Raw genomic sequence first — 57,671 nt, forward strand, 5'->3', positions numbered from 1 at the left:
GAATCTGCCTATTAGTGGGGGACAACGTTTCGAAAGGGACGCTAATACCGCATACGCCCTACGGGGGAAAGCAGGGGATCTTCGGACCTTGCGCTAATAGATGAGCCTAAGTCGGATTAGCTAGTTGGTGGGGTAAAGGCCTACCAAGGCGACGATCTGTAGCGGGTCTGAGAGGATGATCCGCCACACTGGGACTGAGACACGGCCCAGACTCCTACGGGAGGCAGCAGTGGGGAATATTGGACAATGGGGGGAACCCTGATCCAGCCATGCCGCGTGTGTGAAGAAGGCCTTATGGTTGTAAAGCACTTTAAGCGAGGAGGAGGCTACTTTGGTTAATACCTAAAGATAGTGGACGTTACTCGCAGAATAAGCACCGGCTAACTCTGTGCCAGCAGCCGCGGTAATACAGAGGGTGCGAGCGTTAATCGGATTTACTGGGCGTAAAGCGTACGTAGGCGGCTTTTTAAGTCGGATGTGAAATCCCTGAGCTTAACTTAGGAATTGCATTCGATACTGGGAAGCTAGAGTATGGGAGAGGATGGTAGAATTCCAGGTGTAGCGGTGAAATGCGTAGAGATCTGGAGGAATACCGATGGCGAAGGCAGCCATCTGGCCTAATACTGACGCTGAGGTACGAAAGCATGGGGAGCAAACAGGATTAGATACCCTGGTAGTCCATGCCGTAAACGATGTCTACTAGCCGTTGGGGCCTTTGAGGCTTTAGTGGCGCAGCTAACGCGATAAGTAGACCGCCTGGGGAGTACGGTCGCAAGACTAAAACTCAAATGAATTGACGGGGGCCCGCACAAGCGGTGGAGCATGTGGTTTAATTCGATGCAACGCGAAGAACCTTACCTGGTCTTGACATAGTAAGAACTTTCCAGAGATGGATTGGTGCCTTCGGGAACTTACATACAGGTGCTGCATGGCTGTCGTCAGCTCGTGTCGTGAGATGTTGGGTTAAGTCCCGCAACGAGCGCAACCCTTTTCCTTATTTGCCAGCACTTCGGGTGGGAACTTTAAGGATACTGCCAGTGACAAACTGGAGGAAGGCGGGGACGACGTCAAGTCATCATGGCCCTTACGACCAGGGCTACACACGTGCTACAATGGTCGGTACAAAGGGTTGCTACCTAGCGATAGGATGCTAATCTCAAAAAGCCGATCGTAGTCCGGATTGGAGTCTGCAACTCGACTCCATGAAGTCGGAATCGCTAGTAATCGCGGATCAGAATGCCGCGGTGAATACGTTCCCGGGCCTTGTACACACCGCCCGTCACACCATGGGAGTTTGTTGCACCAGAAGTAGGTAGTCTAACCGCAAGGAGGACGCTTACCACGGTGTGGCCGACGACTGGGGTGAAGTCGTAACAAGGTAGCCGTAGGGGAACCTGCGGCTGGATCACCTCCTTAACGAAAGATTGACGATCGGTAAGAATCCACAACAAGTTGTTCTTCATTGAAGTATCTGAGGGTCTGTAGCTCAGTTGGTTAGAGCACACGCTTGATAAGCGTGGGGTCACAAGTTCAAGTCTTGTCAGACCCACCATTCTGACGAACACATTATTTAATTGAAAAATTAAATATTGAGTACAGGGAATTAGATATTTTAGATCTTAAGCTGGGGACTTAGCTTAGTTGGTAGAGCGCCTGCTTTGCACGCAGGAGGTCAGGAGTTCGACTCTCCTAGTCTCCACCACATTCTTACAGAATGTTAACTAGCTAATAAACAAGCAAATAAAATGATAGCTTATAGAGCTTAGTGATAAAGAAGCGTATAATACGCTGCATTGTTATTAAGCTCTGTGATTTATCACAGTTGACTGCGATCTGACGAAGACGTAGTGAATCATTAACAGAATATATTTGAGTTGAAATAAATTGTTCATACTCGTTTCAAGTAGGCAACTACAAGAAATGAGTTACTAGCGATAAAACTGAATCAAGCGTTTTGGTATATGAATTTAGATTGAAGCTGTACAGTGCTTAAGTGCACAAGACGCCAACTGTATGATTGACTGAGTAATTAGTTGATCTGTTGCTCATCCTACTTGTAGGGATGAACGACTGTTTGGGGTTGTATAGTCAAGTAATTAAGTGCATGTGGTGGATGCCTTGGCAGTCAGAGGCGATGAAAGACGTAATAGCCTGCGATAAGCTTCGGGGAGGCGGCAAATATCCTGTGATCCGGAGATTTCTGAATGGGGAAACCCACTTACCATAAGGTAGGTATCGTATGATGAATACATAGTCATACGAGGCGAACGAGGGGAAGTGAAACATCTCAGTACCCTTAGGAAAAGAAATCAATTGAGATTCCCTCAGTAGCGGCGAGCGAACGGGGATCAGCCCATTAAGTTATATGTGTTTTAGCGGAACGCTCTGGGAAGTGCGACCGTAGAGGGTGATAGTCCCGTACACGAAAGGGCACATATAATGATGACGAGTAGGGCGAGGCACGTGAAACCTTGTCTGAATATGGGGGGACCATCCTCCAAGGCTAAATACTCCTGACTGACCGATAGTGAACCAGTACCGTGAGGGAAAGGCGAAAAGAACCCCTGTGAGGGGAGTGAAATAGATCCTGAAACCGCATGCATACAAGCAGTGGGAGCCGACTTGTTCGGTGACTGCGTACCTTTTGTATAATGGGTCAGCGACTTATATTCAGTAGCAAGGTTAACCGTATAGGGGAGCCGTAGAGAAATCGAGTCTTAATAGGGCGTATAGTTGCTGGGTATAGACCCGAAACCGGGTGATCTATCCATGAGCAGGTTGAAGGTTGGGTAACACTAACTGGAGGACCGAACCCACTGTCGTTGAAAAGCCAGGGGATGACTTGTGGATAGGGGTGAAAGGCTAATCAAACTCGGTGATAGCTGGTTCTCCCCGAAAGCTATTTAGGTAGCGCCTCGGACGAATACCATTGGGGGTAGAGCACTGTTTCGGCTAGGGGGTCATCCCGACTTACCAAACCGATGCAAACTCCGAATACCAATGAGTACTATCCGGGAGACAGACTGCGGGTGCTAACGTCCGTAGTCAAGAGGAAAACAATCCAGACCGCCAGCTAAGGTCCCAAAATCTATATTAAGTGGGAAACGATGTGGGAAGGCATAGACAGCTAGGAGGTTGGCTTAGAAGCAGCCACCCTTTAAAGAAAGCGTAATAGCTCACTAGTCGAGTCGGCCTGCGCGGAAGATGTAACGGGGCTAAAATATAGTACCGAAGCTGCGGATGTATACTATGTATACGTGGTAGGGGAGCGTTCTGTAAGCCGATGAAGGTGGATTGAGAAGTCTGCTGGAGGTATCAGAAGTGCGAATGCTGACGTGAGTAACGACAAAACGGGTGAAAAACCCGTTCGCTGAAAGACCAAGGGTTCCAGTCCAACGTTAATCGGGGCTGGGTGAGTCGACCCCTAAGGCGAGGCCGAGAGGCGTAGTCGATGGGAAATTGGTTAATATTCCAATACTTCTGTGTAATGCGATGAGAGGACGGAGAAGGTTAAGTCAGCCTGGCGTTGGTTGTCCAGGTGAAAGGTTGTAGGCATGTATCTTAGGCAAATCCGGGGTACTCTATGCTGAGAACTGATAGCAAGCTGTACTTGTACAGTAAAGTGGCTGATACCATACTTCCAAGAAAAGTCTCTAAGCTTCAGTTACACAGGAATCGTACCCGAAACCGACACAGGTGGTCAGGTCGAGTAGACCAAAGCGCTTGAGAGAACTCTGCTGAAGGAACTAGGCAAAATGGTACCGTAACTTCGGGAGAAGGTACGCTGCTTTTGGTGATGGAACTTGCTTCCTGAGCTGAGAGCAGCCACAGAAACTAGGCCCCTGCAACTGTTTATTAAAAACATAGCACTCTGCAAACACGAAAGTGGACGTATAGGGTGTGATGCCTGCCCGGTGCTGGAAGGTTAATTGATGGGGTTAGCGTAAGCGAAGCTCTTGATCGAAGCCCCAGTAAACGGCGGCCGTAACTATAACGGTCCTAAGGTAGCGAAATTCCTTGTCGGGTAAGTTCCGACCTGCACGAATGGCATAATGATGGGGGCGCTGTCTCCAGCAGAGGCTCAGTGAAATCGAAATCGCCGTGAAGATGCGGTGTACCCGCGGCTAGACGGAAAGACCCCGTGAACCTTTACTGCAGCTTGACATTGAACTTTGATCTTACTTGTGTAGGATAGGTGGGAGGCTTTGAAACCGAGACGCTAGTTTCGGTGGAGCCAATCTTGAAATACCACCCTGGTAATATTGAGGTTCTAACTCTGCTCCATTATCTGGAGCGAGGACCATGTCTGGTGGGTAGTTTGACTGGGGCGGTCTCCTCCTAAAGAGTAACGGAGGAGTACGAAGGTGCGCTCAGCGTGGTCGGAAATCACGCGTAGAGTATAAAGGCAAAAGCGCGCTTAACTGCGAGACCCACAAGTCGAGCAGGTACGAAAGTAGGTCTTAGTGATCCGGTGGTTCTGTATGGAAGGGCCATCGCTCAACGGATAAAAGGTACTCTGGGGATAACAGGCTGATACCGCCCAAGAGTTCATATCGACGGCGGTGTTTGGCACCTCGATGTCGGCTCATCTCATCCTGGGGCTGAAGCAGGTCCCAAGGGTATGGCTGTTCGCCATTTAAAGAGGTACGCGAGCTGGGTTTAGAACGTCGTGAGACAGTTCGGTCCCTATCTACCGTGGGCGCTGGAAATTTGAGAGGATCTGCTCCTAGTACGAGAGGACCAGAGTGGACGAACCTCTGGTGTACCGGTTGTGACGCCAGTCGCATCGCCGGGTAGCTATGTTCGGAAGGGATAACCGCTGAAAGCATCTAAGCGGGAAGCCTACCTCAAGATAAGATTTCCCTAGGACTTTATGTCCTCTAAAGAGCCGTTGAAGACTACGACGTTGATAGGTTGGATGTGGAAGTGCAGCGATGCATGAAGCTGACCAATACTAATTGCTCGTGAGGCTTGACTATACAACACCCAAACAGTTGTATGTTTCAATGAATTCAAAGCAAAATGCTTGATTTAGTTCAAAAGCTAGTTACAATAGCAACTCAAATTATCCTGTTAATAACTCATTTGGTACGAAGTAAGGCATACACTGTAAATCACAGTTTAAATAAGACCCGAATAAGTCCATAACAGTTTGCTGGCGACAATAGCAAGAGTGAACCACCTGATCCCTTCCCGAACTCAGAAGTGAAACCTCTTAGCGCTGATGGTAGTGTGGGATTACCCATGTGAGAGTAAGTCATCGCCAGCTTTTAAATTTAAACACCCCCAACTGTAAGGTTGGGGGTGTTTTTTTATGGCGGGTGGGAAATAGCCATCAATAACAGAAACAGGTGATAAAATTATGCTAAAAAGTATTTTAATTGAAATATTTTTTAAATCTTCCTAAGTCTTTAAAATAAATTATATATAAAAAAGAAACCCCATCATCCTGATGGGGTTCTTTCATATTAGTGAGTTAGATCTGACTCCTGTCGAATCTCACATTCCTGATGCTCAGACTGTTTATTGTTGTTTTGTGTCTGGGAAACGTCCTGTTCCCTATGTTTATAGAATATGAAATTCATGCTTCTCCGAAAAGATGCAATTTGCACCACTAACTGTAAGCATTTTCTTACATCGTCATATTATAAATTTTCAATAAAAAAGCAGATCCTATGATCTGCTCTTTGTTTTCTTTTGGGTCTGTTCGATCTTAGAAATGTGCATCTAATCCGATATATGGACCTTTGAATTCAAATTTCATATCACGTTTGTCCATGTCGTCTAATTCGATATTCATGACACGGTAACCAACTTTTGCACCCAAATCCAATAATATACTTTGTACAAAGTTATATTGAACTTCTGCTTGTGCATCGGTGATTTTGACATCATTGACATTGGTATAAGTCGCTTCAGCTTTGGCACTGAAACCTGTAAATGGTAATTTTCCACCAACTTCTGCATAAATAATCGGTGAATATTCATCTACATCAACAGATTGACCGAATTGTTTTACATCACCATTTAAGCGTGTTGCACCTACACCGACATCCGCTTTAACGATATTGTCCAGAATTTCGTAATATAAAATTAAATCAGTATGATCTAAATTAATATCTGTTTTATTGATGGTATTGGCTTCAGTTTCGGTATCTAATTTTGTGTATTTCACTTTTACATTTGGAATAATTGGTACAGGATGCTCAAATGCAACAGAGGCTTGTACAGTGCCTTTACGATCTAAGTCTTGATCTGCTAATCGTTTTTCATCAATGTTGGCTTTGCCATCTATATTCCAATAGCTGATGTCACCTTTTAAGCCAATAAAATCGGCTTGTGCGAATGAGCTTAATCCTAAAACTGCAATAAACACAGGTAATTGTTTTAACTTCATAAGATCCTCTGACTGAATAGATGTATTGTGCTGAATTGTTACTTAAATACATTTCATAGTTTTATAAACTGAGGGCATGATATAGAGGTTTCAGCCATTTTGCATTATGAGAATATAGATAATAAAGGAGATGAAGTATGGCAGGGTTAGAATTCCCATTATATGTGGCAGGGAAGCCTGTAAAAACAGGACAATGGCTTGAGGTTAATGATAAGTTTTCGGGTCAACTTTATGCAAAAGTTGCTTTGGCAGATAACAAAGTCTTAGATAAAGCGATCAGTTCAGCAGTTAAAGCACAACAAGAAATGGCGAATTTAAAACCATTTCAAAAGCAAAAAATTCTTTTACATTGCGTCAATCGTTTTAAAGAAATGCGTAGTGAATTAACGGCATTATTAATCGCAGAAGGTGGAAAACCTAAACTTGCTGCCGCAGCAGAAGTAGAACGATTAATTAATACTTTTCAAATCGCAGCTGATGCTGTCACCACAATTGATGATGGTCGCCTGATGCCTTTGGCTGTGACTGCAGCAGGTTCGGCTTATCGGGGGATGGTACAACATGTTCCAATTGGTGCAGTGTCTTTGATTAGCCCATTTAATTTTCCATTGAATTTAACTGCTCATAAAATTGCACCTGCAATTGCTGCAGGTTGTCCATTTGTTTTAAAACCTGCAAGTTTGACACCAATTTCAGCCTTGAAAATTGCTGAAGTATTGGCAGAAACAGAATTGCCTAAAGGGGCTTTCTCTGTATTGCCATGCCCACGTGAACACGCAGATGTTTTAGTGACGGATGACCGTTTTAAACTATTAAGTTTCACAGGTTCTGACCAAGTGGGTTGGGATATGAAAGCTCGTGCAGGCCGTAAAAAAGTCACTTTAGAATTGGGTGGCAATGCTGCTGTTTTGATTGAACCAGATACTGAAATGACTGATGCATTGGTGGATCGTGTGATCAGTGGTGCATATAGTCATGCAGGGCAAGTTTGTATTAGTGTGCAACGGATTTTGGTGCATTCAGATATTTATGCCGAGTTTAAGAAGAAAGTTTTAGCGAAATTGAAGAAAATTCATGCGGCAGATCCAAGCTTGGAAACGACGATTGTTGGCCCAATAATCAAAGCATCTGAAGCTGTTCGTTTGAAAAAATGGGTAGATAAAGCTGAAAAGAAAGGTGCTAAAATCTTAACCGGTGGTACTCTAAATGGTGTTTTATTTGAGCCTACTTTGTTGGAAAATGTCGATGAATCTCTTGAAATTTACCAAAATGAAGCCTTTGGTCCAGTGGCGATTTTAGAAAAATATAAGGATTTTGAAAAAGGGATTGCCACAATCAATAAGAGTCGTTTTGGTTTACAAGCAGGTGTTTATACTCAAAATCTAAACAAGATGCTCTATGCATGGGATCATCTACATGTGGGTGGTGTGATTATTAATGATATCCCAACTTTCCGTGTGGACAACATGCCCTATGGCGGTGTGAAAGATTCAGGCTTAGGTCGTGAGGGCATTCAATCGGCGATTCGTGATATGCAGGAAGAACGCCTTTTGGTGATTAAACAATAATATTTTTAACAGTAATTTATTTATCAAGGAGTCTCAGCTCCTTGTTTTTTTTTAGGTATTTTCTAATGACAATAAAAGCATTTAAACAATTATCTGTACTATTCTTTGTATCGTTACTCAGTGTGCAAATTTGGGCATTTCAATCTGATAAATTGGTAACCGATGCACGTTCACAAATTTGGAAAACACTCTATTACGACCCAGCCTATACACAGCTCAAATATCCCATGGGGGATGTACCTTTGGTCAAAGGTGTGTGTACAGATGTGGTGATTCGAGCATTACGTCACCAAGGGATTGATTTACAACAACGTATCCACGAAGACATGAAAGCTAATTTTTCTAAGTACCCAAAAAAATGGGGATTAAAAGCAACAGATAAAAATATTGATCATCGTCGTGTTCCGAACATTATGACCTATTTTCAACGACAAGGTTATGCGGTTCAGGATCAGCACTATAAAGCAGGCGATATTGTGGCGTGGGATTTAGGCAAAGGGCTGACACATATCGGTATTATTTCTGACAAAACTACGGTACTTTCAAAAGTTCCATTGGTGATTCATAACATTGGTTATGGAACGCGTGAAAATGATATTTTAAATGAATATAAAATTATTGGACATTATCGAATTCCGAGCAATGCGAAATAAAACTTAAGGCTTAAAATAAAAATCTACTAAAGGGGGAAAGGATAAAAAAATAAGCAATTAATTAGAAAATGTTCATTCTAAAGTCGAATTTAGTGTAGAAATTACAGTAAAAGGCAAGGAAAACAGGTATTGTTGCGCCATTAAACAATATTTTTTAAGATTTTCTTTAAGCAAGAAATCACAACAAAATATTGGTTTGTAATAACAACAAAGTGCTCACAAGGTGCTGTTTTATTCAAACAAAAAGAATTTAGGAATTGGACTCCTTTTGCATGTTAAAGATAAACACAATATGCGGCAATGTGGAGTCCACACATCGTAGGTATTTTCTATGTCAGATAATCGTGAAAGTTGGTCTGCACGATCAGGCTTTATTTTGGCGGCGATTGGTTCAGCCGTAGGTTTGGGTAACATTTGGCGTTTCCCTTATGTCGCTTATGAAAATGGTGGAGGTGCATTTTTAGTACCTTACTTAATTGCAATTTTTGCAGCAGGGTTGCCTTTATTATTTTTAGACTACGCAGTGGGGCACAAATATCGTAAAGCGCCACCAATTGCGTATAAAAAATTAATGAATAGTGAAGCATTGGGGTGGTGGCAAGTCATGGTGACTTTGGTCATCGGGATTTACTATGCCAGTGTCTTGTCATGGGCAGGTAGTTATATGTTCTATTCCTTTGGTCAACAATGGGGGAGCGATACAGAGGCCTTTTTCTTTAAAAGTTATTTAGCAAATGGGGAAGGTCTGGCATTTGGTTTTGTACCCACTTTGTTTTTTGGTCTAGTCATTGTATGGGCTGTAGTGATGTTTATTCTCTATGGTGGTGTACGTCGTGGGGTAGAACTTGCCAATAAAATTTTTATGCCTTTATTGGTCATTTTATTTTCTATCCTTGTGATTCAAGCATTACGCTTGCCAGGGGCAACAGAAGGATTAAATGCTTTCTTCACGCCAAATTGGGAAGCCATGACCAATTATAAAGTATGGTTGGCTGCATTTGGTCATATCTTCTTCTCACTCTCTGTGGGTTTCGGGATTATGTTGACGTATGCATCTTATTTAAATAAAAAAGCCAATATGACGGGTTCAGGTGTTGTTGTGGCATTGGCAAACTCATCCTTTGAGATTCTGGCAGGGATTGGGGTATTTGCTGCACTTGGTTTTATGGCACAAAGTTCAGGTGTTCCCGTAAAAGATGTGGTTTCAGGGGGAATTGGCTTAGCCTTTATCGCATTCCCAAAAATCATTTCAAGTATGGGGTCAGGCGGTGACTTATTTGGCTTCTTGTTCTTTGCTTCTCTTGTCGTAGCAGGGATTACCTCTATGGTGAGTATTTTACAAGTGCCTATTGCCGCATTTCAGGATAAATTTGGTTGGTCTAAAAATAAAGCTGTAACTATTATTGGTGGTGTATCTGCTGTCATTTCAACGATTTTATTCTCTACACACAGTGCAATTACTTTTGTTGACATCATCGATTACTTTGCCAATAACATTGGTATTGTCGGTGGTGGTTTATTGTCGATTATTTTAGTGTCTTGGTTCCGTCGTCCATTGATGGCTCAATTAGAAGCTCATGTGAACCAATACTCAAGTATTAAGCTGGGTACTGGTTGGAATTTTCTTCTGACTATTATTACACCGATTTCATTGTTGGTTGCATTATTATTGACGATTAAAGCAATCATCACAGAAGGGTATGGTGGTTATCCTGCATCAACTTTATGGTTGATTGGTGGTGGTGTTGTGGCGTTCTTTGTTCTTGGTGCAATCCTTTTAAGTTTGACGAAAGACACAGCGTCAAAGGAGAATTAAAATGAATACATCTGCGATTGTGATGATGATTCTATCGATTGTTTTATTATGGGGTGGGTTGATTTTGGCAACCATTCATTTGGTTAAAAACCCTGATGAGGCAGAAGATTAATTCTTTATCATCAGAATAAAAAATGCCCAATCACATGATTGGGCATTTTTTTATGGTATCTAAAAACGAAACATTAGATCGATAAATCTTTACGCGATTTTTTCAATTCGACAATAATAGAAGCCGTCACCAAAACCCGTTTCAGGCAATAACTGGCGACCATGAATTTGTTTTAATCCCCAATTTGCTTCAATTTTGACTTCTTTGGCATCTGTATGATCTGCAAAGAATTGAACCATTTGTTGCTCATTTTCAGCTTTCAAAATCGAGCAGGTGATATAAAGCAATGTTCCACCAACTTTAAGCTGTTGCCACATCTGATTTAAAATCTTGTGTTGCAAATCTACAGTCTGTTGAATATCACCTGACTGACGCAACAAACGAATATCAGGATTACGACGCATTACCCCAATGGCTGAACATGGTGCATCAAGCACAATACAATCAACTTGTTCAGGAGCTGTCCAAGTTGTTGCATCCGCAGTGAGAATTTCAAGCTCACTGATATTGTTGAGTTGCAAACGTTCTAAGTTCTCTGAAACACGAAGTAAACGCTTGGTATCATGATCAAGTGCAATCAATTTTTTAGGTTGGAATTTTTCCAAAATATGCGCAGTTTTTCCACCTGGTGCAGCGCAGGCATCGACGACAATTTTGTCATTTAAGTCAGGTAGCAAAGTTGCACAAAGTTGTGCATGTTCATCTTGAACCGAAAAGCCACCTTCTGCAAAACCTGGTAAATGGGTAATATTGGTATTTTGTTCTAGTACGATGCCCACATGAGACAAATCACATTCATGTGCTTGAATGCCTGCTTCATCTAAAATCTCAAGATATTCATCACGGCTGACTTGACGATCATTCACACGTAATGTTAAAGGTGCACTTTGTTTTAAGTTATGACATAACTCATCAACATGCTCAGCCCAATCTTTCTTTAAACGTTTAAATAACCAACTTGGCAAACCATGTGCTTGATCTAAAGCAGCTTGAAATTCTGATGTTTCACGTGAAACACGACGTAAAATTGCATTCACCACACCGCCCATTGCTTCATAACCCAGTTGTTTAGTCGCAGTCACTGTTTCAGAAATTGCAGCATGGGCAGGAATACGAGTACACAGTAACTGATACAAACCCAAATACAAACAGGTTTCAATCGATGGATTATTTAAAGGTTTATTGAGCAAAGGCAAAGTAATGGCTTTGAGCGCATACCATTGACGCAATGTGCCTAAAACTAACTCATGAAATAACGCACGATCACGCTCCGCTACTTGCTCCAAATTTTGGTGCAAAAAACTATTCAGTGATTTACCATCTTGTACAGACAGTAAAGTGCGAACCACTTGTGCACGTAAATTCACTGTTGATTTTGCAGAGGAATGTTTTTGGCTCATGCGAAGAGATGTCCTACAGTTAATTTTTGAGTTTGGTTAATTTGAACAGCATTCAATGCTTTACCACCTGGCCATTGTAAGTTGGTTATACAGACAGCTTGCTGATCGCCACAAGCCACATGCACACCATTTTTATCCAATGCAATAATCTCACCTGCTTGTTTATCTGAAGCATCTAAAGTTGATAAAACAGAATTCCATACCCGCAAATTGTTATTCTCATCAATCGGGGTAAATGCCACAGGCCAAGGATTAAAAGCACGAATATTACGGTCAATCTCTACAGCAGAACGTGACCAATCGATCTGCGCTTCTGCTTTAGATAATTTAGTGGCATATATAGTCAAGGCTTCATCTTGAACTTCACGTTCAGCTAGATACTTTTGTAAGCTTTGTTCGGACGCTAATACCGTGCAAATTGCTTCAGCACCTTGAATGGCCAGTTTGTCATGTAGGCTTGCAGAGGTATCTTCATTTGTAATAGGGCAGATGGTTTTATACATCATATCGCCTGTATCTAACCCTGCTGCCATTTTCATGATAGTCACGCCTGTTTCAGTATCACCTGTTGAAATGGCGCGCTGAATCGGTGCTGCACCGCGCCAACGTGGTAACAAGGAACCATGAATATTAAGACATCCGTATTTGGGTGTGTCTAAAATGACTTGTGGCAAAATTAAACCATACGCAGCCACGACCATGACATCAGCATTCAATTCCGCTAATTGTTTTTGTGCAGCCAAACCTTCTTCAGTAGATGATTTAAAATTTACAGGTTGATAAACCGTTAAGTGATGCTCAAGAGCAAGTTGCTTGACCGCAGAGGCTGTAAGCTTTTGTCCACGTCCTGCTTTACGATCAGGTTGAGTGTAAACTGCAACAATTTCATGATCAGTTTTTAAAAGGGCGCTAAGTGCATGTGCTGCAAATTCGGGGGTACCTGCAAAAATTATTTTCAAGATAGGAGCTCTAAGAAAAATTAAAAAGCAGTATATCAAAGCTACGTCAAATCAGACGATTTTGATCAATTTTCATAATAAAATAAAAAAAATGTAAATATAAAAGGTATGAATATTACAAATAAAAATTGCTTAATTAAAAAAACAATTGAAAACAAAAGCTTAAGTTTTAAATTTCAACATTTGTAAGAAAAATTAATCAATGTTAATGGATTGTTAATATTTTGAATAATAGTAAATTTTTGATTAATATGGTTGAATATTAAGCAGTTAATCTAAAAATTGAATTAAGAGAGTGAATTAAGGTTTTAGTGTGATCAAAGTCGCATAATTTTGTTGATTTTTGACTCCATTCGTTATTTAATTGTAGTTAATTTTGTATGTTTTGTGTGCGCTTCAGAAAGAATACTAAAAACTTCTAAGTGCCACCCAATGAGGAATATCTAATGAATAAGATTTACAAAGTAATTTGGAACGCAACCTTAGGTATTTGGGTGGCAGTGTCTGAAGTTGCAAAGGGAAAAACCAAGTCATCTAAAGTGACAAAAATTCTTGGTGCTGCGACAGTCAGTTTGATGGTGACGTTTAGTCCAGATGCTGCTGCAAACTTATCTGTTTGTGGTACTACCGCATCACTTGGAACAACAGGTGCTGTCGTAGGGAATTCAACTAACACAAGTTTAGATGCTAACTGCGGTAGTGGTACTGCTTTAGCTCAAGCAGGTATTGGGGGAGCTATTGCGATAGGTGATAATCGCTATAACCCAACAACTGCCATTGGGAATGATAATTTAGCAATAATGTCTGGTGCGACAGCGACTAGTGGTGGAATCAATAGCACAGGAAATAATATAGCAATTGGTCATAATACTATAGCTACAACTACACTTAATGATGGAGGACGTGCTACAGCTGTTGGTTCTTTTGCTGAAGCGACAGCGGCATATGCGACTGTATTTGGTGCTGACAGTAAAGCATCTGCTGTTGGTGCAAGTGCATTTGGTTATCGTGCACAAGCAACCTCTTCTCGTACTACAGCAATAGGACAAGATGCTTATGCATCTGGATCGGCTTCTGTAGCAATTGGTGGTGCACAGAATTCTGCAATTACGAAAGGAACATCAACGGTTACAGGTTCTACTGGAAATCAAATACCTGGTTCTAGAACCCTAAACATTACAACAAATAGCGCAACTAAATTTGTTGGAAAAACACAAGGCTCTACAAATGGGCGTTATAGTTTTGATTTAAATATTTCTAATGGTTCGGCAACAGGTGGAACATATACATTACTAGATTCAAGTGATAATCCAATTACTGGTACAACAAGTACCTTGGATGCAGCAACAGCTCATGTGCTATATGAATCACTAACAAGTGGTGCTGCTGCTGCTGGGGGGGGGGCAGGGCAATCAGTTGCCATAGGTTCATCAGCATTGGCGCTTAGAAATCAATCCATCGCAATTGGTGCAGACTCATTGGCTTTAGGAGATCAATCAACAGCATTAGGTGCTAATAGCCGTGCTACTGGTGCGGCTTCAGTTGCCATTGGGGGGGATGATATTGACTCAGCACGTGGTAATAATACAGTTTATAAAGCGCTGACCGGAGTCGATTTACCATCAGGTTATATTTCTACACAAAGCTCTGGTGATGCTTCTACTGCAGTTGGGGTGCAAGCAAAAGCAAGTGGGCATTATGGTACTGCAATTGGTATGGCTTCAGCTGCGACGGGTAATCTATCAGTTGGTATTGGATCTAAAGCAACTGCTTCATCAGATGCAACCACGGCTATTGGAGTAAATTCATCAGCGAGTAAGAAATATGCTTCTGCAATTGGTTTAAACAGTACTGCATCAGGTGAGTATGCGACTTCTATAGGTTCAGGTGGTAATACAGTTTCGAAAGCGACCCAAGCAACTGCAGATGGTGCATTGGCATTAGGTGGTAATGCTACAGCAGGTGCACAAGCCACAAATACAGATGCAATAGCGATTGGTGGTCAATCTGTTGCTTCAGGTCTTGCTTCTATTGCCCAAGGTTTAAATGCACAGGCGATGGGTGCGCACGCAAATGCGTTTGGACGAAACTCAGTTGCTGCAGGGAATAATGCTCTTGCTTTAGGGGGGTGGAGTACCGATGGTACAACAATTACCTATGCAGGTTTGAATGGTGGGGCACCATATAATGGAAGTTTAGCTGCTCGTTATGCAACATCTATTGGTTCGACCAACGCTTTATTGTCGGGTTCTACTGTAGGTATTGGTAACCGTATCACAATTGGTAATAACAATCCGATTTCGACTTTAGCTGACTTAAATGATGGCGCATTGAATAAAATGTATGGTACGAGCAGCAGCTCACATGCAGTGGGTATTGGTGATAAGTTAACAATTAATGGTGGTTCGCGTTATGCGGTTGCCATTGGTGCAGATATTATTGTTAATCAAAATTCTCCAGACAGTTTTGCATTCGGTCGTGCAGCTGAAATTGGTACGGCATCACAAACAGCAGAAGGCGGTGTTGCGATTGGTGCAATAAGTAAAGCACAAAATACGAAAGCAACAGCGATTGGTTCTGGTAACCTTGCGACGGGTGCTTATGCAACAGCTATTGGTTCAGGTGGTGCCACAGTCACTCAAGCAACTGCAGATGGGGCATTGGCTTTAGGGGGTAATTCAATCGCAGGAGCAAAAGCGTCTGCTACAGATGCAATAGCGATTGGTGGTCAATCTGTTGCTTCACACATTAACACTGTTGCAATGGGGAAAGGAGCACAAGCCAAATTTAATGACAATATTGCCATTGGTACCAACGCAGTTGCGGATACAGGTTCGAATAGTATTGGTAGCTCTATTGCGATGGGTGCAAATGCATATACTTTAGGCATGTACCAAACGGCTGTTGGAACGGGCGCAAGAGCTACCACAAATCAAGCTGCAGCATTAGGTTATAAAGCAGGGGCTGCAGGTTCAGGTAGTGCGGCAGTCGGAACAGGTACTGCTTCATTAGGAACAGGTAGTACAGTTCTAAGTGCAGGTGCAGCTTCAAATGATTTAAAAGGCTTAACTGCTGGAGTTGCTACAGGAAGTGGCTTTAGATCAGTTACGATGTCAACGGCATATACAGGCCCGACTCAAACTTCAATTGCTGGTTCATTTTCAAATAATGGTCGTTTACCTACAAACTTTACATTTACTTTAGATGGAACTACGGGTGCAGTGACTGGTGGTACATTAGGTACTAAAACTCTTAATAAAGAGCAGGCATTGGCTGTTTATAATGCTTTATCTATGGGTTCAGCAATTGCCACAGAAGATAACTCAACTGCAGTAGGTTATAGCAGCCTTGCATCAGGCGCAGCTGCTACAGCATTGGGCGGTGGTGCATCAGCATTAGGGGCAAATGCGGTTGCAGTTGGTCGTGCTGAAGGGGTAGGTGCGAATGCGGTTGCTGTGGGATATGCTTCTCAAGCACTTGGTTCAGAGTCTACAGCTGTAGGTAAAAATACAGTCGCTTCAGCAAGTAATACGCTTGCTATTGGTTCAGGCGGAACAGATGCGAATTCAACCAAAACAACAGCTTCAGCAGTGGGTGCAATTGCCATTGGTGGTAATACAACTGCAGGTGCAAGAGCTCTTGGTACAGATTCAATTGCATTGGGTGGTGAGTCGATAGCAGGTTCAACAAGCAAAGCAAATGCTGTTGCAATTGGTAAAGGGGCAAAAGCGACAGGTCAAAATGCGATCAGTATTGGTACAGGTAATACAGTTTCTGGTGACAACTCTGGTGCTATTGGTGATCCAACTACTATTACAGGGTCAGGCACTTATACTGTCGGTAATAACAACGGTACTGTAGATGCTTCTGAATCTGGAATTATGGGGAATAATAATACCATTACTACGGGTTTAGGTATTACAGATACGCGTGTTATTGGTAATAAAAATACCATCAACTCCACTAAGGTGATGGTTCTTGGCAATGGTGTTACTGTTGGTGCAAATTTAGATGGTGCTGTAGTTCTAGGTGATGGTTCAACAGTTACCAGTGCAACACCGACAGCAAATGCGACTGTGACAGGTACAGCAGCAAATGCTAAAGCAATTAACTATGGTACTTTTGCTGGAGCAACACCAGATACTGGTGATGTGGTCAGTGTTGGCGCTGTAGGAAATGAGCGTCAAATTATTAATGTTGCTGCAGGTGAGATTGCATCAGGAAGTACGGATGCAATCAATGGTAGCCAATTATACGCAACTCAGGCGGTGATTAGTAATTTAGCAGGCTCTACTGCCGCTGCTTTAGGCGGCGGGGCAAGTGTAAATTCGGCAAATGGTGCGATATTGGCACCAACCTACTCATTGACGAATAATCCGAATGCTGCAACCAAAACTACATCAAATAATGTAGGTGGGGCTTTAACAACTTTAGATACGGCAGTGAATCAGCCGATTACATTTAAAGACGCTGCAACAGGTACAAGTGTCCAAAAGTTAGGTTCGACATTTGCGATTGTGGGTGATGGTAAAAATCTTTCAACTGTTGTGACAGCAGGGCAAGCAAAAATCAGCATGTCTGATACACCAACATTTACCAACGTTACAGCCGATCAAGTTACGGTAAAAGATGCACCGACTGCAGGTACAGATGCCACCAATAAAACTTACGTTGACGGTCAAGTTCAGTCTGTTGCAAATAACCCGTTAACTTTTGCTGGTGATACCGGAACTAATGTACAACGTAAGTTAGGTGAAACAACTAAAATTGTGGGCGGTATAACTGACCCAACAAAACTATCTGCAAATAATATTGGTGTTGTTGCAGATGGTACAGATAAGTTAACGATACAACTTGCAAAAGATTTAACAGGTTTAAACAGTATAGAAAGTAATACGATTAAACTTGGTGACGCAATCAACAATACTACATTGACCAGTACAGCGAATGGTCTGAATGTGGGTGGTGATAAAATCACTAATGTAGGCAAAGGCGATGTTTCATCAACATCAACCGAAGCAATCAATGGTAGCCAGTTAAATACTGCACAAAATAGTACAAGCAGTATTATTGGTGGTGGTGTGACCAACAATGCAGGTAGCTTAACGGGTCCATTCACGACCAATGGCAACAGCTATAGCAACATTGCTGAAGCGATTGAAGACCAAGCGAAGAAATCAAAAACCACAGTTACTCAAGGTGACAACATTGTTGTGACTTCAGGAACGAATGCAGATGGTTCAGTGAACTACGAAGTTGCAACAGCGAAAGACGTGAACTTCGATAAAGTCACTGTAGGCAATGTAGTGACTGATGGTGCAACAGGCAAAATCAGTGGCTTAACAGCAGGCGATGTTTCATCAACATCAACCGAAGCAATCAATGGTAGCCAGTTAAATACTGCACAAAATAGTACAAGCAGTATTATTGGTGGTGGTGTGACCAACAATGCAGGTAGCTTAACGGGTCCATTCACGACCAATGGCAACAGCTATAGCAACATTGCTGAAGCGATTGAAGACCAAGCGAAGAAATCAAAAACCACAGTTACTCAAGGTGACAACATTGTTGTGACTTCAGGGACGAATGCAGATGGTTCAGTGAACTACGAAGTTGCAACAGCGAAAGACGTGAACTTCGATAAAGTCACTGTAGGCAATGTAGTGACTGATGGTGCAACAGGCAAAATCAGTGGATTAACGGATGGTACGGTTGCGGCAGGTTCAACTGAGGCTGTGACAGGTAACCAGTTGAATGCACAAGGTGAAGGTGTTAAAAACATCATCGGCGGTTCAACACTTTATGATCCAACAACAGGTACATTAACCAACACCAATATTGGTGGTACAGGTGAAAGTACAATTGATGATGCGATCAAAAATGTAAATACAGCAGCCACTAAAGCGAAAACTACAGTTAGCCAAGGTGACAACATTGTTGTGACTTCAGGGACGAATACAGATGGTTCAGTGAACTACGAAGTGGCGACTGCGAAAGACGTGAACTTTGATAGCGTGACTGTAGGTAAAGGCGCAGACACAACAATCTTGACCAGCACCGAAGATGGTTTAGATGTGGGTGGTGATAAGATCACGAATGTCGGTGCAGGCAAGATAGCAACAGGTTCAACTGATGCTGTTACAGGCGATCAGTTGAATAAAGCCGCTGATAACTTGACTACAATCTTGGGTGGTAATGCAACCAATGTTGGCGGTAATGTAACTACAAGCAATATTGGTGGTACGGGTAAAAACACCATCAATGATGCAATTTCTAGTGTAAATACAGCAGCGACTAAAGCGAAAACGACAGTGACTGAAGGCGACAACATCACTGTAAGTTCAAGCACCAATGCAGATGGTTCAACGAACTATGAAGTTGCGACTGCAAAAGATGTCAAGTTTGATAATTTATCTGTAGGTCCTATTACTGTTTCGAAAAATGGTATTGATGCAGGAAATACACAAATTAAAAACATTGCAGCAGGCACAGCAGGTGGTGATGCTGTGAATGTAAGTCAGTTGAATGATGTTGTTAATAACAAAATTCAAAATGATGTGACGAGTATTATTGGTACAACTGATGGTCAACCAAGTGAACTATTTGAAACCTATAATGTGTCAGGTCAAAGTACAACTGATCGTCGTAACATTCTAGAAACTGTAACAAGCATTAATACGAAGGGTGCAAAATACTTCCATACTAATGCAGTAGATGAAAGTGTTGAAGCTGGTGTTGTTGGTGAAACAAATGACTCAAGTGCAGGAGGTAAAAACTCTACAGCAATTGGTGTTAATGCAATTGTCGCAGCAGGCGCAACAAGTACAGCAGCACTTGGTCATAATACTTTAGCAACAGATGAAGCAACTAACGCAGTCGTTGTTGGTTCGGGTTCTAAAGTTGGAGGAGCATCAACGATTGCAATTGGTCATAATGCGCAAGCATTGGGTCAACAATCAATTAGTATCGGTACTGGCAATATTGTGACCGGCAATAATTCTGGCGCTTTGGGTGATCCAAGTATTGTTGATGGAAATAGCAGTTACTCTGTAGGTAATAACAATAAAGTTGCTACAGATAATACTTTTGTTCTTGGTAATGATGTGACTCAAACTGTTGATGGTTCTGTGGTGTTGGGTAATAAATCAGCAGCAACTACAGGCGCTGGTGTTGGAGGTTATACACTTGCTCAAGCAACGACTGCGGATCGTGATGCAATTACTCAAACGACAAGTACTACAGGTGCGGTTGCTGTTGGTGATGCAACAAATGGTGTTTATCGTCAAATTACCGGTGTTGCAGCAGGTACAGCAGATTCTGATGCAGTCAACGTTGCGCAGTTGAAAGCAGTTGATCATCAAGTAACAACAACTCAAGGTGCTTTAGTTGATAGTTTAGGTGGTGGTTCGAAAGTTAACCAAGATGGCACAATCACTGGCCCAACTTATAATGTTGGTGGTGGCACACAAACTAATGTGGGCGATGCATTAGATGCTTTAAATACTAAAGTGAATAATGTAGATACCACTGCAAATGCAGGTTGGACAGTGAAAGCTGGTGATCAATCCCAAACTATTAAACCGAAAGCAACGGTTGAGTTTGTTGGAGATGACAATATCACTGTAACTCAAGAAAACGACAAAGAGGGTAATGCAAAACTTGCTGTCGAGTTGAATAAAAAGCTTGATGTTGAACAGTTAAAAGCTGGTGATACTGTAATTAATCACGGTGGAGTATCAATTGGACAAGTTGTACAGTTAGGTGGCACAGGCCTCATTATCCAAAATGGTCCAAGTGTAACAACAGCAGGAATTAATGCAGGTAACAAAGTAATTAGTAATGTTGCAGCAGGTCAAAAAGATTCTGATGCAGTGAATAAAGGTCAGTTAGATAGCGCAATTAGCAATATCACGAACCAAGTTGATCAAGCCAATAACAGCTCAGTTCAGTATGATAAAAAAGCTGATGGTAGCGTAAATAAAGACAGTGTAACTTTAGGTGGCGGTAGTAATGGTACAACCTTAACTAATGTCGCTGAAGGTAAAGTTCAAGAAGGCTCCAAAGATGCCGTTAATGGTGGTCAATTGTGGAGTGTGGAGCAGAAGGTTAATCAAAATACAAGTGATATTAACAATATCAAAAATGAGATTAACAATGGTTCGCTTGGCTTAGTTCAACAAACTGGAGGCTCAAAAGCTGATATCACTGTAGGTAAGAATACAGGTGGTACAACAGTGAATATGGCTGGTAAGGATGGTGATCGTATTGTCACTGGTGTTGCTGATGGTGCTGTGAATAAAGACTCTAAAGATGCAATTAATGGTTCTCAACTACATGCACAAAAAGTTGAAACGAATCAAAAAGTTGTTGAGTACTTAGGTGGTGGTGCTGCGATTGACAACATTACAGGTAGCTTCACAACTGCGCCGTCTTACACAGTCGGAGATAGTAAGTACAATAATGTTGGTGGTGCGATTGATGCGTTGAATAAAGCAGATCAAGAGCTTGGTAATAAGATTAACAATGTGAGCAACCGTTTAGAGCAAGCATTCCAATCGACTAACCAACGTATTGATGATGTTGAAAAACGTGCAAATGCAGGTATTGCAGCAGCAATGGCTCTTGAAAATGCACCGTACATTCCAGGTAAATACACCTACGCAGCAGGTGCGTCATATCACGGTGGTGAAAGTGCAATCGGTGTGACTTTACGTAAAACTGCTGATAATGGTCGTTGGTCGTTGACTGGTGGTATTGCGGCAGCGAGCGAAGGTGATCCAAGTGTACGTATCGGTATCAGTGGTGTAATTGACTAATTCACTAGACTAGGAAGATCTTCGGATCTTCCTTGGTTTTTCCCTATTTTAAGAGAGATAAATTAATGAAAACATTAAACACAATTTTGCTGTTCAGTGTGCTCAGCGGTCTAGTGACAACAATGAGTTCTGCTGCTGAAATTGATCCACAAAATACACCAGAAGAAATTAATTTTCCTGAAGTTAAAGACAGCTATTTAAAACAAGTTCATCGTTATGAATATGACGAAGTTGCACGTTTGGATAAAGGCTTAACAAAAGATCAAATCCGCTTTATTTTGGGTAATCCTCAATTTAATGAAGGCTTATTTTTTGTTAAAACATGGAACTATGTTTTAGATATCCGCCAACCAAATACGAATGAATATAAACGTTGTCAGTTACGTATAGATTTTAATAAAGATAAACTATCTGAAAATTTATATTGGAAAGGTGAAGAGTGCCAAGGCTTAATGGTTTATGGTGCAAATAACCAAGTTCCTCCACAGGCAGTCTATCCGGTGGATCAGCAACGTAAAAATGCAAATGTCTTATTCGCATTTGATCGCTATGATCCACAAGCAATTGACCAAAACTATAGTTCAGTATCAACTATTGTTGAACAGATTAAGGCAGATAATCCTGAGCGTATAGAAATATCAGGCTTTGCAGATCGTTTAGGGAAATATGCCTATAATCAACGTCTATCTGCAAATCGTGCCAATACGGTAGCGCAGCTACTCGTACAGCAGGGAATAAACCCAAATATTATTTCTTTACAAGGTAACGGTTCTACTACGGCTTATCAAGAATGTTCTGCACAAGCGAAAACATCAGGATTAATTCAGTGCTTGGCACCTAACCGCCGTGTAAATATACAGTGGTAAAATTAAATTTAAGGTTTTAAGGTAGAAATATATGCGTGTAAAATTATTAGCATTGAGTCTAATTTTGCTGTTTAGCTCAGCAACACAAGCTGAAGAAAAAATAGTAGAACCTCAACAGATTGTTGATATTTTACAACAGGTGCAAAATTGGGAATTAATTCAACCCAATACAGCCTGTAAAGAAAGCTATCAATTTTTACCTAAGGGCGATATTACGATTCAAAGTAATAAAGAAAAGGTCACTGGATTTTATCAATATATTTTGCCTCAGGATGAAAATAATTTACCCGCTTTAGGAATTACCTTTGAAACAGATAATCTTAAAGAGGATTGTAATGGAAATTCAAATAATGACGTAAATATATCCAACGTAAATTTTTTGAAGAAAGCGTCGAAAGATAAAATTTATTTATGCACTGATTATACGGGAAAAAATTGTCCTGTATATTTAAGACCAAAGCTTTAATATTTTTTAAAAGCCTAATCAAATGATTAGGCTTTTTAACATTTTAGAGGTGATTTAATTATAAAATTTACTTATTAAAAAATTAAAAAATATTCATGAAAGTTTGGTATTTAATTTATCTTGATCGCGCTATATTAATCTCATTCCTTATTGTTCTTAAATCTCCAATTGAAGATGTATCATAGATATGAAAAGGGTTACATATTCATTTGTTTGTGAATGACCTATAGTATAATGATGCAAATTTCATCAGATTTAAACTTATATTCATATTATTTGGCCAGAGTGAATCATTAGATTTAACTCAAGCATAACTTTCATTGGAAATAGATAACAATGCCTGACTATCGTTCAAAAACATCGACACACGGAAGAAACATGGCTGGTGCGCGTGGCTTATGGCGCGCGACAGGAATGAAAGATGAGGACTTTGGTAAACCGATTATTGCGGTGGTCAACTCATTTACCCAATTTGTACCAGGTCATGTACATCTTAAAGATTTAGGACAGTTGGTTGCTCGTCAAATTGAACAAGCAGGTGGTGTAGCTAAAGAGTTTAATACCATTGCGGTTGATGATGGCATTGCAATGGGGCATGACGGTATGCTCTATTCACTACCTTCACGTGATTTGATTGCAGACTCAGTAGAATACATGGTGAATGCACACTGTGCAGATGCGATGGTGTGTATTTCCAACTGTGATAAAATCACTCCGGGAATGTTGATGGCATCTATGCGCTTGAACATTCCAGTGGTGTTTGTGTCTGGTGGGCCAATGGAAGCGGGTAAAGTCAAAATCCGTGGTAATGAAAAAGCCATTGACCTTGTTGACGCCATGATTGTTGCAGCAGATGACAACTTTACTGACGAAGAAGTGGCTGAATACGAACGTTCAGCATGTCCAACCTGTGGTTCATGTTCAGGGATGTTTACTGCAAACTCAATGAACTGTTTGACGGAAGCTTTAGGTCTATCTTTACCGGGTAATGGTTCAACACTTGCAACACATGCCAACCGTAAAAAATTATTTGAAAAAGCGGGGCAGTTGATTGTTGAAATCACCAAACGTCATTATGAACAAAATGACTATAGTTTGTTACCACGTTCAATTGCGACCAAAGCTGCTTTTGAAAATGCAATGACGCTTGATATTTCGATGGGTGGTTCTACAAATACAGTTCTACATTTATTGGCTGCGGCGAATGAAGCTGAAGTTGACTTTACCATGACAGACATTGACCGTTTATCTCGTAAAGTACCTGTATTGTGTAAAGTTGCGCCAGCAAAACAAGATGTCCATATGGAAGATGTACATCGTGCAGGTGGGATCATGTCAATTCTTGGCGAGTTAGATCGAGCAGGTTTGCTTGATACTTCTGTGCCGACTGTACATGAAAAAACCTTAAAAGATGCTTTGGATAAATGGGATATTATCCGTACTGAAGACGAAGAGGTTTACCAATTCTTCCGTTCAGCACCGGGCGGTGTTCCAACGCAAACTGCATTCTCTCAAGATCGTTACTATTCACGTTTGGATGGTGACCGTGAGGGTGGTGTGATTCGTAATGTTGCTAATGCATTCTCACAAGATGGTGGTTTGGCAGTACTTTACGGTAACATCGCTTTGGAAGGCTGTATTGTTAAAACTGCAGGTGTGGATGATTCAATCTTGAAATTCAACGGCACAGCACGTGTTTTTGAAAGTCAGGATGCTGCTGTAGACGCAATTTTGGGTGGAAAAATTACTGCAGGTGATGTAGTGGTGATTCGCTACGAAGGTCCACGTGGTGGTCCAGGTATGCAAGAAATGCTTTACCCAACTAGTTATTTAAAATCAAAAGGATTGGGCAAAGATTGTGCCTTGTTGACGGATGGTCGTTTCTCTGGCGGTTCATCAGGTCTTTCCATTGGTCACGTTTCACCAGAAGCGGCTGAAGGTGGTGCAATTGGTTTGGTTGAAGATGGTGACCGTATCGAAATCGATATTCCAAATCGTACCATTCACCTTGCGGTTGATGAAGCAACCATGGCTGCACGTCGTGAAGTACAAGAAGCTAAAGGTTGGCATCCTGCTGAAGAGCGTCCACGTAAAGTCTCTAAAGCGTTAAAAGCTTATGCAATGCATACCACCAGTGCTTCAAAAGGTGCAGTACGTGAACTCTAAGTTTTAAAGTTTATTCACACTATATAAAAGCACTCACAGGTTGAGTGCTTTTTTAAGGGATGAAAATGGGAATTGAAATCATCATATGTGAAAAAGATAAAATGATTCATGGATTTTATTTAGGCTCGTATAGCGCTTTTTATTTACAGATTCCGAAAAAGCTTTTAGTGACTTTCCCATTATTTGAAAAACTGATTGCTGATTCAGGAACAGATGAGCCATTAAGTTTATCGGGTGAAACAGTATTAATGGAACTGATATTGGAAATGAGATTACTTTTGCTCAGCGTGGGACAGCAACAATCTAATTTGAATCAATTATTTGTATATGATGATTTTCCAATGAGTGAACAACTTTATTTAGAATTGAAATCATTTTACGATACGTTAAGAGCTCAAAATTTAGATACATGCTCAATAACTGTTTGCTGATAAAAAAATAATTGACCTAATCGTTTAAATTTTATTGAATTTTTAGTTATTGATCACTTGCTATTGAATTGCTATAAATTTTGTTTGACTGAGTGGGATTAATTTTTTCAGCATCTTCAGTCAATGAATGATATCCTTGAGCGAGTTTCAATCACATTTTTTTCCATGACTCAGTGCTTTTCCGAGGCTTATTCCATGTCACTGTTACGCCGTTGGTTTGATCCAATCCGATCGAGTTGGTTTTATGCAAAACCCACCCGTCAAGAGGTGTTACCCACGGCACAAGGGCTAAAAATTTATTTACGTTTAGATGATGTGTATAGCTATTTAGCTGTACAACAATTAACGCAATTGGATGAGATTTTAAATGATGATTTGAAGCCACTGAAAATCATTATTTCGGATACGACCGCTGAACCACCCAATGGTATGAGTATTGAAGAATGGCGGAATTATAGTCTAAATGATGCCAAGATTTTAGCCAATCAGCACCGCTTTAGTTATGACGAAGAAAAACCAGAACAACCCACACAAGAAGCCTTACAGCAAGCCGAAACTATTTTGCGTAATACCCCATTAACAGGTCAAAATTTTCTGTATTTACTTGAAGATGTGTTCCATATGTTATGGCAGCAACAATACGGAAAATTACGAATGCTGTTTGTGATGGCAAGTAAACAACAAAAAGAACAACATTTTCCAGAAAGAATCTTTGATCATACGCCTGTTTTAGAAAGCTATTTTGAATTTGGTGGACGTCAATATCATGCCGTAGATGATTTATTACGTTTAACACGCCGTTTAAAACAGCAAAAATTATTGATTGATAATCCTATTTTCTTGATTAATCACATCGAGTGGCGTGAACATCTGATGAGTGATGCTGAGGAGCTTGCTGAAATTCAAGCGATGCATCCTGAGTTAAATTTGTATATTGCGCTTGAAGATCCGATCAGTTGGTTATTGCTCGCGTATATTAAAGAAGAACTCGCTAATTATTATAATATTCAGTTGAATGTTTGTCCTTTAACGTACCATGGACGGGACTTTTTTGATTGGAGCTTGGCAAGCCGTTTGTCAAAACGTACCGAAGTAAAGTTTACGCCATTTTGTCGTCCAACGGCGGACAGTATTTTAAATATGGCACAGCTTTTCTATAGTGTGGATGAAGAACAGCGCACCGATGCGATGTATACGATTTTAGAAGCAGTATGGACAAAGGGCAAAGACCCTTCATGTAAAGCACATTTACAAAAATTACAACAAGATCTAGGAATTGAAAAACTTGCAGATGTAGATGTCGCATCGTTCTTAGAGGAAAATGATCAACGTTGTGCAGAGAAACACCAACCTGATTTTCCAGTGTTAGAACTGACAATTGAAGGAAAACGTTACGTATTTAATAGCTTATATCGCGTTTGGATGATTGAAAGTATTTTCAGTAATGTGTTAGAACAGAAGTACAAAAGTGATAATGATGCAGAGCTAAAAGATGCAGAACACCTCAGCGATGAAAAAAGAAAAATGTGAATCACTTGAACAAGCCCGAGTGCATATTGATGAAATTGATCAGGCTTTAATTGAAATGATTGCTGTACGCCAGTTTTATGTCGATCAAGCAACTCGTTTTAAGCGTACTGCTGAAGATGTTCAGTCTCCTGAACGTGTGCAACAGGTCATTAATAAAGTCCGAGAAAAAGCCAATCAATTACACACCGACCCAGATTTGGTTGAAAAGATTTATCGTGAAATGATTCAGCATTTTATTCAACGAGAATTAAAAGAAATCCGACCATAAATCAAAAGCTGTAGTTTTACTACAGCTTTCTCATTTGAACGTAAGGAAATGATCTTAGGGGTTATTCACCTACACTAAAGCCACGTCCATTATTTTGAATTTCCCATTTTCCAGATTTACGGAACGAGCGAGCTGAAAGATAGGTATCTTCCATAAAGCGGAAATAGATGATTTGACCATCAACCACTTTTGCCCAAATTGAAAATGGCGAGGTAAAACGATAATCTACTTCGACTGAGGTATAAGTGAATTGGCCAAAGACCGCTACATCTTCATTTTCAGCCAAAGCTTGAGTGATTTGGAAATCATTCACTTCCCAATATGTGCCGACATTGGAAAATGTATCAATATAAATTTGACGGCCTCTACGCACGCCGCACCATGGCTCAATCGCTTCAAGTTCTTTATTCTCAAAACTTAGAGACATATAAGTTGCATCTTCTGCAACCAATTTTTCAGCGGCATGTTTAACATTTTCTTTTGATGAATTGGCTAAGAAAGCTAAGACCACATCTTTAGGATTTTTTGTTTTTAATGCATTTTCAATCAAATCATTCGACATTGGATCCACCTACTGTGATGATAAAAATTATGAATGTGATGATCATTATGCTGTGAATGGGATCCCAAAATAAAGTTGGGAAATAATATGCAGAATATCAAAAATAGGATATTCGAAGCCTCAATATTTTATTGAAGCTGACTTCTAAAAAAGCTGATATTTCATTTTAAAAATTTTTTGTAGCATGACCTAAAATATGATGAGGCGCATGTCGTGCTAGGTTTTGTTATTGCTGTCTTTGCGATTGCAGGGATGATTAAAGGGACGATCGGCTTAGGTTTACCTGCTGTGTCGATGGGGTTATTAACCTTAATGATTAGCCCATTTCAAGCAGCGACTTTGTTGATTGTTCCTTCCGTAGTGACCAATATCTGGCAACTTTTTGCAGAAGGACAAGTCTGGCGTTTAGTACGCCGTTTTTACCCCTTACTGCTCGGCATTATCCTTGGATCAGTTTTCAGTATTTTTCCCACTTTAGGACATGCCAATGATCATTTTCACAGTGAAGCGTTATTGGGAGGCATGTTAGCTTTGTATGGGCTTTATGGTTTATTTGCTAAAAAGATGCCAAATCTTGCACCCTATGAAAAATGGTTATCGCCTGTGATGGGCTATTTGGGAGGTGCATTAACTGTGGCAACGGGTGTAGTGGTTATTCCTGTGGTGCCTTATTTACAGTCTTTACGACTAAAACGTGACGATTTGGTACAGTCTTTAGGTTTGGCATTTACCGTATCGACTTTTTGTTTAGCTGCTTTTTTACACTTTAACCCCGTGGATGATACGCCCATCGATTATCAACTGTCTTTGATGGCGTTATTTCCTGCACTCATAGGGATGTGGTTAGGCACAAAAATCCGTTATCGCATCTCCGAGCAAAAATTCCGTAAAGTATTTTTCTTTGGCTTAGTGCTTTTTGGTATGTACTCGGTTTTACACCAATTTGCTGTGCTTTAACAATGCTATGGATCAGTCCAAAATCAATTTGTTTTTTTGTGAAATGAGAAATTGAGCAAAGTGTTGATAAGCGGTAGGGAGTATATCAAACTGTGCAGCCGCCAATAATAATTTTCGATTTGCCCAAGCACCTGACAGTTCAATTTGATGAAATTTATACAATTTATTCAAACGTTGTGCTGCACGTTTTGGAATGATAGCCACTCCGACACCATCAGCAACGACGTGTGCAATCGCTGCAAAATTGGGTAAACGTAAGCGATATTGCATCGTGCAATTTAAGCGTTTGGCTTGTGCTTCAATGGACTGTTGTAACGAATGATATTGCATCAGTCCCACAAAGGGATAATTTAAAATTTCGGATAAATTTAAAGTTTTATGCTGCGTGAGCGCATGTTGTTGTGGGCAGATCAGCACCAAAGGATCGGGTGAAAAGTCTAAAGTGTGTAGATTTCGGGAATTAAAAAAACTAGAAATTAAGCCTAGCTGAGCAGTGCCTTTTTCAATTGCTTGAATAATATCGTGACTTTCAGCTTCTTTGAGCTCAATTTGAATATGCGGATTTTCGACTAAATATTGTGGTAAAAGTATCGGTAAATATTCACTTTGTGCCGATGAATTACACCATAAAGTCACCTGTGTTGCTAAGTCTTGCGCAAAGGGAGACATGGCGTGTTGGAGCTGCTGTTCTTGTTGAATCAGTCGCTGTGCTTGTTCAGTAAAGACTTGACCTGCGACAGTTAATTTCACACCCAATGCATGACGGGTAAAGAGCGTGGTATTAAATTGTTGTTCAAGTTTTTTAATACGTTCACTGGCTGCTTGTAATGAAATGGCAGAGCGTTCAGCCCCCTTGGTCAGGCTACCGGTATCCACAATATTTAAAAATAAATGTAAATCGAAAAAGTCGAAACGCATAATAAACAACAGTGAAATGAGCTTTTCATATATTAAACAGGATTTTGTTGAAATAGCGCAGTGTTCTTGTATGTTCATCAAACAAATTTTGGACATAACGACAAAGCACACCGTAATGTTCTTTGTCGAAGCTCTATGATTAAAGGAAAATTTTGTAGCGTTGACAGGCAAATTATTCGGCAGCATCCTCAATCACAGGTGCATCAATTACTGTGGGATCTGAAGTGTCATCTGTTGTAGATGTTTTAGTTTCAGTATTTGTGGTCTCGATATTTGCTGTTTCCACTGCATCATTTGCTGCAGCCATCGCAGCATCCAGCGCATCATCTGCCCATGCACTTGACATGATGCTAGAAAAGAAGACGACAAATGCAATTTTTTTCAAATTCATGGGAATATCCTATATCTTTATTGTGATGATGAAGTTCTCATTTTCGCTATCACTTAAACTTCAACAAAAATATAGAAAAACATTTTTCGCTTTACAAGTGTGTCATTTTGAAAAAAATTGCGCATTTCGGTCAACTATTTCGAGTGCAATGCAAAAATAGCTGAGATATTTTTGCCGAATTTTCAATAACGCAACTTAGCCTCTTCGCAGAGTTTTGTTATAGTAGATAAAATTTTAAACATAGATTTAGGAAGATCAGCATGTCAGCTACTCCACGCATTGGTATTTTGGGTGCAGGTGGTCGTATGGGTCGTACATTGATCCAAGCGGTACAACAAGCAGGTTATCAATTGGCAGCAGCCGTTGAGCGCCCAGAAAGTTCATTAATTGGTGCAGATGCAGGTGAGCTTGCAGGCATTGGTGCTGTTGGCGTGAAAGTCGTGGGTAGCTTGGAAGAAGTACTTGCAGATGTGGACGTTGTAATTGATTTTACTGCACCTGCGGCAACTGAAAATAACTTAAAACTCTGCCGTGAAGCAGGTGTGGCGATGGTGATTGGTACCACGGGCTTTTCAGAAGAACAAAAACAAGTTTTAAATGAATCAGCAACGCAAACACCTGTAGTTTATGCCGCAAACTACTCTGTGGGTGTGAATGTATCAATTAAATTACTTGAGCTTGCTGCAAAAGTTTTTGGTGATACGGTGGATATTGAAATCATTGAAGCACACCATCGTCATAAAGTAGATGCACCATCAGGTACAGCACTGATGATGGGTGAGGCGGTTGCTGATACGTTAGGTCGTGATTTGAAGAAAGTCGCTGTTTATGGTCGTGAAGGGCATACAGGTCCACGTGAACGTGAAACTATTGGTTTTGAAACCATCCGTGGTGGTGATATTGTCGGTGAACATACGGTGATGTTTATTGGTGAAGGCGAGCGTGTTGAAGTGACCCATAAAGCCACCAGTCGCATGAACTTTGCATCGGGTGCGGTACGTGCAGCGGCATGGGTTGTAGGTAAAGATGCTAAAAAATACGATATGAAAGATGTTTTAGGTTTAAATGATATTCAAGCTTAAAGCATAATCCATTATGATCTAAAACAACGAAATCAATTTGAATAAAAAAAATGAAAAAAACAGTGATGTTTCTTGCAGGTGTAGTCAGTGCCATGAGCCTGACTACACAGGCTGCTGCCCCAAATGATATCAAGCTTAGCCTTGACAAAAACAATATCAAAGTATGGACATTTAAAGCCCCGAACAATACGGTGATGTCTTATAAAGCAGAAACCACTTTGGATGTGCCGATTGAACGTGCGGTTGCATTGGTTTTTGATGTGAATAATGCGCCAAAATGGGTGCCGAATGTGGCAAAAGCTGAAGTACTTTCCCGTGATGATAAAAAAGGTGAATTTACGCTCTATATGGTTTTGGATTTTCCATTTCCACTCAAAGACCGTGATATGGTGGTGAAAGGAAAAATTTCCAAAGACAGTAATGGTGTAATCAGCATTAAAAATAAAGCGATTACACAAGGTAAAGCCCCGAATGCGAACTTTGTACGTTTAAGGAACTATGAAGGTGATTGGACTTTCCAAAAATTAGCAGCCAATAAAGTTAAAGTCAGTACCACAGGATTTGCCGATCCCGAAGGCGCTATTCCACAAAGTGTGACCAACATGCTAGTCGAGCAGCAGCCGTATCAGATGTTGCAAAAAATGAAAGCTGAGTTGGCTAAAAATAAGGCATTGCCTGCGTTACCTGAAATTTTAAAATAAATCGTACAAAAGTGAAGATCTAAAAATCCCACCCATTTGATGGTGGGATTTTTTATTTACGATTTAGATGAATACTGAAGTTTTGCCTCAGGTAAGCGCATTTGCAGCCCAACCAAGAGCAGCCCTAGAGCGGTGAGTAATGCACCTGTAATCGATACCATGACATAGCTCATGCCTAGACTGAGTACGGCACCGCCTGCTGCTGCACCCACAGCATTTCCTAAGTTAAATGCCCCAATATTGACAGATGATGCCAAACCAGGTGCCTCATGTGCCACAGACATGACGCGCATTTGTAAGGGAGGAACTACAGCAAAAGCGGCTGTGCCCCACACCACCAATGCCAAAGCTGCACCGATATGCGTAGTTGCCAAAATAGGGAAGAGCAACATGGACAGCATCAGCAATAACAAAAAGCCGGTCAGGGTTTTAGTTAAAGATTTGTCTGCAAGTGTACCGCCTAAATGATTACCAATTGAGAAACCCACCCCGATCAGCACCAACATGAACGTAATAAAGCCTGGACTTGCATGGGTAATATTTTGCAGTGTTGGTGCAATATAAGTGTACAAGGTAAACATTGCACCTGCGCTCATCACCGTGGTGAGTAAGGCAAGCATGACAGGTAGACGGGTCAGCACCTTTAATTCAGCTTTGACATTGGGACGTTGTCCTGCAGTTCCCTCAGGCAATGCCTTCCATAAGCACAGCATGGTGACGACACCCAAAACAGCAATAGCGGCAAAGGACATGCGCCAACCAATATTTTGCCCAACCCATGTGGCAAGCGGAACACCGCCAATATTGGCAATGGTCAGCCCCATAAACATAGTGGCAACGGCACTGGCTTGTTTTTCTTTAGGCACAACACTAGTTGCCACAATGGAACCAATCCCAAAAAACACGCCATGATTTAAACTGGTCAGGATTCGTGCGCCCATCAGTCCCCAATAAGTGGGTGCTATGGCGGCTAAAATATTCCCGACCGTGAAAATACTCATAGCAAGAATCAGGGCTTTACGTTTGGGAAAATGTCCAAACCATAGCGTCATGATTGGTGCCCCAATCATCACACCCAAGGCATAAGCGGTAATCAGCATACCTGCGGTGGGAATGGAAATATTCAGGTTTTCCGCAATCTGTGGCAAGAAACCCATGGGAGAAAATTCTGTGGTGCCAATGGCAAAAGCCCCAATGGCAAGCGCAAATAAAGGAAAATTAATTTTCATTGTGGATTAGTCCCAAATCGGTGCTAAGCCTTCAGGATCAACTTCTCGTCCATCGCGTTCCAATTGTGCAATCCTCTGCATTTCTTCAGCAGTGAGTTGGATATCCTGTGCTTTGAGATTGGCGATCAGATTTTCACGTTTGGTTGATGATGGAATCACAGAGAAGCCTTTTTGCAATGCCCAAGCCAAGGCAATTTGTGCAGTTGACGCTTGATGATGTTGAGCAATTTCAGCCAAAACAGGATCTTGCAAGACTTTGCCATATGCCAACGTCATATATGAAGTCACATCAATATTTTGCGCTTGTAAAAATTCAACAACTTTACGGTTTTGTAAATATGGACTGAGTTCAATCTGATTGGTGGCAATATTTTCCACACCTATCGCAGCAATCGCTTGTTGGGTCAAATCAATATTGAAATTTGAAATACCAATATGTTTGGTCAGACCTTGTTGTTTTGCCTGTAACAGGTTTTGCATCATTTCAGCGACTGAAATACCTGTGCTTGGCGCAGGCCAATGGATCAGCGTTAAATCTACCGCATCCGTTCTGAGCTTTTGTAAGCTGTCTTTTAAACTTGGAATCAGTTTGTCTGCTGAATAATGTTCTGTCCAAATTTTTGTGGTGATAAATAACTCATTTCGGTTGATGTGGCTTTCAGCAATGGCTTGCCCCACTTCTGCTTCATTGCCATAGATTTGTGCCGTATCAATAGCACGATAACCGACATCCAAAGCCGTTTTTACCGAATCAATGACGGTTTGACCTGTTAAGCGGAAGGTTCCAACACCGAATTGCGGAATGATCGTATTCATGGATATTTCACATTGTTTTTGAGATTATGAGTATTGTGCAAGATTTATTGTTGCGGACAAATATAATATTCTGCAAAATATTATTGATTTTTAGTCAACAATAAACTGTGATAAAAATGAAATCCACCTTAGAAGAATTACAGGCATTTATCTCTATTGTTGATAGTGGCTCCATTGTTGGGGCAGCAGAGCAGTTACGTCAAACTACTTCGGGCGTGAGTCGAGCCTTGCAGCGTCTTGAAACCAAACTCAATGTAACTTTGCTTGAACGCACCACACGCAAATTAAAATTGACGCAGGAAGGACAAATATTTTTAGAAAAAGCCCGTAAGATTGTGCATGATCTGAACGAAGCAGAGGATGCCTTACTCAAATCAGACAACGATACTTCAGGCATTGTACGGGTCGACTCCGCAACGCCTTTTGTATTGCATGTGATTACGCCGTTGATTCCTGAGTTTCTCGCGCTATATCCCAATATTCAGATTGAGTTGAACAGTAATGATCAAATTATTGATCTGCTTGAACATAAAACAGATGTCGCCATTCGTTTTGGGCAATTAACCGATTCAAGTCTACATGCTCGCTTGTTGTGCAAGAGTCGTTTATATATTGTGGCAAGTCCTGAATATTTAGCAAAAAATGGCAAGCCGCAAACGCCAAAGGACATTCTCAGCCATCAACAAATCGGTTTCAGTAAAGTAGCGCATCTCAATACTTGGCCGATTCAGGTTGATGGTCAGTATTTGACAATCAAGCCTCAAATTAAGGCATCCAATGGTGAAACGGTACGCTTAATGGCCTTAGAGGGTTTAGGTATCACTTGTCTATCTGCTTTTTTGATACATCGAGATATCAAGCAAAAGCGTTTGGTGGCTTTATTTGAAGATCAAATCGAGTTATATGAGCAGAGCATCCATGCCGTGTATTATCAGCAAGAGCACTTGCCGAAGCGTGTCCGTTTATTCATTGAGTTTTTAGCGCAAAAGCTGTCAAAGTATCGATAGTTTTTTGTGGCGGTAAATCCAAACTGAGCAAATTTTGTTTGCTATTTTGTGTTTGATTGACCAAACGCACTTTAAAATGTTGAGCAGTATCCTGCTGACATTCAAAATTTAAATTCTGCTGTGTCGGCATGTTGAGGCGCATCGTAATGTCACTGCTGACACGGTAAGTGTATGCTCTAATCGGTGCTGTATGTTGTAAAGTCGGCTGTAAATGTTCAAGTTGATATTCGCCCAATCGTTGCGTTTTTAAAAATCCTTCAATCAATGATTTACAGATAAAATGCTGTTGCTGTGCGATTTGATTGGTGGCTTGGGGTTGGCAGGCACTGAGCAATAAAGCTGTCGTCAGTAACGTGAATATTCTCATTATTTTCTCCTTTCAAATCATTTCAGTTGCAAGATGGGGCTGTGAAAGAAGCATAAATCTGATAGTTTTATAGGTACAGATACAACAAATATTAAAATTTGGGTACAGATATGGCATTTCAATACCAAAGTTTGGCACAGCAACTTGCACAGAAAATTTATAGTGGTGAATTGAAAGTCGGTCAACGTCTATGTTCATTGCGTCAATTTGCCCAGCAGCAAAGCATTAGTTTGAATACGGCGAAAAGTTGTTATGAATTGCTTGAAGCACAAGGCTTGATTTATGTGAAGGAAAAGTCAGGTTATTTTGTGCAATCACAACAGGATGCACAACGCATCGCTGTGCCTGATCATCCGAGTTTTCCATCCCGACCACGTGAAGTGTCAAATTTAGAATTACAAATACAAATTCATGAAGCCTCAGCCAATAACCGTTTGGTACATCTAGGTTCGATCCAGTTATCACCTGATTTCGTGCCTGTAGAAGCCTTGAGACGTTCGATTCAACGTGCACTAAAACACTGTAAACCTGAGGATTTTTTATATAATAATCGGCAAGGTCATCCCACTTTACGTGAAGCGCTGTCCGCGCATTGGGCGGAAGATGGCTTTTATATTGCCAAAGAAGATATTTATATCAGCAATGGTTGCATGCCTGCATTGTCCATGATGATTCAGAGTGTCAGCCATGAAGGTGACAGTATTATCGTGCCCACGCCTAACTATAATGGGCAATTGCAACTGTTGGCATTGTTAAAGCGTAAGATCATTGAAATTCCTGCCAATACTGAGGGTTTTGACTTGCAGCGTTTAGAACAAGCCATGCAAAAATCAGGTGCAAAAGTTTGTTTATTGACCGCAAATTTTCAAAATCCTTTGGGCTTTTGTCTGAGTAATGCTGAAAAAGAAAAAATTGCTCAACTTGCTGAAAAATATCAGTGTTATGTAATTGAAGATGATATTTATGCCGAATGTAGCTTCAATGCTAAACGTCCGTTACCGATCAAATATTGGGATCGTGCAGGTTATGTGATTTATTGCAGTTCAATTTCCAAGTCTTTATCGCCGTCTTATCGTTTAGGATGGTTTTGTTTGCCACAGCGTTTGAAGCATTTGCATGCCAAGTTGATTTTACAAAATGTGTCGGTGAATACGCCGTTGCAGTTGGGGCTTGCCGATTTGATTTTTAGTCGGGCGTATCGTCAGCATTTAAGTGAATTAAGACCTAAATTGATGGCACAGGTGGAGCAATATCGTCAGTTTATTTCGCAGGCTTTTCAGGGTGTGGAGATTCGATTGAATCAACCGCAGGGCAGTTATGCGTTGTGGTTACAGTTTCCTGAACAGGTGGATAGTTTGGCGCTGTATTATCATGCGCAAAAGCACAGTATTAATATTGTTCCCGGTTTAATTTTTGGTGAAGATAATCGTTATAACAATTGTATTCGTTTAAATGCAGGGCATCAGTTATCGGATGAGATTCGAGCAGCGATTGTGTTGTTAGCGGATTGGGTGAGAGGGGAGTTAGCTTCTGAAAATGTGGCTTAATTTATACCTTTAATCCCTCCCTTGTGCAGTAATACTGCTCACCTTTGAAAAAGGGGGGAGCTTTACGAATTAGACGTCTAGCCAATACGTAACATTCTCCACTTTGAAAAAGATGAGTAGCAAGGCTACGAAAGAAGATGAAGGTTTTTAATTACCTCTCCCCTTACGAAACAGTGTTTCTCATCTCCTGAAAGGAGAGGGAATTTTCATTATGAATTGTAAGTATTTTAAAATGATTTGTAATTTGGATATTTGACTTAAAAATCCGCCTTTAACACAATGCGATAACGTGCCTGTCCTGAGTGTAGTCGCTCCAAAGCATCATTAATTTTTGACATCGGATAAAGCTCAATTTGTGGTGCAATGTTTTTACGCGCAGCAAACTGTAGCAATTGACGTAAGGCAAATGGTGAACCCGTTGGTGAGCCTGTCACTGATTTTGCGCCACTGATTAAAGTTCCCGCAGGAATTGGCATTGGGTCAAGAACCATACCCAACATATGAATCGTACCATTGGGTGCAAGTGTGTTCAGGTAGGCTTTCCAATCTAGGCTGACATTGACTGTACACAGTAACAGATCAAATTTGCCACGTTGTGTTTTTAAAGCATCAACATCACGGCTATTGACCACATGATCTGCGCCCATGGCTTTGAGTTCATCGGTCTTATCTAAACTTGAAGTAAATGCTGTAATTTCACAGCCCCAAGCTTTCAGTAGTTTAATCGCCATATGACCTAGACCACCAATGCCAATGACACCAACATGGTGAATGGCTTGAATCTGATGCTTTAAAATGGGGTCAAATACAGTGATCCCCCCACACAGTAAGGGTCCTGCACTTTCAGGTTCTAGGTCTTCAGGTAGAGGAATAATCCATTGCCAACCTGCACGGACTTTATCGGCAAAACCACCTGCATGCCCAACAATGGTCGCTGTTTTACCCCCTGTACAAAGGACTTGTTGACCACTGACACAAGGGTCACAGTGTTGGCAGCTTTCCGCAGTCCAACCAATGCCGACACGCTGTCCGACTTTTAAGCCTTTGGCTTCTGAACCAAGTTGAGTAATCGTACCAATAATCTCATGACCACCCACCACAGGATAAACAGCATTGCCCCATTCATTGTTGATCACGGAAACATCGGAGTGACAAAGTCCGCAATATTCGACTTTGACTTCAACTTGATGCGCTTGTAATTCGCCTGCATCAAATGTGTAAGGTACAAGTGTGGCACCTGCTTGCAAAGCTGCATAAGCATGGATGGTATTATCTGTCATGTGAATCCTTCCTGTTATTTTGAGTTTTTAATGAAAAATATCAGCGAAATGCGCAATCATTTTCATGGTCATTGACCATACCTACCGCCTGCATAAAAGCATAGACTGTGGTTGGTCCAACAAATTTAAAGCCTTTTTTCTTTAAGGTTTTCGATAACTGCTGACTGATTTCAGTCTGAGCAGGGGCGAGTTTGTAGTCAGGTACATCATTGATCTGCTGTTTTTGATCGACAAAATCCCATAGCCATTGGACAGGATCTAAACCTTCAGCTTTCATGTTTTGCCAAGCGATGGCATTGTCACGAATGGCTTTGAGTTTACCAAGATGACGAATTAGACCTGCATCCTGTAATTTATAGTCAAGATGCTGATCGGTCAGTTGTGCAATTTCAGCAATAGGACGATGAAAAAAATGCGTCCGATAAGCTTCGCGTTTTTTCAGGACGGTAATCCATGACAGACCTGCTTGCTGTCCTTCTAGACACAGCATTTCAAATAAATGCTGTTCATTGTGATTGGGCTTGCCCCATTCATGATCATGGTAATGGATATAAATCGGGTCATTGGAGCACCAGCCACAACGCTTATTTGTCATTTTTAAGTGCTCCTGAATTTTATTTTTTAAAGTTTAAATTCGACCCATTGATCGGTTTTATTGTCCCAATAAAATAATTCAGACTGTTGCAGCTCGTTGAAATTTAGCCACAAATCTTTACCTGTCTTATCTGCAAAACCTGTACTGATCAGCAAAGCTTCATCGGTGATTTCCATAATCCAGCCTTGATGGCTTTGTCCATTAAAGACAATTTTTTGTTGATTGCCTGATTCTGCAAATTCAACCAAACGCTCAAGCACTGCTTCTGACATGGAATATTCCTAACTGATTTTTAAATAAAAAACTATCTTAAATAAGGGTAAGGGTTGACTGCGCCACGCCCTTTACCGTTTAAGTATAATCCATAGTGCAAATGAGGGGCAGTATGTCGTGCATTTCCTGTATTGCCGACATAGCCAATCAGTTCACCACGACGGACATAGTCGCCTTCTTTTAAACCACGTTTATGTCCATTTAAATGTGCATAATAATGATAAGCCCCACTCGGCCCCATGATCCAAATGACTGTGCCACCTAAGTTATTCCCTTTGAGGCTAGTCACTAAGCCTTCAGTGGTACTATAAACTTTTGTTCCACGTGGAGCCAAAATATCAATGCCCTCGTGACTACGTCCTGCACTACGAGATGCTCCCCAAGTGTCAGTCAAATTTTTTACTTTAATTCCTTCCACAGGAATAGGTAAGTGGCTTGGCATCGACATTGATTTTAGTTTTAAAATCGTATTTTGAGGTAAAGGGCTTGGTTTTTTAGGTGTAGTGGTACAAGCACTGATGAACATTGCAAAACATACAAGCAAACTATAACGAAAATAAAATGACACGAGAAATCCTAATTTATTCATTGTTCAAGTTTTAAAAGTACAGATTAAAATTGAAAATAAGTGGTGAATACCCGTGTCTGACTATGTCATATCTCAACCGCTGAGATCAATTTTTTCATGGCAGTTGGAATGCCCATTTGTGTAGCTTTTTGTGGCGAAAGCCATTCACCGCTCAGTTCTGCTTGCAGATATTCCTGTTGATCAGGCTCAATCTGGAAAATATGAGCATTTAAAATCCAGGTGAAATGGGTAAAGCTATGTGAAATTTGTACAGGTTTAACTTTAGAAATCAGCTTAAAACGCTTACAGATGTTTTCAAATTCAGCATCATCCTCAAGAATAGGTAAACTCCATAAACCACCCCATAAACCACTGTTTGGACGTTGTTGCCATAACCATTGTTGGTCTGACTGAATCAGTAAAACTTTGGCTGTTTTTACAGGGACAGGCTTTTTCGGCTTCTTATAAGGCAGTTCTGTTTCTAAACCTTGCTGATGCGCTTGGCAGTGTTGTTGCATTGGGCAATATAGGCATAGCGGTTTTTTCGGCGTGCAGATGGTTGCACCCAAATCCATAATGGCTTGCGTATAATCATGATTACGTTCAATTGGGCACAGTGCTTCTGCACGTTGCCACATTTCCCGTTCATGGATGGGTTTACTCAAATCATCTTCGATGGCAAAAAAACGTGCCAATACACGTTTAACATTGCCATCCATAATCACGCCATACTGACGTAAACCGAGAGACATCAGCGCGCCCCCCGTTGAACGACCAATACCAGGTAGCTCAACCCATTGTTCAAGCGTTGCAGGAAAATGTCCTTGTTGGCTGACAATAGCCGCTGCTTTATGCAGATTACGTGCACGGGCGTAATAACCTAAACCCGCCCAATACGGAGCAACGTCATCCCAAGAAGCTTTGCCTAAGTCATCTACAGTTGGAAAACGGTCAATAAAAGGCTCAAAATATTGTAAGACAGTTTTCACTTGCGTCTGTTGCAACATGATTTCGGAGACCCATACTTTGTACGGATCATCCGCGACTTGCCAAGGTAAATCATGACGACCATGTTGGTCAAACCATGTGAGGAGTGCATCTGAAAATGAAAACTGCGACATGCTGACTTCGAATGAAAAAGAGGATATTAGTATAGCGAAACTTAGGAGGGTACATGTGAGAGAATATTGAGATTAAAAAAGACGCCGTAGCGTCTTTGATTGTTTAAAAAAAAATTATTGCTTAGAGGTCACGCCCCAACGTTGATCGAGGACCAAAACTTGATCTTGATAACGGGGAATAATATGGATGTGAAAATGTTCAGTATGTTCATCAGCAAAGACATCACCATCATTAAATGCAATGTGGAAACCTGCTGGCTGATGACGGATTTTTAATTCATTACGTGCCAGTTCAAGTAAGCTAGATAAGCTTTTTCTTTCTTTTTCAGAGACATCAAAAAAAGAAGTGATATGGCGTAAAGGAACAATCACAGAATGCCCTTTCGAAAGTGGATTTGGCTCAGGCAAAATTGCACCAAACTCATTTTTGGCAATAATATCGTATTCGTCAAAATTGCAATAAGGGCAGTTTAAGTCAGTCATCTCAATATCCTCTCGAAATTATTTGATTTTTTAATGTCTAATATAATGTAAACCTTATTTCAGTTGGCGCTGTAACAGTTCATACATTGCAGCTAGACTTTGTTGTTCAGCTTCAGCGTTATAACCTAGATCCACATTGTTTGCTTTTGCACGTTCATCTGCTAAAGGGTTACTAAAGCCGTGTTTAGCACCTTCAAATACAATAACTTCATGTGGGATGTGAGCAGCATGCATTTCCTGTTTAAATTCAGCAATCGCATCGAGCGATAACATACTGTCTAATTCACCATGTAAAACCAATAATTCAGCTTGAATATTTTGAGCATCACCTGCTTGGCGTGGTGCAACATTGGCAGCATGGAAGGTTGCGACAGCTTTAAGTGCTGCTCCTGTGCGTGCGAGATCAAGTACCACTTTGCCACCATAACAAAAACCAATGGCAGCCAAACGTGATGCATCTACTTCCGATTGAGCTGCCAAAGTATTTAAGCCTGCAGTTGCACGCTCAACAATGGTATTTTCATTTTCAAAGGTTTGTGTCATCCATTCACTGGCTTGCGGTACATTTGTGGTGACTTTCTTGTCGCCATACATATCGATGGCTAGGGCAGCATAGCCATGTTCAGCAAGCTCACGCGCACGTTGTTCTGTATATTCATTACGACCCCACCATTCTGGCGCAACGATCACACCTGCCACTGGTGTATCAGAAACAGGACTTGCAAAATAACCAATCAGCGTTGTGCCGTCTTGGGCTTGATAAGAAATTTCACGTGTTGTAATCGTCATTGTCATGCTATAAATCCTTGTATAATTTTGAGAATACTTTGATTAAAACATAGTTTTTGAGTTTTCAAATGACTTTATACACAATAATGTGCATAGAAATGTGAGAAATTATTATGTGCATTGCAGTGGTGTTCAATCTTATTTATTGATTGAATAATCACATAATATAATGATGTTTTAGAAAAATGACTCCGTATTTCTAAAAAAAATTGTCATGATGGCGTGTAAAAACATGAGCATTCATGAGAAATGAGCTATATAGAAATAAAAAAAGAAGGAATATTCCTTCTTTTTTTTGATGATACTGGAATGAAACTTAGACACGTCCGCGTGAAATAAATCCTACAATAGCAAGGATCACTGCGACAACCAATAAGATCACTGCAAAATCTTTAGACATACCAGCGACACCACCAAAGCCTAACAGACTTGCAATAAGTGCAATCACTGCAAAGATAATCGCCCAACGAAACATAATTATTCTCCCATGTTTTTATACTGTTCATGTACGAGTATAAAAATCTGCAGGATTGCAATGTAGCTGAGTTTTGTTGCAAAGGTATAAATTGTATAAATTTAAGTAAATGATTTGTAATTTGAAAATCTAAAATAATTCTCACCTAAAAATGCTATGATTTACGGTTAAATCACAGATTAAATTTTGAATTATGCCTGCCGAATTACGTCCTGAATTTTGGAAAAAATATGCGCTGACAGAACTCAATCCAGCAGAGTGGGAAGCTTTGTGTGATGGTTGTGGATTATGCTGTTTGGTCAAACTTGAAGATGATGAAACCAATGAAGTTGCCTATACCAAAGTGGCATGTCAGTTATTAGATTGTAAAACGGCGCAATGTTCAGATTATCCCAATCGTATGCAACATGTTCCAGATTGTATTCAATTGACTCCTGAAAAATTAGAGCATATTTATTGGTTGCCTTCGAGTTGCGCATATCAACGCTTAAAAGAAGGTAAAAAATTACCAACCTGGCATTATTTAAATACAGGCTCAAGAGAAAACATTATCCAAGCACGAAAATCAGCAGCAGGGCGTTGTATTTCTGAAACTGAAGTTGATGAAGAGGATATTGACGAGTATGTTGTACGTTGGGTGAGATAGATATTGATAATCATTATCAAATAAAATTAAAATAGAGGCTGTCTATTGCGAGCCTTGCAGATGTCAAAGTCACCAAATAAAATTCAGATTGGGCATATTTTATTGCTATTTACATTGATTTTGACTGTAAATATTTCATTGCATGCACAGCCGAATTTACAGCCTTTGGGGGCAAATATCGCAGAGCAAGGCTCAAAGTACTATCAGTTTAAAATACAGAAATTTCAGTCTGTTGACCAAAAAAGAACGTATAAAGTTTGGCTGGGTATCCCCAAGCAATCTAGTCAAGCGCAGCAAGCTGCTATTTTTATGCTCGATGGTAATTCGGTGATGGCTCGTTTGAATGACGATATCTTAAAAGATTTATCACAGGGTGATGCACCCGTCTTAGTGGCGATTGGCTATGACACCAATTTGCCTTTTGAAACGAAAGCACGAGCATTGGACTATACGCCTGCAGATGCAACAGGAAACATACAACCTGATCCACGAAATCCAGAGCGTATGACGGGCGGCAGTGCGCAGTTTCGTGAACTTATTTTAAAACAAATCAAATCTTGGGTGCATCAACAGGTGCAACTCGATGCTCAACGTACAGTCTTGTGGGGACATTCTTATGGTGGTTTATTCGTCTTAGATAGTTTTATGCACAGTGATGTATTTAGTTATTATATTGCAGCAAGCCCATCACTTTCTTGGGCTGAGCACCGGATGTTAAAAAGTTTGCAGCATGTAGCGGGTCATCAGGTTGAAAATAAAAAATTGTGGATCATGGAAGGTGATATTGCAAGTGAACATGGACAACAGCAAAGTCAAAACTTTGATGCTAATTTGATTGAAAATAATCGAGCAGTGATTCGTACATTAGCCGCTAAAAAAGCCCAAACCCAATTATTGCTTTATCCAAATCTTAGTCATGGTGATGTTTTTCAAGCTTCCTTAATGGAGGTGTTATATAACCGTTTATTTTAAAGATGAAGGATTTATGGCATCGCATGGGAATTTTATCGACAATTGTCTAAACCATAGTAGACTATGAACAGCTCTTATTTTGCAAAAACAACTATGTCAGACACCCATATTCCCTTACCTGAACGCCTTCGTCCTCGTGATTTGTCTGAAATTATTGGGCAAGATCATTTACTTGGAGAACAAGCCCCTTTACGTCAAATGATTGATCAAGGACATTTGCCATCCATTATTTTTTGGGGACCACCTGGTGTAGGGAAAACTACGATTGCATTGTTGTTGGCGCAAGCGGTTGATCGACCTTTTGTGAGTTTATCTGCACTCAATACAGGGGTAAAAGAGTTGCGTGAGGTGATTGCTGAAAGTGGTGATTTGCTTACGCCTGTGGTTTTTATTGATGAAATTCATCGTTTTAACAAGTCACAACAAGATGCATTACTCAATGCTGTAGAAAAAGGCAAAATCACTTTAATTGGGGCAACCACAGAAAATCCATCTTTTGAAGTCAATAGTGCGTTGCTGTCACGTTGTCAGGTTTATAGCTTAAATGCATTAAGTAATGAGGCGATTCAAAGCTTGATTGAAAATGCGATTCAGCAGGATCAATTTTTAAAAGATCGTCATATTCAAATTGAAGAATTTGATGCACTGATACAGTTTGCTGCAGGTGATGCCCGTAAAGCCCTCAATTTAATTGATTTAGTGGCAAGTACATTTGAGCCAGACCAAGAGAATATCGTCACGAATGCTGTGGTCGTGAAAGTGGCACAGCAAAATATTGCCCGTTATGACAAATCAGGTGAGCAACATTATGATTTGGTTTCAGCTTTTATTAAGTCGATTCGAGGCAGTGATCCTGATGCTACTTTGTATTGGATGGCGCGGATGCTCAAAGGTGGTGAAGATCCCGTTTTTATTGCGCGTCGTATGCTGATTGCTGCATCGGAAGATATTGGTAATTCTAACCCCAATGCATTGTTACTTGCAGGAGAGTGTTTCCGTTCAGTACAAGCGGTGGGGATGCCTGAATGCCGTATTATTTTAGGACAATGTGCGGTTTATTTGGCAACTAGTGCCAAGAGTAACAGTACTTATTTAGCAATCAATAAAGCACTAGAACTCGCTGAAAAAACCTCAAATCTGCCTGTGCCTTTACATTTAAGAAATGCACCGACGAAGTTGATGAAAGAACAAGGCTATGGTGTAGATTATCTCTATCCACATAACTATCCTGAACATTTTGTGTTGCAGGACTACATGCCACCTGAACTTAAAGGCACAAAATTATATGAATCTGCACGTAATAAACGTGAAGTAGAAGGAGAGCGTTTACAGCAACGCCGTTGGCAACAAGAACAGCAACAACAGTAATTTTAATGGCGATTGGTATTTAAGATACTGTGTTTTGTTATAGATGGGTTTAAAATAATCACTTCATTTATAATAAGGAATGAAAGACCAAAATATCAGCCTAAAACAATGTGTATTTTGGTCGGCATCATTTTGATCTATGCGTGTTTATATTTTTCCTGCCCTATTCGTTTTGAGTATTTTTTCACAGCAAAGTATGGCACAAGCTGTGCTTGTTCAACCGCAAGAAACGGCACAAAAAAGTCCTGAACAATTAGAAAAAATACGTTATGAAATTGATTTTTCTAAGATAAAACAATTACCCAAAGGTTGGAAAATTCCCGGAAATAATGCAGGTAGCATTTATATAAAAGATGGCTTTTTATGGGTTGATGGGCGTAAACAAAGCTTTGAGCCGACTTCTATTTTATTGCCTTCTGAGTTAGCAAACTTAAGTCATTATCGTTTAGATGTTGAGTTTTCTTTGCAAGATGTGAACAATCCGAGTCGTTGGGGCGCACTGATTTATGATATCGCACTTGGACAAGGTGTGATTCCACAAGCTTATACTCAGTTTACGCTACGGCAAAATGCACGTGCACAAAACGGCACTGAGCTGGGTGGAAAATTGGCAAATGGTCAGTGGCATGTGCGAGCAAAAACAGCTTTTTCTGAAGATATTCAAGCCAATACAATCTATAAAGCAACGTTATGGGTTTCAGGGCAGCAAGTGAAACATTATTTAAATGATGTTTTACTACAACATGCTGAAATCAAAAGAAAAGATTTGGGAGAGATCGGATTTTCTGCGGCAGGCTTACAAATGAAAATAAAATCTGTGAAATTAACAACACCACAGATTGCCACAACCACACCGATTCAAAATGTAGCCACTGTACCAAATCATCAAGGATTTGCTGCGACAACCATTATTCCAAAAGTGACCACCCATGCTGAGCAGCAAAAAATACAGACAGGTCAGCTTTATCTTAAGTTAAATCAACAACTCAATCTGTTGAATGCCTCAGGTCAAGTACAGGCGTCATTTGCTCAATATTGGTTAGACCCGCAACGTAAAAGCTTAGCAATTTTAGAAGTTTCAGATGTTGCGACTTTGAATGCACTGAAACAATGGTCAGCTTCACGTGATATTTCTGATCTAATGATCGTATCGTCATCCTCTGATCTTTTAAAAACAGCACATGATTTACTGCCTACGGTGCGAACGGTTTTAGATTTTAGTCAGAACAAAAAGTTAGGTCATGCTTTTAGTGACTTAAATCAAATTGTGCAACAAAGTAATCAAGCACATGCAAAAGTTTTAATTTTGCCTGAACATTTGGCAGTGAAAAAATCTGTGCAATATATCCAACAACGTTTAATGAATGTTTGGGTCATGAGCTCTGCCAAGAATGAGGTAGAAGCAGCTTCTGTACTGATTTCAGGTGCCAATGGTGTCATCAGTTCCAATTATTTATTATTGAATCAAGTGCTCAAGAAACTTCCTGCACAGACTTTGTTACATCAACCGTTGATTATTGGACATCGGGGTGTACCGAGTTTAGAGGATGAAAATACGCTAGAAAGTGCTGTACGTGCAGTAAATCTAGGGGCAGATCTTGTTGAAAATGATATTTATCTCAGTAAAGATCATCAGATTATTGTTATGCATGATGCAACGGTAGACCGGACGACCTATGCAACAGGCAAGATCGAAGACATGACTCTTGCTCAGATTCAGCAACTCCGTACCAAAACAAAAAATCGTCATGTTCCAACACTCGCTGAATATTTTAAGGCATTTAAAAATAATAAGAACGTGGTTTTAATGATTGAAATTAAAAGTAATAATCCTTTGATTATTCCTGCATTAAAACAAGAAATTGCACGTTACAAAGTTGCAGATCAAGTGGTGATTACTTCTTTTAATCGAGAACAGTTACAGCGTGCGCATCGGGAAATTGCAGATGTCTCAATAGGTGTGTTGGCGGGTGCATTTGCAAGTCAGCAAAGCACAGCAGATCATGTGAAAACTGTTTTAAATAGTGTACAAAATTATACAGCCTCGTATCATCCTGTTTATCAAAAAGAATTATTGGCAGTGGTGCAAGATACTCAACAACGTGGAGTGACTTATTGGCCTTGGAATCTTAATGATGCAGCATTTAAACAGTTTTATATTGCAGGTTTGAATGGGGTTACCACCAATTTTATACAGCAATATTCACATTATATTGTTGATATTCGAGCGCCTCAAACAGTGAAAGTTGCACGTGGACAAACATTGAGTTTAGATGTCCAATTGCAGCAGCAAGATAAAAAAATAGTGAATGCAAAAGTGCAAAACTTTGTGGTTTTGGCGGGCTCACCGACACATCATTTGGAAAATACCAGCCTAAAATTCACTCAAAAAGGTGTGGGCTATGTATTGGCAAGCTATAAAGTACAATTAGATGCACAAAATTTCTATCACTTGGTTTCAAGACCGATCAAAGTGGTGGTTGAATAAAAAACAGTAGGTATAAATGAAAATAGGTACAGTATTAAAAATTCTAAAGATTAATGAGCATCCTATTGAATACATAGATTATTTAACCATACCGCATGGTGATTTGATAGCGCAAAAATTTCAACTACCTATTTATATTGGTGAAATCGAAGGGTTAGCAGAGAATATTGATTCAATTGTAGTGAGTTCAGATTTACAAGGAGTCTGTCAGTTTGATCAAACCTCGAGCATATTACTTGGTGAAGTTTTAGCTGAAAGTTTGCCAATAATTTATGAGATGTATTTGACAGGATTTAGCATTAAAAAATCGTGGGCTTTTTTGTGTGGTGATCTGTACGCTAATTTAGAAAAAAGAGGCAGTAGCGGTAATCCAATCCAAGTGTGGCAGACATTTGCACAATATTTTGAGAAAGTGATTGGCATAGCTGGCAATCATGATGACTTTGGCATAAATTTAAACCAACTCAAACAGATCGAGAATGTACACTTTTTAGAAAATGATGTTGTAAAATTGAATGGGTTAAAGATTGCAGGACTTAGTGGCATCATTGGACGAACAGATAAAAACTTTAGACAAGAAGCACATGTTTATTTAAATAGCTTGGAAAAATTCTTAAAACAGCAACCCGATATCGTATTAACGCATTTGTCACCGCATCTTGAAGAATATGCTTTTTTAGGTGAACCACAGTTGACGAAAATCCTTGAAAGATATGCGGATAATCTATTGTTTTGTGGGCATTCACATTGGAATACTTCGCAGACTGTGACATTAAAAAATAATACACAGATTTTAAATGCAGATAGTAAAGTCTTTATTTTATTGAATAAAAATACCCTCTAATTTAAAACAGGAGGGTATTGGTATTGAACAATAGCGCTGTTAATGGTTAGTCCTGAGCATCAATACTTTCACCATTCATGTGTAAGCTGTCTTCACCCATTAAATATAAATAGGCAGGCATAATATTTTCAGGCGTAGGCAAAGTTTTTGGGTCTTCTGCTGGGTAAGCTTTAGCACGCATTGCAGTACGTGTACCGCCTGGATTAATACAGTTAAAACGAATATTTGGATAAGTTCGTTCTTTTGCAAAAATTTGGCTTACCGCTTCAATTGCAATTTTAGATACCGAATAAGCACCCCATTCAGCACGTGCCTCACGTCCTACACCTGAACTGGCAAAAACCACAGAAGCGTGTTCAGACTTTTGTAAAAGTGGCATTAATTCTTGTGTAAGGACAAAAGGTGCACGTAAATTTACCGCCATGACATCGTCCCACACTTCTTCAGGATAATGTGCTAATTCAACACGTTCACCTAAAATCCCTGCGTTATGTAAAATGCCATCTAAACGACCAAACTGTTGTTCTAAGGTTTGTACCAAAAGCTCATAGTCTCGTGGTGAGGCTGTCGATAATTGAAGCGGTAAAATTGCAGGTTGCGGTGCACCTAAAGATTCAATTTCATCATAAATGACTTCAAGTTTATTGAGTGTACGACCATGTAAAACCACGGTAGCACCGTGTAGTGCATAGCTGAGTGCTGCTGCACGTCCAATACCATCTCCCGCACCTGTAATTAGGATGATTTTATCCTTCAGTAAGTCAGGACGAGGTTGATATTCAGAATATTTCATGGGAGACCTCCTTTAATTGTTATGATGTCATTATACTTTGCTGTTTAAGTGCTCTTTTCGATCTGAACCAAGCGATTAACCACCTGATGAAGCGTCGTCACATCATTGACGATACAGTCAGCATGCCATGCATTTAAGTCATCTTTATATTGTAAAGGTAAATAGCCATAGGCTGCTAAAATGGTATACATCTTGGCATTGCGACCAGCATCAATATCGCGTGGATGATCACCTACATAAATAATCTGTTTTTCATCAATCTTCAAGTGCTTTGCTGCTAAATACATTGGCTCTGGATCAGGTTTGGTGTTTTGAACATCCTCAGGGCAGACCAAAACGGCGCAGCGTTCGGTTAAATTGAGTGCTTTGAGTAAGGCTTCACTGAGCCAGCGTGGTTTATTGGTCACAATGCCCCATGGAATATGATGCTTTTCTAAATCTTCTAGAAGGGGATACATGCCTGCAAAAAGATCGGTATCAACAGCAATGTCTGCACCATAAATGTCTAAAAAGCGTTGGCGATGGGCTAAAAATACAGGATCATCCACTTCTAGTTCGGGATAAACCAATTTCACCATCGCACGTGCCCCCTCAGACACTTGTGTGCGGATCAATGCGGCATCGACAACCGCACAGCCTTTTTCACGGCACATATTTTGAATAATGCGAATGAAATCAGCAGCGGTATCAATCAAAGTACCATCGAGGTCAAAGAGTACTGCTTTCATTGTGCAGACTCATTGATCGTATATACCATATAGTTGACATCAACATTTGGTGCTAACCAATAATGCTTGGTCAATGGGTTGTAATGTAAACCTGTCATGTCTTTGAGTTTTAATCCTGCACTACGGATGTCATGTGCAAGCTCAGAAGGTTTAATGAATTTGTGGTAATCATGTGTGCCACGTTTGAGTAAACGTAAGACGTATTCAGCACCCACTATGGCAAATAAATAAGATTTTGGATTACGGTTAATGGTCGAGAAAAACACATGACCATTTGGTTTTACCAGTTTTTGGCACGCTTGAATGATCGATGCAGGATCAGGTACATGCTCAAGCATTTCCATACAGGTCACGATGTCATATTGACCTGCTTGTTCTTCAGCAAGTTGCTCTACAGGCACTTGACGATATTCAATATTGTGTACATTTTCTTGTTCTGCATGCAGACGCGCGACATTGAGCGGCGCTGCACCCATATCGATGCCAAGTACATCGGCACCACGGCGTGCCATGCTTTCAGCCAAGATCCCCCCGCCACAACCGACATCAAGAATTTTTTTACCTGTTAGACCACCCGAATGTTCATCAATCCAGTTTAAACGGAGTGGATTAATTTGGTGTAATGGGCGGAACTCTGAGTGCTGATCCCACCATAAGGCTGCAAGTGCTTCGAATTTTGCAATTTCTTGTGGATCAACATTGAGTTGCGACATGGGAGCCACCTCTGGGTCATTTGTTTTAATCAAAAATTAAGTTTAACTATGCTAGTGTACCCATAATTCTGAAAAAAGCGATGAATCGTGTAAAAAACTTCACAGAAGGAAAACGATTTTCCCATATTTGTTTTATAGTTAGTACATAAGCTAGACAAGATGATATTAGAGGACAAAAACTGAATGAAAAAATTACTTTTGGGTAGCACAACTGCAATGCTCATGGCATTTTCTGCAAATACTATGGCAGCAAATTTTGTTGCAGGAAAAGACTACACTGTGGTGCAAAACCCAGGTAAAGTTGAGGTTCCTGGCAAAATTGAAGTACGTGAATTCTTTTGGTATGGTTGCCCACACTGCTTTAAATTAGAGCCACATATGCAAGCTTGGCTCAAAAAAATTCCAAAAGATGTGAACTTTATCCGTACCCCTGCATCAATGAATCCACTTTGGGAACAAGGTGCACGTGCATATTTTGTTTCTGAGGCTTTGGGTGTACGCAAACGTACGCATTTACCTTTATTCCATGCCAATGGTACAGGTCAGCAAATTTTACAAAAAGATCAATTTGCAAAATTCTTTGTAAAATATGGCATTCCTGAGGCGAAATTTAACAGTACATATAACTCATTTGCGATCACTGCAAAAATTGCGCAAGCCAATAAATTGGCGCAACAATATCAGCTCAGTGGTGTACCTGCGGTGGTTGTAAATGGTAAATACGTGGTGCAAGGTGAAGATGGTAAAGTCACTCAAGTAGTTGATTACTTAATCAATAAAGAACGTAAATAAGCATCTGATGGTGTGATGAATTAAAAACCCGCAAATTGCGGGTTTTTTTGTTTCTTCAATATTGTGGCATTAATCTAAAGGATCTATTTTGGGTGTTTCCCAATTTAAAATGCCTCTGAAAATAAAACGGATTTGGGTCACAGATTGTTTTTTATATATTATTTTTTGCAATTCTAATTCTTGCCCAGAATACTGGCGGCTTAAACTGAGCCATGACATTGCCCAAGTAAAAGCAGAATTAATCAATAAACTGGTCAACACATATAAATCATTTTCATTTTGAAAATGTTCAAAAATTTGTAATTTTTTTAGATCACTACTGAGATCATCATTTAAATAACGAATTTCTCGATCAATGGCACGGCGCACCGTTTCTGAACCGCCCCAACGTTCTGCAATCATAAAAATCCATTGCTGTGGATTTTGTTCAACGGCTTTAAAAAATGAATCCATAGTGGTCTGGGTTTTGGCTTCAGGCAAGGCGAGACCATGTCCGAGTTGATGCAAGACATTTTTTAAATACAAGGAAACTTGATCGACCAACTCTTTACCGAGTTCTTCCATATCTTGGAAATGTCGGTAAAAGGCAGTAGGCACTAAACCCACTTCACGCGCAACTTCTCGCAAACTGATACTTGAAAATGAACGACCTGATGTGCTTAAGCTAAGTGCAGCATCAAGTAAAGCCTGACGACTTTGCTGTTTACGTTCATCCCGTATTGACATTGTGTGACCTTAAATTTTGTGATGGCAAGAGTTTAACAAATAAACCTACAAATTAAACGACGAATGTCAGTGCACAGGTGTTGACTGAATTTAAAAATAAGTATAGTTTACGACTGTTCACTAAAAGAACGCATGTTCACTCAATAAATAGCCAGCATAAAGAGGAACGCAACATGAGTAAATCTGTAACCATACAAACGATGTCATATCAACCTGAATGGATCCGTGAGGATTTTGTTGATTTTGTCGCAGCCAAGATCAATCCCTTATGGGCATGGAAAAAAGTCAAAGCATCTGTGGTCAAAATACGCAGTTTAAGCACAGATTTTTTCCAAATTGAATTACGTCCTAACCGTAATTTTAAGAATCAACATTTAAAAGCAGGGCAAAGTGTTTTAGTCACTGTGTTGATTGAAGGGGTACGGCAGCAACGGCATTATTCCATTGTGAAAACATTGGCGAATGGTGACCTTGTTTTGGCGGTGAAGCGTCAGGGTAAAGTGTCTAAAGCTTTGAGCGAGTTAACATTTGGGAGCATCGTAGAGCTTTCACAACCACAAGGAGAATTTATTCTTGATCAAAACAGCATGCCGCTTTTGTTGGTTGCATCGGGAAGTGGGATCAGTGCGATTTATGCATTGCTCAATGCCGCTTTAAAACAGTCACAGCGCAAAATTACTGTGTTGTATTTTAGTCGAGATGAAGCTTTTCATGCTGACTTACAGCAACTTGCCGTGCAGCATTCACAGTTGAATTACTTATATTTCAATACATTAAAAACTCAGCAGCGTTTAACTTTAGCCTTGCTAAATGAACATGTGACAGACTTTCAGCAACGTCAAACGTATGCCTGTGGTGCAAATGCAATGATGCAAAGTATTCAGCAAATATATCGTGAGTTGAATATTCAGCATCAGCTTAAACAAGAATATTTTCAGGTGGTTGCAGATGAGAGCCTGAATCAGCAACCTGTAACTTTTTTACGCTCACAGCAGGAATTTGTTGCCAAAACTAACTTGCTTGAAAGTGCTGAGCAAGCAGGTTTAAAACCGACACATGGTTGCCGTATGGGCATGTGTAATACCTGTACATGTACCAAAGTCAGTGGTTCAACTAAAAATATGCTGACAGGTGAAATTGATCATACTGCCAATACACAAATCAAACTATGTATTAGCCAAGCAGTGAGTCCTGTGGTGATCAATCTTTAAGTCATAGTTAATTTTAAAAGCTATTTTCCAAATTTTTATTTAAACACGATCTTTGTCTTATCCATCAAGACAGGGGACGTTGTGGCCAAAATTCAGCACAGGCTTCTAAAAAATGAAGCGCTGAGGAGTAAAAAAATGAATATATCAGTGAATTTTTTAAACAGTAAATCAAAGCATTTAAATGCTGAACACACAGCAGCATTTGGTCGCCGTGTCGATGAAATCCGTCGCGAGGTGATGGACAGCTTAGGGGAGTCGGATGCCCAATATATTTATAAAATTCGCAACTTTGTCCGTTATAGCGAGATTGCTTCACGTGGCATGTTGATGTTTGGTGGTTGGATTCCACCTGTATGGGTGGTGGGTACAGGTTTGTTAGGCATTTCCAAAATCGTTGAAAATATGGAACTCGGTCATAACGTGATGCATGGACAATTCGACTGGCTTAATGATCCAAGTTTGAATGGTGCAAACTATGACTGGGATACCATTGCTTCAGGTGATGACTGGAAATATACGCATAATTATGTGCATCACACTTATACCAATATTGTCGGTAAAGACCATGATGTGGGTTATGGTTTGCTACGTGTGAGTGAGTCGCAAAAATGGGAACCTCGTTTTTTATTCAATATTCCTTTAGCAATTCAGCTTATGGTGTTTTTTGAGTGGTATGTGGGTGTGCAAAATCTACATTTAGAAGATGCATTGGTCTATAAAACTAAAACTTGGAAACAAGTGTGGGCAGATGCGACCAAGTTCCGTAAAAAAGCCCGCCGTCAAATTTTAAAAGATTATGTATTTTTCCCTGTCATTGCAGGTCCAAATGCTTTGCCTGTTTTTGCAGGGAATGCAGTTGCCAATGTGATCCGTAGTTTGTGGTCTTCGGCAGTGATTTTTAATGGTCATTTCACTGAAGATGCTGAAACTTTTGAGCCTGATAATACTGAAAATGAAACGCGTGCTGAGTGGTATTTGCGTCAGATTCGTGGTTCGAGTAACTTCACAGGAACAGATTGGTTGCATATTTTAAGTGGTAATTTGAGCCATCAGATTGAGCATCATTTGTTCCCTGATATGCCTGCCAACCGTTATGCGGAAGTTGCCCCAAAGATTAAAGCCTTATGTGCTGAATATGGTATTAACTACAATGAAGCGAATTTCTTTCAGCAGTTTTGGAGTGTTTGGGTGCGTTTAGCGAAGTGTTCTTTGCCAAATAATATGACGGCTAAAATTACGCAGTCTTTTGCAAAAGTGAAGGGGATTTTTGCTTAGTTTTGCTAATAAAAATTGTGAAACGTGATTAATCATTAAAAAGCCTAGTTTGACGAAATTAGGCTTTTTAATTGTATTTAAGTTATTGAAATAAAAATATTAATGTAAGTGATTTCACATAAGGTGTATTATGTTAATTTTAGCGCAATTTAAAAATCATCCTCTTTCAATAACGCCATAAAAGAAGTGAAATTATCTGCTAATTTTATAGTTCTCAACTTATTTTCAGTTGGTGAAATTTGGATAAGGTCATCATGATAAATTAGAGTAATAGCGGGTTCATCAGTATCAAGATCATCTCTATAATCAAAAGCTAGCAAGTCACCACCTGCACATTCTCCAAAAATCACTATGTGTTTATCCATAAATTCATACATGTGTTCATCAGGTTGATTTAATTCAATGGCTTCATAGCTTTTGATGGAATCCTCATACTTTTTACGATCTTCTTCATCCCAAATTTCTATTTCTTCATACCCGTAGCTATAAAAATATAATTCTCTATCTGTGATCTCATTGTTATGATCTAAAAACTCAAAATAGTTCTTCTTAGGAGTTAATCCATTGTGTTTGCTGAGTAATTGAATATAAAAGTTAGGGAATTTATAACCAATAGATTCAGCATAATCTTCAATATTTTTTTTATCAATCTGACCATGATCTCTGCTTACATCAATATTCATTTAGTCCGCTCAATTAAATTTTATAGTATACATGATGAATTAAGACTTCTATTTAACACAATGGCACTTATGTGAAGTTAAACAAACTTATTGAATAGTATTTTAATTTTACTTAACGTGCATTTATTTTTTGTCGCAATGCTTCACATGCAGAATTATTTTCTAGAGTACATGCCTGCATCAGTTTTTCTAAACGACCTTGTGTGTCATGTTCTTGTTCTTGATTTTTTAGATTTTCTAAATTAGTACAGGCATTTTCATAGTCATTTTTACACGCATGCGTATAGAGTTCTTTGGCTTTTGTAAAATTCATACCCAAGCCACTATATTCATCGATATATAGCTTTCCTAACACATTACAGCCTTTCATGTTGCCACCATCGCAGGCCTTTTTTGCCACTTCCACTGCACTTGATGGACTTTCTAAATCATCTCGAATATAGATAGCTAATTCGACGCATTCATCTAAATTATTATTTTGGAAAATTTAGTCAAATCTTCCAAAACATCAGTTTCTTCTGCAAAAGCAATATTATTAAATAAAATAAATATAAATAAAAAGATTAGTTTGTTCATTAGATTTTTCCTATTATTTAGATTCCATTGTTAGATAATTCAAGCAGTAAGTGAGTGCAAATATATAAAAATGATTCATCATGAGCGTAGATATTTACGATCCTACAACGTTCTTGGATGACTATTTAAATGATGGTGATTTTGCCAGATATTGAAAAATAGGAAAATTATAGTTTTACTACGAAGCGTTTGGATTTAATTGACAAAGATTGTAAGGGCATCATCGATTTTTATTTACATTCTAAATTAAAACGTTTTATTGATTTATGATTCAAACCCAAAAACTCAACTTGTAACAAAACCATCACCTTATCATCTGTTATACTATCTCGCATTATTTTCGAGCAAACTAAGGATTTACTATGCGTCTTGACCAACGTGCATTAGACCAATTACGTGACGTTAAAATTACCCGTAATTACACACGTTATGCGGAAGGTTCTGTATTGGTTGAATTTGGTCATACCAAAGTGCTTTGTACTGCAAGTATTGACAACTCAGTACCACGTTTCCTCAAAGGTCAAGGTCAAGGTTGGGTCACTGCAGAATACGGCATGTTGCCCCGCTCAACACACACACGTAGTGACCGTGAAGCAGCACGTGGAAAACAATCAGGTCGTACTCAAGAAATCCAACGTTTGATTGGTCGTAGCTTACGTGCCATGGTTGACCTCAAAAAACTTGGTGAAAATACCATTACCATCGACTGTGATGTGATCCAAGCGGATGGCGGTACACGTACAGCATCGATTACAGGTGCAGCGGTTGCATTGATCGATGCAATGAATGTATTGCTTGAAAAGAAAAAAATTAAACAAGACCCATTAAAAGGTTTAGTTGCTGCAATTTCAGTGGGAATCTATAAAGATGAAGTATTACTTGATCTTTGCTATGAAGAAGATTCGAACTGTCAAACTGACTTAAATGTAGTGATGACTCAATCTGGCGAATTCATTGAGATTCAAGGCACTGCAGAAGAAAAGCCATTTACCCGTGCGCAATCCAATGCCATGCTCGAAATGGCTGAAAAAGGCATTGCAGAACTTGTGAAAAAACAACAAGAAGCATTAGGTTGGTAATTTAATTCGCTTGAAAATGAACGCATCTTCGGATGCGTTTTTTATTGTTCATTCAAAAGCTTAATGGAATTGAAACCAAAGCATCACCAAACTGTCATGGGCTTTGTATTGACTAACAGCTTCTTTGAAATACGGAAATGGTCAATGAAAAGTTTATTTTTAATTTTA

Annotated in this window: 48 protein-coding genes, 2 tRNA genes and 3 rRNA genes (1 of these 53 cut by a window edge); 30 read left to right on the forward strand and 23 right to left on the reverse strand. The window is 40.1% G+C overall.

Going from position 1 to position 57,671, the window contains the following annotated elements:
- The 5 genes from HUV91_RS16080 to rrf form a co-directional block, all read left to right on the forward strand.
- A 16S ribosomal RNA gene (locus tag HUV91_RS16080) occupies window positions 1-1,416 on the forward strand; it begins 121 nt to the left of the window's first position.
- 59 nt (window positions 1,417-1,475) lie between these two features.
- A tRNA-Ile gene (locus tag HUV91_RS16085) sits at window positions 1,476-1,552 on the forward strand.
- A 74-nt stretch (window positions 1,553-1,626) separates the two neighbouring features.
- A tRNA-Ala gene (locus tag HUV91_RS16090) sits at window positions 1,627-1,702 on the forward strand.
- Between the two features lie 384 nt (window positions 1,703-2,086).
- Window positions 2,087-4,979, forward strand: a 23S ribosomal RNA gene (locus HUV91_RS16095).
- 175 nt (window positions 4,980-5,154) lie between these two features.
- Window positions 5,155-5,269: ribosomal RNA gene (gene rrf, locus HUV91_RS16100) — 5S ribosomal RNA — on the forward strand.
- The 16S, 23S and 5S rRNA genes sit together here with 2 tRNA genes alongside, the layout of an rRNA operon.
- Window positions 5,270-5,713: 444 nt before the next feature.
- On the opposite strand, the gene HUV91_RS16105 is transcribed toward rrf, so the two are convergent.
- Window positions 5,714-6,397, reverse strand: coding sequence for a TIGR04219 family outer membrane beta-barrel protein (locus tag HUV91_RS16105; protein WP_174494075.1), 684 nt, complete (start codon window positions 6,395-6,397; stop codon window positions 5,714-5,716).
- A 137-nt stretch (window positions 6,398-6,534) separates the two neighbouring features.
- Here HUV91_RS16105 and HUV91_RS16110 point away from each other — a divergent pair, with 137 nt between their 5' ends.
- The 4 genes from HUV91_RS16110 to HUV91_RS16125 all read left to right on the forward strand — a co-directional run bounded on the left by HUV91_RS16110 (window position 6,535) and on the right by HUV91_RS16125 (window position 10,546).
- Window positions 6,535-7,965 (forward strand): aldehyde dehydrogenase family protein, encoded by a 1,431-nt coding sequence (locus HUV91_RS16110; protein ID WP_174494076.1) that lies wholly within the window; start codon window positions 6,535-6,537, stop codon window positions 7,963-7,965.
- A 65-nt stretch (window positions 7,966-8,030) separates the two neighbouring features.
- Window positions 8,031-8,618: a DUF1287 domain-containing protein gene (locus HUV91_RS16115; protein WP_174494077.1), complete on the forward strand. Its 588-nt coding sequence runs from the start codon at window positions 8,031-8,033 to the stop codon at window positions 8,616-8,618.
- Window positions 8,619-8,949: 331 nt separating this feature from the next.
- Window positions 8,950-10,434 carry a sodium-dependent transporter gene (locus HUV91_RS16120; RefSeq protein WP_174494078.1) on the forward strand — a complete coding sequence of 495 codons (1,485 nt, stop codon included), beginning with the start codon at window positions 8,950-8,952 and terminating at the stop codon, window positions 10,432-10,434.
- A gap of 1 nt (window position 10,435) precedes the next feature.
- Window positions 10,436-10,546: a methionine/alanine import family NSS transporter small subunit gene (locus HUV91_RS16125; RefSeq protein ID WP_081406165.1), complete on the forward strand. Its 111-nt coding sequence runs from the start codon at window positions 10,436-10,438 to the stop codon at window positions 10,544-10,546.
- Window positions 10,547-10,635: 89 nt separating this feature from the next.
- Here the strand turns inward: HUV91_RS16125 and rsmB are convergent, their stop codons facing one another.
- Entirely contained in the window at window positions 10,636-11,946 is a 1,311-nt protein-coding gene (gene rsmB, locus HUV91_RS16130; RefSeq protein ID WP_174494079.1) for a 16S rRNA (cytosine(967)-C(5))-methyltransferase RsmB, read from the reverse strand.
- Window positions 11,943-12,905, reverse strand: coding sequence for a methionyl-tRNA formyltransferase (gene fmt, locus HUV91_RS16135; protein ID WP_174494080.1), 963 nt, complete (start codon window positions 12,903-12,905; stop codon window positions 11,943-11,945). Before fmt ends, rsmB begins: the two co-directional genes overlap by 4 nt.
- A 446-nt stretch (window positions 12,906-13,351) precedes the next feature.
- Between fmt and HUV91_RS16140 the strand changes: the two genes are divergently transcribed.
- The 7 genes from HUV91_RS16140 to HUV91_RS16170 all read left to right on the forward strand — a co-directional run bounded on the left by HUV91_RS16140 (window position 13,352) and on the right by HUV91_RS16170 (window position 27,448).
- A complete protein-coding gene (locus HUV91_RS16140) occupies window positions 13,352-21,721 on the forward strand; it encodes an ESPR-type extended signal peptide-containing protein (protein WP_174494081.1) in 8,370 nt (2,789 codons plus the stop codon).
- 65 nt (window positions 21,722-21,786) lie between these two features.
- Window positions 21,787-22,587: a trimeric autotransporter adhesin/peptidogylcan-associated protein TpgA gene (gene tpgA / locus HUV91_RS16145; RefSeq protein WP_174494082.1), complete on the forward strand. Its 801-nt coding sequence runs from the start codon at window positions 21,787-21,789 to the stop codon at window positions 22,585-22,587.
- Between the two features lie 31 nt (window positions 22,588-22,618).
- Window positions 22,619-23,053, forward strand: a complete 435-nt coding sequence (locus HUV91_RS16150; RefSeq protein ID WP_130075401.1) for a hypothetical protein — start codon at window positions 22,619-22,621, stop codon at window positions 23,051-23,053.
- A 336-nt stretch (window positions 23,054-23,389) separates the two neighbouring features.
- Window positions 23,390-25,219 carry a dihydroxy-acid dehydratase gene (ilvD, locus tag HUV91_RS16155; protein ID WP_174494083.1) on the forward strand — a complete coding sequence of 610 codons (1,830 nt, stop codon included), beginning with the start codon at window positions 23,390-23,392 and terminating at the stop codon, window positions 25,217-25,219.
- 65 nt (window positions 25,220-25,284) lie between these two features.
- Entirely contained in the window at window positions 25,285-25,650 is a 366-nt protein-coding gene (locus HUV91_RS16160; protein WP_174494084.1) for a hypothetical protein, read from the forward strand.
- 195 nt (window positions 25,651-25,845) lie between these two features.
- Window positions 25,846-27,180, forward strand: coding sequence for a hypothetical protein (locus HUV91_RS16165; protein WP_174494085.1), 1,335 nt, complete (start codon window positions 25,846-25,848; stop codon window positions 27,178-27,180).
- Window positions 27,161-27,448 (forward strand): chorismate mutase, encoded by a 288-nt coding sequence (locus tag HUV91_RS16170; RefSeq protein WP_130075410.1) that lies wholly within the window; start codon window positions 27,161-27,163, stop codon window positions 27,446-27,448. Before HUV91_RS16165 ends, HUV91_RS16170 begins: the two co-directional genes overlap by 20 nt.
- A 61-nt stretch (window positions 27,449-27,509) precedes the next feature.
- Here the strand turns inward: HUV91_RS16170 and HUV91_RS16175 are convergent, their stop codons facing one another.
- The gene (locus HUV91_RS16175) at window positions 27,510-28,010 is read right to left on the reverse strand and encodes a nuclear transport factor 2 family protein (protein WP_174494086.1); all 501 of its coding nucleotides are present in this window, start codon (window positions 28,008-28,010) and stop codon (window positions 27,510-27,512) included.
- A 213-nt stretch (window positions 28,011-28,223) separates the two neighbouring features.
- On the opposite strand from HUV91_RS16175, the gene HUV91_RS16180 reads away from it, so the two are divergent.
- The gene (locus HUV91_RS16180) at window positions 28,224-28,967 is read left to right on the forward strand and encodes a sulfite exporter TauE/SafE family protein (protein ID WP_174494087.1); all 744 of its coding nucleotides are present in this window, start codon (window positions 28,224-28,226) and stop codon (window positions 28,965-28,967) included.
- 12 nt (window positions 28,968-28,979) lie between these two features.
- Here HUV91_RS16180 and HUV91_RS16185 read toward each other — a convergent pair whose 3' ends face one another.
- On the reverse strand, window positions 28,980-29,885 hold the full coding sequence (locus HUV91_RS16185; protein ID WP_174494088.1) for a LysR family transcriptional regulator: 906 nt from the start codon (window positions 29,883-29,885) through the stop codon (window positions 28,980-28,982).
- A 172-nt stretch (window positions 29,886-30,057) separates the two neighbouring features.
- Window positions 30,058-30,276 carry a hypothetical protein gene (locus tag HUV91_RS16190; protein ID WP_174494089.1) on the reverse strand — a complete coding sequence of 73 codons (219 nt, stop codon included), beginning with the start codon at window positions 30,274-30,276 and terminating at the stop codon, window positions 30,058-30,060.
- Between the two features lie 260 nt (window positions 30,277-30,536).
- Here HUV91_RS16190 and dapB point away from each other — a divergent pair, with 260 nt between their 5' ends.
- Window positions 30,537-31,358 (forward strand): 4-hydroxy-tetrahydrodipicolinate reductase, encoded by an 822-nt coding sequence (gene dapB / locus HUV91_RS16195; RefSeq protein ID WP_130075472.1) that lies wholly within the window; start codon window positions 30,537-30,539, stop codon window positions 31,356-31,358.
- A gap of 50 nt (window positions 31,359-31,408) precedes the next feature.
- Window positions 31,409-32,059, forward strand: a complete 651-nt coding sequence (locus HUV91_RS16200; RefSeq protein ID WP_174494090.1) for an START domain-containing protein — start codon at window positions 31,409-31,411, stop codon at window positions 32,057-32,059.
- A gap of 56 nt (window positions 32,060-32,115) precedes the next feature.
- On the opposite strand, the gene HUV91_RS16205 is transcribed toward HUV91_RS16200, so the two are convergent.
- On the reverse strand, window positions 32,116-33,288 hold the full coding sequence (locus tag HUV91_RS16205) for an MFS transporter (protein ID WP_174494091.1): 1,173 nt from the start codon (window positions 33,286-33,288) through the stop codon (window positions 32,116-32,118).
- Between the two features lie 6 nt (window positions 33,289-33,294).
- Complete coding sequence (gene dkgB, locus HUV91_RS16210; protein WP_174494092.1) at window positions 33,295-34,104, reverse strand: 2,5-didehydrogluconate reductase DkgB; 810 nt, start codon at window positions 34,102-34,104, stop codon at window positions 33,295-33,297.
- Window positions 34,105-34,220: 116 nt separating this feature from the next.
- Here dkgB and HUV91_RS16215 point away from each other — a divergent pair, with 116 nt between their 5' ends.
- A complete protein-coding gene (locus HUV91_RS16215) occupies window positions 34,221-35,111 on the forward strand; it encodes a LysR family transcriptional regulator (protein WP_174494093.1) in 891 nt (296 codons plus the stop codon).
- Here HUV91_RS16215 and HUV91_RS16220 read toward each other — a convergent pair.
- Window positions 35,071-35,478, reverse strand: coding sequence for a hypothetical protein (locus tag HUV91_RS16220; protein ID WP_174494094.1), 408 nt, complete (start codon window positions 35,476-35,478; stop codon window positions 35,071-35,073). The two genes, HUV91_RS16215 and HUV91_RS16220, sit on opposite strands and share 41 nt — an antisense overlap.
- A gap of 110 nt (window positions 35,479-35,588) precedes the next feature.
- On the opposite strand from HUV91_RS16220, the gene HUV91_RS16225 reads away from it, so the two are divergent.
- The gene (locus HUV91_RS16225) at window positions 35,589-37,025 is read left to right on the forward strand and encodes a PLP-dependent aminotransferase family protein (RefSeq protein WP_174494095.1); all 1,437 of its coding nucleotides are present in this window, start codon (window positions 35,589-35,591) and stop codon (window positions 37,023-37,025) included.
- Between the two features lie 257 nt (window positions 37,026-37,282).
- Here the strand turns inward: HUV91_RS16225 and ahr are convergent, their stop codons facing one another.
- The 8 genes from ahr to HUV91_RS16265 form a co-directional block, all read right to left on the reverse strand.
- The gene (ahr, locus tag HUV91_RS16230) at window positions 37,283-38,305 is read right to left on the reverse strand and encodes an NADPH-dependent aldehyde reductase Ahr (protein WP_130075482.1); all 1,023 of its coding nucleotides are present in this window, start codon (window positions 38,303-38,305) and stop codon (window positions 37,283-37,285) included.
- A 40-nt stretch (window positions 38,306-38,345) separates the two neighbouring features.
- Window positions 38,346-38,900: a DNA-3-methyladenine glycosylase I gene (locus tag HUV91_RS16235; RefSeq protein WP_130075483.1), complete on the reverse strand. Its 555-nt coding sequence runs from the start codon at window positions 38,898-38,900 to the stop codon at window positions 38,346-38,348.
- Between the two features lie 26 nt (window positions 38,901-38,926).
- On the reverse strand, window positions 38,927-39,172 hold the full coding sequence (locus tag HUV91_RS16240) for a hypothetical protein (protein ID WP_107009059.1): 246 nt from the start codon (window positions 39,170-39,172) through the stop codon (window positions 38,927-38,929).
- A 32-nt stretch (window positions 39,173-39,204) separates the two neighbouring features.
- Complete coding sequence (locus tag HUV91_RS16245) at window positions 39,205-39,699, reverse strand: M23 family metallopeptidase (protein WP_228721892.1); 495 nt, start codon at window positions 39,697-39,699, stop codon at window positions 39,205-39,207.
- Between the two features lie 128 nt (window positions 39,700-39,827).
- Window positions 39,828-40,862 (reverse strand): A/G-specific adenine glycosylase, encoded by a 1,035-nt coding sequence (mutY, locus tag HUV91_RS16250; protein ID WP_174494097.1) that lies wholly within the window; start codon window positions 40,860-40,862, stop codon window positions 39,828-39,830.
- A gap of 114 nt (window positions 40,863-40,976) precedes the next feature.
- Entirely contained in the window at window positions 40,977-41,345 is a 369-nt protein-coding gene (locus tag HUV91_RS16255; protein ID WP_130075486.1) for an HIT family protein, read from the reverse strand.
- Between the two features lie 54 nt (window positions 41,346-41,399).
- Window positions 41,400-42,140 (reverse strand): dienelactone hydrolase family protein, encoded by a 741-nt coding sequence (locus HUV91_RS16260; RefSeq protein WP_174494098.1) that lies wholly within the window; start codon window positions 42,138-42,140, stop codon window positions 41,400-41,402.
- Window positions 42,141-42,450: 310 nt separating this feature from the next.
- On the reverse strand, window positions 42,451-42,609 hold the full coding sequence (locus tag HUV91_RS16265) for a DUF1328 domain-containing protein (RefSeq protein WP_130075488.1): 159 nt from the start codon (window positions 42,607-42,609) through the stop codon (window positions 42,451-42,453).
- Window positions 42,610-42,802: 193 nt separating this feature from the next.
- Between HUV91_RS16265 and HUV91_RS16270 the strand changes: the two genes are divergently transcribed.
- From HUV91_RS16270 to HUV91_RS16290, 5 genes are all read left to right on the forward strand, one after another.
- The gene (locus tag HUV91_RS16270; RefSeq protein ID WP_130075489.1) at window positions 42,803-43,255 is read left to right on the forward strand and encodes a YcgN family cysteine cluster protein; all 453 of its coding nucleotides are present in this window, start codon (window positions 42,803-42,805) and stop codon (window positions 43,253-43,255) included.
- 60 nt (window positions 43,256-43,315) lie between these two features.
- Window positions 43,316-44,227, forward strand: a complete 912-nt coding sequence (locus HUV91_RS16275; protein ID WP_174494099.1) for an alpha/beta hydrolase — start codon at window positions 43,316-43,318, stop codon at window positions 44,225-44,227.
- A 93-nt stretch (window positions 44,228-44,320) separates the two neighbouring features.
- The gene (locus HUV91_RS16280; RefSeq protein WP_130075456.1) at window positions 44,321-45,595 is read left to right on the forward strand and encodes a replication-associated recombination protein A; all 1,275 of its coding nucleotides are present in this window, start codon (window positions 44,321-44,323) and stop codon (window positions 45,593-45,595) included.
- 139 nt (window positions 45,596-45,734) lie between these two features.
- The gene (locus tag HUV91_RS16285; RefSeq protein ID WP_174494100.1) at window positions 45,735-48,083 is read left to right on the forward strand and encodes a glycerophosphodiester phosphodiesterase; all 2,349 of its coding nucleotides are present in this window, start codon (window positions 45,735-45,737) and stop codon (window positions 48,081-48,083) included.
- Window positions 48,084-48,099: 16 nt separating this feature from the next.
- Window positions 48,100-48,927 carry a metallophosphoesterase family protein gene (locus HUV91_RS16290; RefSeq protein ID WP_174494101.1) on the forward strand — a complete coding sequence of 276 codons (828 nt, stop codon included), beginning with the start codon at window positions 48,100-48,102 and terminating at the stop codon, window positions 48,925-48,927.
- Window positions 48,928-48,973: 46 nt separating this feature from the next.
- On the opposite strand, the gene HUV91_RS16295 is transcribed toward HUV91_RS16290, so the two are convergent.
- The 3 genes from HUV91_RS16295 to ubiG are packed head-to-tail and all read right to left on the reverse strand — an operon-like array spanning window position 48,974 to window position 51,161.
- Entirely contained in the window at window positions 48,974-49,720 is a 747-nt protein-coding gene (locus tag HUV91_RS16295; protein ID WP_174494102.1) for a YciK family oxidoreductase, read from the reverse strand.
- A gap of 44 nt (window positions 49,721-49,764) precedes the next feature.
- Window positions 49,765-50,448, reverse strand: coding sequence for an HAD family hydrolase (locus HUV91_RS16300; RefSeq protein ID WP_130075464.1), 684 nt, complete (start codon window positions 50,446-50,448; stop codon window positions 49,765-49,767).
- Entirely contained in the window at window positions 50,445-51,161 is a 717-nt protein-coding gene (gene ubiG, locus HUV91_RS16305) for a bifunctional 2-polyprenyl-6-hydroxyphenol methylase/3-demethylubiquinol 3-O-methyltransferase UbiG (protein ID WP_174494103.1), read from the reverse strand. The genes HUV91_RS16300 and ubiG overlap by 4 nt, the downstream gene beginning before the upstream one ends.
- Window positions 51,162-51,344: 183 nt before the next feature.
- Here ubiG and HUV91_RS16310 point away from each other — a divergent pair, with 183 nt between their 5' ends.
- On the forward strand, window positions 51,345-51,953 hold the full coding sequence (locus HUV91_RS16310) for a thiol:disulfide interchange protein DsbA/DsbL (protein ID WP_111860236.1): 609 nt from the start codon (window positions 51,345-51,347) through the stop codon (window positions 51,951-51,953).
- 69 nt (window positions 51,954-52,022) lie between these two features.
- On the opposite strand, the gene HUV91_RS16315 is transcribed toward HUV91_RS16310, so the two are convergent.
- Window positions 52,023-52,679: a TetR family transcriptional regulator gene (locus HUV91_RS16315; protein ID WP_174494104.1), complete on the reverse strand. Its 657-nt coding sequence runs from the start codon at window positions 52,677-52,679 to the stop codon at window positions 52,023-52,025.
- Between the two features lie 173 nt (window positions 52,680-52,852).
- On the opposite strand from HUV91_RS16315, the gene HUV91_RS16320 reads away from it, so the two are divergent.
- A complete protein-coding gene (locus HUV91_RS16320; RefSeq protein WP_228721890.1) occupies window positions 52,853-53,890 on the forward strand; it encodes a flavin reductase family protein in 1,038 nt (345 codons plus the stop codon).
- A 135-nt stretch (window positions 53,891-54,025) separates the two neighbouring features.
- Window positions 54,026-55,165, forward strand: coding sequence for a fatty acid desaturase family protein (locus HUV91_RS16325; protein ID WP_416377025.1), 1,140 nt, complete (start codon window positions 54,026-54,028; stop codon window positions 55,163-55,165).
- A gap of 149 nt (window positions 55,166-55,314) precedes the next feature.
- Here the strand turns inward: HUV91_RS16325 and HUV91_RS16330 are convergent, their stop codons facing one another.
- Both HUV91_RS16330 and HUV91_RS16335 read right to left on the reverse strand, forming a co-directional pair.
- The gene (locus tag HUV91_RS16330; protein WP_174494105.1) at window positions 55,315-55,848 is read right to left on the reverse strand and encodes an SMI1/KNR4 family protein; all 534 of its coding nucleotides are present in this window, start codon (window positions 55,846-55,848) and stop codon (window positions 55,315-55,317) included.
- A 112-nt stretch (window positions 55,849-55,960) separates the two neighbouring features.
- On the reverse strand, window positions 55,961-56,218 hold the full coding sequence (locus HUV91_RS16335; RefSeq protein ID WP_174494106.1) for a hypothetical protein: 258 nt from the start codon (window positions 56,216-56,218) through the stop codon (window positions 55,961-55,963).
- Between the two features lie 568 nt (window positions 56,219-56,786).
- On the opposite strand from HUV91_RS16335, the gene rph reads away from it, so the two are divergent.
- A complete protein-coding gene (gene rph, locus HUV91_RS16340; RefSeq protein WP_174494107.1) occupies window positions 56,787-57,503 on the forward strand; it encodes a ribonuclease PH in 717 nt (238 codons plus the stop codon).
- The last annotated feature ends 168 nt before the right edge of the window (window positions 57,504-57,671 follow it).

The sequence above is a fragment of the Acinetobacter sp. Marseille-Q1623 genome, from assembly GCF_902809895.1.
In the GTDB taxonomy this organism is placed as follows: domain Bacteria; phylum Pseudomonadota; class Gammaproteobacteria; order Pseudomonadales; family Moraxellaceae; genus Acinetobacter; species Acinetobacter piscicola_A.

Excerpts from the sequence above, each read along its gene's own strand:
- HUV91_RS16285 (WP_174494100.1), top strand. The coding sequence starts at position 45,735 with ATGCGTGTTTATATTTTTCCTGCCCTATTCGTTTTGAGTATTTTTTCA.
- dkgB (WP_174494092.1), bottom strand. The coding sequence starts at position 34,104 with ATGAATACGATCATTCCGCAATTCGGTGTTGGAACCTTCCGCTTAACA.
- HUV91_RS16260 (WP_174494098.1), bottom strand. The coding sequence starts at position 42,140 with ATGACAATGACGATTACAACACGTGAAATTTCTTATCAAGCCCAAGAC.
- HUV91_RS16275 (WP_174494099.1), top strand. The coding sequence starts at position 43,316 with ATGTCAAAGTCACCAAATAAAATTCAGATTGGGCATATTTTATTGCTA.
- HUV91_RS16265 (WP_130075488.1), bottom strand. The coding sequence starts at position 42,609 with ATGTTTCGTTGGGCGATTATCTTTGCAGTGATTGCACTTATTGCAAGT.
- HUV91_RS16190 (WP_174494089.1), bottom strand. The coding sequence starts at position 30,276 with ATGAATTTGAAAAAAATTGCATTTGTCGTCTTCTTTTCTAGCATCATG.
- HUV91_RS16115 (WP_174494077.1), top strand. The coding sequence starts at position 8,031 with ATGACAATAAAAGCATTTAAACAATTATCTGTACTATTCTTTGTATCG.
- HUV91_RS16110 (WP_174494076.1), top strand. The coding sequence starts at position 6,535 with ATGGCAGGGTTAGAATTCCCATTATATGTGGCAGGGAAGCCTGTAAAA.
- HUV91_RS16185 (WP_174494088.1), bottom strand. The coding sequence starts at position 29,885 with ATGCGTTTCGACTTTTTCGATTTACATTTATTTTTAAATATTGTGGAT.
- HUV91_RS16300 (WP_130075464.1), bottom strand. The coding sequence starts at position 50,448 with ATGAAAGCAGTACTCTTTGACCTCGATGGTACTTTGATTGATACCGCT.
- tpgA (WP_174494082.1), top strand. The coding sequence starts at position 21,787 with ATGAAAACATTAAACACAATTTTGCTGTTCAGTGTGCTCAGCGGTCTA.
- HUV91_RS16310 (WP_111860236.1), top strand. The coding sequence starts at position 51,345 with ATGAAAAAATTACTTTTGGGTAGCACAACTGCAATGCTCATGGCATTT.
- HUV91_RS16320 (WP_228721890.1), top strand. The coding sequence starts at position 52,853 with ATGAGTAAATCTGTAACCATACAAACGATGTCATATCAACCTGAATGG.
- HUV91_RS16330 (WP_174494105.1), bottom strand. The coding sequence starts at position 55,848 with ATGAATATTGATGTAAGCAGAGATCATGGTCAGATTGATAAAAAAAAT.
- rsmB (WP_174494079.1), bottom strand. The coding sequence starts at position 11,946 with ATGAGCCAAAAACATTCCTCTGCAAAATCAACAGTGAATTTACGTGCA.
- HUV91_RS16270 (WP_130075489.1), top strand. The coding sequence starts at position 42,803 with ATGCCTGCCGAATTACGTCCTGAATTTTGGAAAAAATATGCGCTGACA.
- HUV91_RS16315 (WP_174494104.1), bottom strand. The coding sequence starts at position 52,679 with ATGTCAATACGGGATGAACGTAAACAGCAAAGTCGTCAGGCTTTACTT.
- ahr (WP_130075482.1), bottom strand. The coding sequence starts at position 38,305 with ATGACAGATAATACCATCCATGCTTATGCAGCTTTGCAAGCAGGTGCC.
- HUV91_RS16170 (WP_130075410.1), top strand. The coding sequence starts at position 27,161 with ATGAAAAAAGAAAAATGTGAATCACTTGAACAAGCCCGAGTGCATATT.
- HUV91_RS16175 (WP_174494086.1), bottom strand. The coding sequence starts at position 28,010 with ATGTCGAATGATTTGATTGAAAATGCATTAAAAACAAAAAATCCTAAA.
- HUV91_RS16125 (WP_081406165.1), top strand. The coding sequence starts at position 10,436 with ATGAATACATCTGCGATTGTGATGATGATTCTATCGATTGTTTTATTA.
- HUV91_RS16325 (WP_416377025.1), top strand. The coding sequence starts at position 54,026 with ATGAATATATCAGTGAATTTTTTAAACAGTAAATCAAAGCATTTAAAT.
- HUV91_RS16225 (WP_174494095.1), top strand. The coding sequence starts at position 35,589 with ATGGCATTTCAATACCAAAGTTTGGCACAGCAACTTGCACAGAAAATT.
- mutY (WP_174494097.1), bottom strand. The coding sequence starts at position 40,862 with ATGTCGCAGTTTTCATTTTCAGATGCACTCCTCACATGGTTTGACCAA.
- HUV91_RS16240 (WP_107009059.1), bottom strand. The coding sequence starts at position 39,172 with ATGTCAGAAGCAGTGCTTGAGCGTTTGGTTGAATTTGCAGAATCAGGC.
- HUV91_RS16220 (WP_174494094.1), bottom strand. The coding sequence starts at position 35,478 with ATGAGAATATTCACGTTACTGACGACAGCTTTATTGCTCAGTGCCTGC.
- HUV91_RS16160 (WP_174494084.1), top strand. The coding sequence starts at position 25,285 with ATGGGAATTGAAATCATCATATGTGAAAAAGATAAAATGATTCATGGA.
- HUV91_RS16140 (WP_174494081.1), top strand. The coding sequence starts at position 13,352 with ATGAATAAGATTTACAAAGTAATTTGGAACGCAACCTTAGGTATTTGG.
- HUV91_RS16295 (WP_174494102.1), bottom strand. The coding sequence starts at position 49,720 with ATGAAATATTCTGAATATCAACCTCGTCCTGACTTACTGAAGGATAAA.
- ilvD (WP_174494083.1), top strand. The coding sequence starts at position 23,390 with ATGCCTGACTATCGTTCAAAAACATCGACACACGGAAGAAACATGGCT.
- rph (WP_174494107.1), top strand. The coding sequence starts at position 56,787 with ATGCGTCTTGACCAACGTGCATTAGACCAATTACGTGACGTTAAAATT.
- HUV91_RS16245 (WP_228721892.1), bottom strand. The coding sequence starts at position 39,699 with ATGTTCATCAGTGCTTGTACCACTACACCTAAAAAACCAAGCCCTTTA.
- ubiG (WP_174494103.1), bottom strand. The coding sequence starts at position 51,161 with ATGTCGCAACTCAATGTTGATCCACAAGAAATTGCAAAATTCGAAGCA.
- HUV91_RS16200 (WP_174494090.1), top strand. The coding sequence starts at position 31,409 with ATGAAAAAAACAGTGATGTTTCTTGCAGGTGTAGTCAGTGCCATGAGC.
- HUV91_RS16235 (WP_130075483.1), bottom strand. The coding sequence starts at position 38,900 with ATGACAAATAAGCGTTGTGGCTGGTGCTCCAATGACCCGATTTATATC.
- HUV91_RS16205 (WP_174494091.1), bottom strand. The coding sequence starts at position 33,288 with ATGAAAATTAATTTTCCTTTATTTGCGCTTGCCATTGGGGCTTTTGCC.
- HUV91_RS16335 (WP_174494106.1), bottom strand. The coding sequence starts at position 56,218 with ATGAAAGGCTGTAATGTGTTAGGAAAGCTATATATCGATGAATATAGT.
- dapB (WP_130075472.1), top strand. The coding sequence starts at position 30,537 with ATGTCAGCTACTCCACGCATTGGTATTTTGGGTGCAGGTGGTCGTATG.
- HUV91_RS16105 (WP_174494075.1), bottom strand. The coding sequence starts at position 6,397 with ATGAAGTTAAAACAATTACCTGTGTTTATTGCAGTTTTAGGATTAAGC.
- HUV91_RS16165 (WP_174494085.1), top strand. The coding sequence starts at position 25,846 with ATGTCACTGTTACGCCGTTGGTTTGATCCAATCCGATCGAGTTGGTTT.
- HUV91_RS16280 (WP_130075456.1), top strand. The coding sequence starts at position 44,321 with ATGTCAGACACCCATATTCCCTTACCTGAACGCCTTCGTCCTCGTGAT.
- HUV91_RS16150 (WP_130075401.1), top strand. The coding sequence starts at position 22,619 with ATGCGTGTAAAATTATTAGCATTGAGTCTAATTTTGCTGTTTAGCTCA.
- HUV91_RS16255 (WP_130075486.1), bottom strand. The coding sequence starts at position 41,345 with ATGACTGACTTAAACTGCCCTTATTGCAATTTTGACGAATACGATATT.
- HUV91_RS16290 (WP_174494101.1), top strand. The coding sequence starts at position 48,100 with ATGAAAATAGGTACAGTATTAAAAATTCTAAAGATTAATGAGCATCCT.
- HUV91_RS16120 (WP_174494078.1), top strand. The coding sequence starts at position 8,950 with ATGTCAGATAATCGTGAAAGTTGGTCTGCACGATCAGGCTTTATTTTG.
- HUV91_RS16215 (WP_174494093.1), top strand. The coding sequence starts at position 34,221 with ATGAAATCCACCTTAGAAGAATTACAGGCATTTATCTCTATTGTTGAT.